43 protein-coding genes and 1 riboswitch are annotated in these 47,406 nt (G+C 53.0%); of the genes, 18 read left to right on the top strand and 25 right to left on the bottom strand.

The window, feature by feature from the left end; translation table 11 throughout:
* Positions 1–37 precede the first annotated feature (37 nt).
* Both BLS94_RS11855 and BLS94_RS11850 read left to right on the top strand, forming a co-directional pair.
* Complete coding sequence (locus BLS94_RS11855) at positions 38–778, top strand: YdcF family protein (RefSeq protein WP_090961287.1); 741 nt, start codon at positions 38–40, stop codon at positions 776–778.
* A gap of 166 nt (positions 779–944) precedes the next feature.
* Complete coding sequence (locus BLS94_RS11850; protein ID WP_072768042.1) at positions 945–1,361, top strand: OsmC family protein; 417 nt, start codon at positions 945–947, stop codon at positions 1,359–1,361.
* Between the two features lie 183 nt (positions 1,362–1,544).
* On the opposite strand, the gene coq7 is transcribed toward BLS94_RS11850, so the two are convergent.
* Positions 1,545–2,171, bottom strand: a complete 627-nt coding sequence (coq7, locus tag BLS94_RS11845) for a 2-polyprenyl-3-methyl-6-methoxy-1,4-benzoquinone monooxygenase (protein WP_090961284.1) — start codon at positions 2,169–2,171, stop codon at positions 1,545–1,547.
* Between the two features lie 52 nt (positions 2,172–2,223).
* A complete protein-coding gene (locus tag BLS94_RS11840) occupies positions 2,224–3,615 on the bottom strand; it encodes a (Fe-S)-binding protein (protein ID WP_090961281.1) in 1,392 nt (463 codons plus the stop codon).
* A 288-nt stretch (positions 3,616–3,903) separates the two neighbouring features.
* On the opposite strand from BLS94_RS11840, the gene BLS94_RS11835 reads away from it, so the two are divergent.
* Positions 3,904–4,473 carry a TMEM165/GDT1 family protein gene (locus tag BLS94_RS11835; RefSeq protein WP_218124798.1) on the top strand — a complete coding sequence of 190 codons (570 nt, stop codon included), beginning with the start codon at positions 3,904–3,906 and terminating at the stop codon, positions 4,471–4,473.
* 15 nt (positions 4,474–4,488) lie between these two features.
* Here BLS94_RS11835 and BLS94_RS11830 read toward each other — a convergent pair whose 3' ends face one another.
* Positions 4,489–4,932, bottom strand: coding sequence for a CBS domain-containing protein (locus BLS94_RS11830; RefSeq protein ID WP_072768040.1), 444 nt, complete (start codon positions 4,930–4,932; stop codon positions 4,489–4,491).
* 180 nt (positions 4,933–5,112) lie between these two features.
* Entirely contained in the window at positions 5,113–6,327 is a 1,215-nt protein-coding gene (locus BLS94_RS11825; protein WP_090961278.1) for a class I SAM-dependent methyltransferase, read from the bottom strand.
* 155 nt (positions 6,328–6,482) lie between these two features.
* Here BLS94_RS11825 and BLS94_RS11820 point away from each other — a divergent pair, with 155 nt between their 5' ends.
* Positions 6,483–7,223: a pteridine reductase gene (locus tag BLS94_RS11820; protein ID WP_090961276.1), complete on the top strand. Its 741-nt coding sequence runs from the start codon at positions 6,483–6,485 to the stop codon at positions 7,221–7,223.
* Positions 7,224–7,456: 233 nt separating this feature from the next.
* Here the strand turns inward: BLS94_RS11820 and gatB are convergent, their stop codons facing one another.
* From gatB to gatC, 3 genes are all read right to left on the bottom strand, one after another.
* A complete protein-coding gene (gene gatB / locus BLS94_RS11815; RefSeq protein ID WP_090961293.1) occupies positions 7,457–8,935 on the bottom strand; it encodes an Asp-tRNA(Asn)/Glu-tRNA(Gln) amidotransferase subunit GatB in 1,479 nt (492 codons plus the stop codon).
* Positions 8,936–9,138: 203 nt separating this feature from the next.
* A complete protein-coding gene (gatA, locus tag BLS94_RS11810; protein WP_072768033.1) occupies positions 9,139–10,599 on the bottom strand; it encodes an Asp-tRNA(Asn)/Glu-tRNA(Gln) amidotransferase subunit GatA in 1,461 nt (486 codons plus the stop codon).
* Positions 10,600–10,673: 74 nt separating this feature from the next.
* Entirely contained in the window at positions 10,674–10,961 is a 288-nt protein-coding gene (gene gatC / locus BLS94_RS11805) for an Asp-tRNA(Asn)/Glu-tRNA(Gln) amidotransferase subunit GatC (RefSeq protein ID WP_072768032.1), read from the bottom strand.
* A 111-nt stretch (positions 10,962–11,072) separates the two neighbouring features.
* On the opposite strand from gatC, the gene BLS94_RS11800 reads away from it, so the two are divergent.
* The 7 genes from BLS94_RS11800 to BLS94_RS11770 all read left to right on the top strand — a co-directional run bounded on the left by BLS94_RS11800 (position 11,073) and on the right by BLS94_RS11770 (position 19,134).
* Positions 11,073–12,131 (top strand): rod shape-determining protein, encoded by a 1,059-nt coding sequence (locus BLS94_RS11800; protein ID WP_025041307.1) that lies wholly within the window; start codon positions 11,073–11,075, stop codon positions 12,129–12,131.
* Between the two features lie 73 nt (positions 12,132–12,204).
* Positions 12,205–13,110, top strand: a complete 906-nt coding sequence (gene mreC, locus BLS94_RS11795; protein WP_090961273.1) for a rod shape-determining protein MreC — start codon at positions 12,205–12,207, stop codon at positions 13,108–13,110.
* Positions 13,097–13,618 (top strand): rod shape-determining protein MreD, encoded by a 522-nt coding sequence (gene mreD / locus BLS94_RS11790; RefSeq protein WP_090961270.1) that lies wholly within the window; start codon positions 13,097–13,099, stop codon positions 13,616–13,618. The genes mreC and mreD overlap by 14 nt, the downstream gene beginning before the upstream one ends.
* Entirely contained in the window at positions 13,615–15,525 is a 1,911-nt protein-coding gene (gene mrdA, locus BLS94_RS11785; RefSeq protein ID WP_090961267.1) for a penicillin-binding protein 2, read from the top strand. The genes mreD and mrdA overlap by 4 nt, the downstream gene beginning before the upstream one ends.
* Positions 15,518–16,618, top strand: coding sequence for a rod shape-determining protein RodA (gene rodA, locus BLS94_RS11780; RefSeq protein ID WP_090961263.1), 1,101 nt, complete (start codon positions 15,518–15,520; stop codon positions 16,616–16,618). Before mrdA ends, rodA begins: the two co-directional genes overlap by 8 nt.
* A 59-nt stretch (positions 16,619–16,677) precedes the next feature.
* Entirely contained in the window at positions 16,678–17,730 is a 1,053-nt protein-coding gene (locus tag BLS94_RS11775) for a septal ring lytic transglycosylase RlpA family protein (RefSeq protein WP_090961260.1), read from the top strand.
* Positions 17,731–17,895: 165 nt separating this feature from the next.
* On the top strand, positions 17,896–19,134 hold the full coding sequence (locus BLS94_RS11770; protein WP_090961257.1) for a pyridoxal-phosphate-dependent aminotransferase family protein: 1,239 nt from the start codon (positions 17,896–17,898) through the stop codon (positions 19,132–19,134).
* A 220-nt stretch (positions 19,135–19,354) separates the two neighbouring features.
* On the opposite strand, the gene metF is transcribed toward BLS94_RS11770, so the two are convergent.
* The 4 genes from metF to BLS94_RS11750 form a co-directional block, all read right to left on the bottom strand.
* Entirely contained in the window at positions 19,355–20,200 is an 846-nt protein-coding gene (gene metF, locus BLS94_RS11765) for a methylenetetrahydrofolate reductase [NAD(P)H] (protein ID WP_090961254.1), read from the bottom strand.
* Positions 20,201–20,498: 298 nt separating this feature from the next.
* Positions 20,499–21,965, bottom strand: a complete 1,467-nt coding sequence (gene ahcY, locus BLS94_RS11760) for an adenosylhomocysteinase (protein ID WP_090961251.1) — start codon at positions 21,963–21,965, stop codon at positions 20,499–20,501.
* A 17-nt stretch (positions 21,966–21,982) separates the two neighbouring features.
* Positions 21,983–22,061: riboswitch (S-adenosyl-L-homocysteine riboswitch) on the bottom strand.
* A gap of 23 nt (positions 22,062–22,084) precedes the next feature.
* Entirely contained in the window at positions 22,085–23,290 is a 1,206-nt protein-coding gene (gene metK / locus BLS94_RS11755) for a methionine adenosyltransferase (protein ID WP_090961248.1), read from the bottom strand.
* A 44-nt stretch (positions 23,291–23,334) separates the two neighbouring features.
* A complete protein-coding gene (locus BLS94_RS11750) occupies positions 23,335–23,631 on the bottom strand; it encodes a hypothetical protein (protein ID WP_090961244.1) in 297 nt (98 codons plus the stop codon).
* Between the two features lie 36 nt (positions 23,632–23,667).
* Between BLS94_RS11750 and dapF the strand changes: the two genes are divergently transcribed.
* From dapF to BLS94_RS11720, 6 genes are all read left to right on the top strand, one after another.
* Positions 23,668–24,495, top strand: coding sequence for a diaminopimelate epimerase (gene dapF / locus BLS94_RS11745; RefSeq protein WP_090961290.1), 828 nt, complete (start codon positions 23,668–23,670; stop codon positions 24,493–24,495).
* Positions 24,496–24,514: 19 nt separating this feature from the next.
* Entirely contained in the window at positions 24,515–25,180 is a 666-nt protein-coding gene (locus tag BLS94_RS11740) for a DUF484 family protein (protein ID WP_090961241.1), read from the top strand.
* Positions 25,181–25,201: 21 nt separating this feature from the next.
* Positions 25,202–26,110, top strand: coding sequence for a tyrosine recombinase XerC (xerC, locus tag BLS94_RS11735; protein WP_090961237.1), 909 nt, complete (start codon positions 25,202–25,204; stop codon positions 26,108–26,110).
* 80 nt (positions 26,111–26,190) lie between these two features.
* Complete coding sequence (gene hslV / locus BLS94_RS11730) at positions 26,191–26,727, top strand: ATP-dependent protease subunit HslV (RefSeq protein ID WP_090961234.1); 537 nt, start codon at positions 26,191–26,193, stop codon at positions 26,725–26,727.
* A 185-nt stretch (positions 26,728–26,912) separates the two neighbouring features.
* The gene (gene hslU / locus BLS94_RS11725) at positions 26,913–28,244 is read left to right on the top strand and encodes an ATP-dependent protease ATPase subunit HslU (RefSeq protein ID WP_090961231.1); all 1,332 of its coding nucleotides are present in this window, start codon (positions 26,913–26,915) and stop codon (positions 28,242–28,244) included.
* A 259-nt stretch (positions 28,245–28,503) separates the two neighbouring features.
* Entirely contained in the window at positions 28,504–29,838 is a 1,335-nt protein-coding gene (locus BLS94_RS11720) for a DEAD/DEAH box helicase (protein ID WP_090961229.1), read from the top strand.
* 170 nt (positions 29,839–30,008) lie between these two features.
* On the opposite strand, the gene BLS94_RS11710 is transcribed toward BLS94_RS11720, so the two are convergent.
* From BLS94_RS11710 to BLS94_RS11685, 6 genes are all read right to left on the bottom strand, one after another.
* Entirely contained in the window at positions 30,009–31,202 is a 1,194-nt protein-coding gene (locus tag BLS94_RS11710) for a BaiN/RdsA family NAD(P)/FAD-dependent oxidoreductase (protein WP_090961224.1), read from the bottom strand.
* A gap of 33 nt (positions 31,203–31,235) precedes the next feature.
* Entirely contained in the window at positions 31,236–31,868 is a 633-nt protein-coding gene (locus BLS94_RS11705; protein WP_090961221.1) for a class I SAM-dependent methyltransferase, read from the bottom strand.
* A 123-nt stretch (positions 31,869–31,991) separates the two neighbouring features.
* On the bottom strand, positions 31,992–32,741 hold the full coding sequence (locus BLS94_RS11700) for an HvfC family RiPP maturation protein (protein WP_090961219.1): 750 nt from the start codon (positions 32,739–32,741) through the stop codon (positions 31,992–31,994).
* The gene (locus BLS94_RS11695) at positions 32,728–33,579 is read right to left on the bottom strand and encodes an HvfB family MNIO-type RiPP peptide maturase (protein WP_090961217.1); all 852 of its coding nucleotides are present in this window, start codon (positions 33,577–33,579) and stop codon (positions 32,728–32,730) included. Before BLS94_RS11695 ends, BLS94_RS11700 begins: the two co-directional genes overlap by 14 nt.
* An 11-nt stretch (positions 33,580–33,590) precedes the next feature.
* The gene (locus tag BLS94_RS11690; protein WP_090961215.1) at positions 33,591–33,980 is read right to left on the bottom strand and encodes an EF-hand domain-containing protein; all 390 of its coding nucleotides are present in this window, start codon (positions 33,978–33,980) and stop codon (positions 33,591–33,593) included.
* A 256-nt stretch (positions 33,981–34,236) separates the two neighbouring features.
* Positions 34,237–34,620, bottom strand: coding sequence for a hypothetical protein (locus BLS94_RS11685; RefSeq protein WP_256325407.1), 384 nt, complete (start codon positions 34,618–34,620; stop codon positions 34,237–34,239).
* Positions 34,621–35,151: 531 nt separating this feature from the next.
* Between BLS94_RS11685 and dksA the strand changes: the two genes are divergently transcribed.
* On the top strand, positions 35,152–35,574 hold the full coding sequence (gene dksA / locus BLS94_RS11680) for an RNA polymerase-binding protein DksA (protein WP_072768009.1): 423 nt from the start codon (positions 35,152–35,154) through the stop codon (positions 35,572–35,574).
* Between the two features lie 211 nt (positions 35,575–35,785).
* On the opposite strand, the gene pnp is transcribed toward dksA, so the two are convergent.
* From pnp to hpnH, 8 genes are all read right to left on the bottom strand, one after another.
* Positions 35,786–37,891 carry a polyribonucleotide nucleotidyltransferase gene (gene pnp / locus BLS94_RS11675; protein WP_090961211.1) on the bottom strand — a complete coding sequence of 702 codons (2,106 nt, stop codon included), beginning with the start codon at positions 37,889–37,891 and terminating at the stop codon, positions 35,786–35,788.
* Between the two features lie 120 nt (positions 37,892–38,011).
* Complete coding sequence (gene rpsO, locus BLS94_RS11670; protein ID WP_072768007.1) at positions 38,012–38,281, bottom strand: 30S ribosomal protein S15; 270 nt, start codon at positions 38,279–38,281, stop codon at positions 38,012–38,014.
* 192 nt (positions 38,282–38,473) lie between these two features.
* A complete protein-coding gene (locus tag BLS94_RS11665) occupies positions 38,474–39,217 on the bottom strand; it encodes a phosphorylase family protein (protein WP_090961208.1) in 744 nt (247 codons plus the stop codon).
* The gene (gene shc, locus BLS94_RS11660; RefSeq protein WP_090961205.1) at positions 39,214–41,160 is read right to left on the bottom strand and encodes a squalene--hopene cyclase; all 1,947 of its coding nucleotides are present in this window, start codon (positions 41,158–41,160) and stop codon (positions 39,214–39,216) included. Before shc ends, BLS94_RS11665 begins: the two co-directional genes overlap by 4 nt.
* Before the next feature lie 224 nt (positions 41,161–41,384).
* Complete coding sequence (locus BLS94_RS11655) at positions 41,385–42,173, bottom strand: MlaA family lipoprotein (protein ID WP_090961201.1); 789 nt, start codon at positions 42,171–42,173, stop codon at positions 41,385–41,387.
* A 223-nt stretch (positions 42,174–42,396) separates the two neighbouring features.
* Entirely contained in the window at positions 42,397–45,054 is a 2,658-nt protein-coding gene (locus tag BLS94_RS11650) for an MMPL family transporter (protein WP_090961198.1), read from the bottom strand.
* A 49-nt stretch (positions 45,055–45,103) separates the two neighbouring features.
* On the bottom strand, positions 45,104–45,733 hold the full coding sequence (locus BLS94_RS11645; protein WP_090961195.1) for an HpnM family protein: 630 nt from the start codon (positions 45,731–45,733) through the stop codon (positions 45,104–45,106).
* 283 nt (positions 45,734–46,016) lie between these two features.
* Positions 46,017–47,123, bottom strand: a complete 1,107-nt coding sequence (gene hpnH, locus BLS94_RS11640) for an adenosyl-hopene transferase HpnH (RefSeq protein WP_072768002.1) — start codon at positions 47,121–47,123, stop codon at positions 46,017–46,019.
* Positions 47,124–47,406: the final 283 nt, after the last annotated feature.

Genomic DNA, 47,406 nt, shown 5'->3' with positions numbered 1-47,406 from the left:
TTACCATATCAAGGTCTCCTTTTCGGTAACCTTCAATATGGCGCAACGTTATTTCTCAGAATACCTTTCGGTTACATTTAATTCGGCGCAATTCGTGGGGTTTTTGCTTCTCAAACGCCGGCCCAGGTTAGGTAAGCTTATGGTATGGTCCGCGCTGGCCTTGCTCTATTTGCTGTCCATTCCGTTCGTCGCCGAGGCCCTTCTGCAAAGGCTGGAGACGCCGCCCGAACGCGGCCTTTTTGATAACGATGTGCAGGCAATCGTCGTGTTGGGTGGCGGCACTTACTATCAGGCGCCAGAATATGGCAACGACACGGTCGGGCGATATAGCCTGCAGCGCATACGTTACGCGGCGGAACTGCATCGCCGAACGGGCAAACCTATCCTGGCGACTGGCGGTACTCCTCTGGGAAGCAAGTCATCTGAAGCGGCGCAAATGAAAGCGGTGCTGGAAAAGGAGTTTCGGGTTCCGGTCAAGTGGACAGAAGGTGCTTCGCGAAACACTCGTGAAAACGCCTACAAGAGCTTTGCGATACTCAGCAGGGACAAGATCAGTCATATCGCGCTCGTCACTCACGCCTGGCACATGCCGAGAGCAGCTAGGGAATTCGAACAGGCCGGCTTCAAGATTGTCCCTGCTGCGACTGCGTACACTACCCGCTATAAAACGGATATATTCGCATTCATTCCCACGGCGGCCGCGCTGCAAAAAAGCAGTTTGTTCTTTCATGAAGTCATCGGCATAGCGTGGTATCGGCTGACGTCGGCTTCCGGGTAAACGTCACTCTTCGAGCGAACCATTCCATTTACTCGCGCATCATCTTTGCAGCACACTGCAACGCAATAAGCCAAGCAAATGCGCCAGTGATGAGCAATTTATGAAATTCGTTGTTGCCTTGAACCAGGATTAAAATAACATCCGCATATTTTTTGGAAAAACCAGCATGAAAACACGTATTAAATGGAACGATGGAATGAGTTTTCTGGCCGAATCGGGCAGCGGCCATGCCGTACTGATGGATGGGCCCCCGGAAGCCGGTGGGAGAAATCTCGGGCCGCGTCCAATGGAAATGTTGCTGATGGGAACCGGCGGGTGCGCAGCTTTCGATGTAGTGCTGATTCTGAAAAAGAGCCGTCAGGATATTAACGACTGCGTGGTGGAAATCGAGGCAGAACGGGCTCCGCAAGACCCCAAGGTATTCACCCGCATTCATTTCCATTTTATCCTGACCGGAAAAAAGCTGAATCCCCAGCAAGTAGAGCGGGCGATCGTCCTTTCCGCGGAAAAATACTGCTCAGCCTCTATAATGCTGGGAAAAACGGCGCAACTGACACATGACTTTGAAATCGTGGAGAGCTGAAGCTCTTCGCTAAACCTGAATACCGCAGGTTGGAAAAGCGATCGGAAGGGGTAGAGTGGGCTCACCAAAAAGGTGAGGTTCATGGAGCACAAAAATTCCTTGGGATGAGGGCGTTGATAAATGAGCTGACAAATGAGCTAAAAGATGAGCGTCAACTGCGGGATGCAGGTTCAAAACCTTTGGTCAAACCCAATATGCCGTTTTCGTCATCACTTTAGACCCCAGCTTCATCATCAGCTTCACCGGCATGGGCAATTCCACGCCACCCTGCGACATGGCGGCGGTAGCGTGACCCGCTTCGTCAATTTGCATTTGTGCGACGATGGCGCGGCTTTTCCCATCGTTATGCGGCAAGCGTTTTAAATGTCCAGCCAGGTGGGATGTCACCTGGCGTTCGGTTTCCGCAAGAAACCCAAGGTTCCATTTATCGCCGAGTGTGCCCGCCAACGCGCCCATGGCGAGTGATCCGCCGTACCATAACGGATTCAATAGGCTCTTGCGCCCGCTCAATTCCGCAATCCGCCGCTCTGTCCAGGCAAGATGTTCAGTTTCTTCGCGCGCCGCCTGCGCCAGGGTATGCTGCACTTCTACGTTACGCGCAGTCAGTGCCTGTCCCTGATATAGTGCTTGTGCGCAAATTTCCCCGGTGTGATTGATACGCATCAGTGCGGTGGATTCGCTTTTCTCTGAATCACTCAATTCAACTTCCGGCAATTCAGTTCCCGGGACGGGCCGCAGCGTTTGTGCCGGCGTCAACAGCGTACGCAGTGCGTGATCGAAACCGATAATAAATTTGTCCAGATTCGGCATGAAAGTCCTAAGCAAACGATACGAAAGACATAAACGATGAATAAATGATAAATCAAATTTGAGAGGTTATATTCATCTGCCGCGCTATGAGTGTAACCGGATGCAACACTTCAATTTCTGATCCGGCTTCGCGCAACGCGCTTGCAAGATGCATGGCACAACCTACGTTTGATGTAGCGAGATAACGTGCGCCGCTTGCGCTTATTGCGGTAATTTTATCATGCAGCAGCACTTTTGCCATCTCTGGCTGGTCGAGAAAATAAGTCCCGGCGGCACCACAGCATTGATCGTTTCCAGTTAGCGGCGCAATCTGCGCGCCAGGAATGCGCGCGAGCAGCGCATAGGAAGAGGCGGAGCCGCGCAAAACATTGCGCAAACTACAGGGCTCGTGTACCGATATTTTATAGGTCAATGGCGCCAGCTTTATCTCGTCCCATCCTTCAGCCACTGCCAGAAATGCACTGATGTCCATGACTTTGGCTGAAAATCGCTTGCTCGCTGGCGTGCCCCCGTCGCACCCGTTCCCAGCTTCCAATTCTGGCGCAGACTCTTTTGAGCGTGGCGACGGGGGCAAAGTGGAATACTCAGTCAACTGCACGCCGCAACCCGACGCCGTGCTGATAATCGCCTCCAGATTCAGGCCATCAAAAGCACTGATATTCCGGTGTGCAAGTTGCGCCGCCGTTTGCTTGTCACCGCCATGCTGATGCAAGGCGCCACAGCAGGTCTGCGCGGGCGGCACATGAACCGTATAACCCAATTGATTGAGGACGACTATTGTCGCGTTGAGCGTTGCAGTATCCGTCAGTCGTGCCACGCAACCGAGGAACAGACCGACTTCTCCGCGTGGCTGTCCAGTAGTGGGATAAACTGCTTGCCATGACCCTGCAAAATTTGGCCGGCCGGGCAAAGAGTAGGTTTTATCGATGCGCGGCAACTGGGTTTCCAGCAAAATCAGCTTCGTTTTTCCCAATAAACCGGACTTACGCAACAGCTTCTGCATACCGCTTCGCTGATAAAAACGTAAGAGAGGGCGCAACGCATCAATACGTGCGGGTTTACCGATTATTTCACACTCCACCCACCGGCGAAACCAGGATTTTGAGGCCTGCGTACTTCCTCCCAGCGGTTTGGATGAGGATGCCATCATCGCACGGGTCCCGTCTATCAGTTGTCCAAAGCGCACGTGGTTGGGGCATACCGACTCGCAGGCACGGCAGGTCAGGCACCGGTCAATGTGCAGCGCAAAGCGCTCGTTCATCGGAATACGCCCGCCGGCAACCCCGCTCATCAGAGCGATACGCCCCCGAGGCGAATCGGCTTCCGATTGTGTTACGCGATAGGTGGGACAATGCGGCAGACACAGACCGCACGCAACACAACGGTTGGCTTCGGCGACCAGCGAATCCAGAGAAAAATCGGGCGGAAGATCAGTTGGTTTCATGATCACATCGGCTCAAAAAAGGCTTTGGATATATTTTTCATGTTTTTGCTGGGCTGCTTGCATTGGAAGAGTTTTGTCTCTAACACATGTGAAGGATAGAGCGGCGCCGGATTTTCCACCGCTGGAAGCACCCGCCGGAAAAAGTATCATTACGGTAATTTGTTCGGTTTCGGGAAGGGCCGATGCTTATCAGGCATCAATTACTGGAACTGGAGAGAGCACGTGGTTTAGGACAACAAAACCACGCTACAATTTCCGGACCTCCATTTTTTGATACACCGACCCTCCATCTTGGAAGCATTTTTTACCTCCACCCTGCTGGTAGCGCTGGCTGAAATCGGCGACAAGACTCAGCTTCTTTCATTTGTACTTGCAGCCAAGCTACGGCAACCCTACCCGATAATGGCCGGCATCTTCGTGGCCACGCTACTCAATCATGCGCTTGCGGCATCGGTAGGCGCATGGCTGGCAAGCCTGATCTCTCCTCAATTTCTCAACTGGATCGTTGGGCTATCGTTCATCGGATGCGGCCTTTGGGCGCTCAAGCCAGATGCACTAGAGGGGAACCTGCGCTTTTTTAGTGCCGGAGCATTTGTCACCACGCTAATTGCTTTTTTTCTGGCGGAGATGGGAGACAAGACCCAACTTGCGACAGTGGCATTGGCCGCCCGCTATGATGCGCTGACAACAGTTGTTTTAGGAACCACGCTTGGCATGATGCTTGCTAACGCACCGGCCGTCTGGATGGGCAAGGTACTTGCGGATCGCATCAATATGACAATGATGCGATGGATCGCGGCTGCGTCGTTTTTGCTGCTGGGAATATGGTCATTGGCGGGCGAGGTACCATCTTATTGACGTACCGTTGACACATTAATCTGGTCCGGTAATCCCGTATATGTAACGTTCGAGCTGATGAATGACGAACTCGCGTCCCGAAATGGCGTCCTTGACCAGATCGCCGATGGAAATAATGCCGACCACTGCGTTATTTTCAAGCACGGGCAAGTGCCGTACCCGTATCGAAGTAACCAATGCCATGCAATCTTCAGCGGAATAATCGGGGGTTACATATGCCACTTGCGAAGTCATGATTTCGCTAACCGGGATATCTTTCGCAGGTCTATCCAGCAGATATGCCTTGCGCGCATAATCTCTTTCAGTGAAGATACCGGCCAGTTTTCCATCCTGTAGCACCAGCAATGCACCGATGTTTCGTGCAGCCATCAATTGCATCGCGTCGTATACGGATTTGTCCGGCTCGATGCTTGCACATTCGAATCCCTTGCCCTGCAGTAATTGCCTTACGGTCGCCACTACATATTCCCCTATTCGAGTTTCGAATGTTCGAAAACTTCTTTATCAGTTGAGTTAATCATAGCATGCAAGGAGAAGAACCTGGGGGCTGCTTCCGTACTTCAAATAGTGCACTTGGCTTGCGGACAAGGTAACCGCTGTTGTTCGCAATCGCAGGGTTCCAGCGCCATCGCGCATGCGCTACAACATACGGCTTTTATCCCCGCTGATGAATCCGATCAGTGACTGGTGGATATTCTTGCCAAATGCGATAACTTTAAACAGTTCACCCATTTCCGCCGGGCTCACCAGCTTTTGCAACTGGTTCGCCAGCGGCAGATAGTCCTTGGTGTTCTCCACTCGGGTTTGCGCCAGAATCTCGGTTACCCCGCAGTTGATGAGAAAATATGCCTGAGTCGTGTAACCCCGCAACCCCAGCCCCGAATCGATAGCGGCGCTGGCGACAGAACTGAAATCAACATGGCTGGTAATGTCCTGCAAACCCGGCAGATAAAAAGGATCGTTGTGGGCAAGATGGCGATAATGGCACATCAATGTACCGCTGGATCGCTGGGGATGATAATACTCATTACGTCCGAAACCGTAGTCGATTAACACGATTGCGCCCCGCTGCAAAACAGCGGCGAGACTACGCATGAAATGGCTCGCGGAAAGATTGATCTCGCTCACGTACTCACCAATATCGTGGCCAAGACCACGGCTGACATCGCCATCCGCACCCTCAACCTGAGGATTTAATTCACGAGCAATCTCAAAAAGCGCTCCCCCTGCAAGAGCACGGTCGCTCCATGCGAAATCGTCTCCTTTTATCATCACGCCACGCTCGAACAGATCAGTTCCGCGCCAGGCAACCAGATGTACCGGCATGGCGTCGAGTACCTCATTCGCAATTATCAGCCCATCGAATGCGGGAGGCAAATGTTCCAGCCAGACGACTCGCAGCGCGAGATGCGGCGCGAATCTATCAAATAATTCCCTTTGCCGCTGCTGTAGCTCTGCACTGACTTCAAGAATAAAATACCGGCGGGGCAAGCTGCCGAGTTTTTCCAGTTCAAGCAGTAAATCGAGCGCGAGTTTGCCCGTACCCGCCCCGAATTCGAGAATATCGGCCTGGTCATCCACGAGTTCGAGAACCTGCGCGGCCTGCCGCGCCAGGGTTTTACCGAATAATGAAGAAATTTCCGGGGCGGTGACAAAATCGCCCGATTCGCCGAATTTTGCTGCACCGCCGCTGTAATAACCCATGCCCGGCGCGTACAAGACCAACCTCATGTAATGTTCGAATGAAATCCAGCCGCCGGCAACAGCAAGTTCGGCATGGATGAGTTCTTTCAAGGCACGGCTGTGCCGAAGGGCTGCTTCGCTCGGTATAGGTAGTGCCGGTAGTGGCTGCATTGGCTCTATGCTACTCTGTAATATAAGGCTGTCTATCAAATAGGGGCATCGTCTTTCTCGTGTCGCGAGAATTCAGCGGTCTTCTGTAAACTCTATTTGAGAGCCACTATGAATTATAAAAATCGAATCGATTCGTAAGTGTAGAGGAGATAGCGATGCAAGGGAAAGTGATACTCGTCACGGGGGGCGCCAGACGCGTGGGTGCAGCCACCTGTCGCAGATTGCATGCACAGGGCGCAAATCTGCTGGTGCATTACCGCGCGTCGGAGACAGACGCACGGGCCTTGCAGACCGAACTTAATCTGGCACGGCCCGGTTCAGTGGCGCTGGCCCGGGCTGACCTGCTGGATATCAGGCGACTCCCCGACCTGATCGAGGAGACCATAAGGCATTTCGGAAAACTCGACGCGCTCGTCAATAATGCTTCCAGCTTTTTCCCTACTCCCCTCGGAGAACTCACCGAGAACATGTGGAATGATCTGATCGGCACCAATCTGAAGGTACCTCTGCTTCTGTCACAGGCGGCGGCGCCGCAACTCAGGGAAAATAATGGCTGTATCGTCAATATCGTCGATATTCACGAGAAGTGGCCGCTGAAAGGATACGTGGTGTACAACGCTGCAAAGGGCGGCCTTGCCTCGCTCACGCGATCGCTTGCCCAGGAGCTTGCACCCGAAGTTCGGGTAAATGGGGTTTCTCCCGGTCCCATTCTGTGGCCTGAAGAGGGTGAGTGGGCAGATGAAGCTTCTCGCCAGTACATCATAGGCAGGACACTGCTCAAACGAACCGGCGAGCCGGACGACATCGCCAGAACGGTGGCTTTCCTGATTGCGGACGCACCTTATATTACCGGCCAGATCATTGCCGTGGATGGGGGACGTAGCGTTAATTTGTAGGTAGAAGCGAAGGCTGAGAGGATGACATAAAGCGCTTAATGGCTAAATCCGCTTAATGGCTAAATCGGGAGATCTGGGGTCTGCTATTGGGTTGACGAAGGATGCTTTCACTTTCCCTTCAAACATAAGGGCATAAATTAGCGCATCGCACCTTATTTATCGTTCATGTCGTTTGGAAGTGCAAAGGAACTACTGGTTGGGTAAGCGTAGCGCAACACCCAATATCTGAATCATCAACTCAGCTTTTTTCGCAGTATCTCGTTCACTTGCGCGGGATTCGCCTTGCCTTTGGCGGCCTTCATTACTTGGCCGACGAGGGCATTAAAGGCTTTCTCCTTGCCAGCCTTGAATTCCTCAACGGATTTCGAGTTGGCATCAATAACGTCGGCGATCAGTTTTTCAAGTTCGCCCGAATCCGAGATCTGCTTCAATCCCTGCGATTTGATGATCTCGTCGACAAGGTTCTCAACCGGTTCCGAATCGTGGCGCTTCCAACCCCCAGCTTGCTCACCGGACTGGATCCACATTTGTCTCAATACTTCCTTCCCCATCTTTCCCGAGATTGTGCCATCTTTGATACGCGTTAGAAGTTGCACGAGTTGTGCCGGAGACAGCGGACAGTTATCAAAGAGCTTTCCTTCATTATTGAGATAACTGGATATTTCGCCCATTACCCAGTTTGCGCAGAGTTTTGGATCAGATGGAAGCTTATCTGCAACCGCGTCGAAGTACTCCGCAATTTCCCGATCGGCTGTCAGGGCCGCCGCATCATAAGCAGAAAGCCCATAGTCGCGCTCGAGGCGAATTCGCATTTGCTGTGGCAGTTCCGGTAGCCCGCTCTTCACTTCAGCGATCCAGCTTGCAGGGATTTCCAGCGGCAACAAGTCCGGATCGGGAAAATAGCGGTAGTCCTGCGCATCTTCCTTGCTTCGCATGGCACGGGTTTCATCCTTTGCAGGATCGTAGAGGCGGGTTTGCTGATGGATGGCGCCGCCGTCTTCCAGGAGCGCTATCTGGCGTCTGGCTTCGTAATCGATAGCCTTCTCGAGAAAACGGAACGAGTTGAGATTTTTTATTTCGCAGCGAGTGCCAAGCCTGTCCGATCCTTGTGGTCGCACGGATACGTTGGCGTCGCAACGGAAGGAACCCTCCTGCATATTGCCATCGCAGATGCCGATCCAGCGCACCAGCGAATGCAATGTTTTGGCATAGGCCACCGCTTCGGCGCTACTGCGCATATCCGGCTCAGAAACGATCTCGAGCAGAGGCGTGCCCGCACGATTCAGATCGATGCCGGTCATGCCGTGGAAATCCTCATGCAACGACTTGCCCGCATCTTCTTCCAGATGTGCCCGGACAAGACGTACAGTTTTCTCCGTTTCCCCCACATGAATTGTCACGTTACCGCCTTCAACGACGGGCAATTCATATTGACTGATCTGATAGCCTTTGGGGAGATCAGGATAAAAGTAATTTTTTCGGGCAAAAATTGATGGCGAATTGATTTTTCCCCCAACCGACAGACCAAGCTTGATTGCCCGGTCAACCGCGCCGTGATTCAATACGGGCAGCACGCCCGGCAGCGCCAGGTCGACCGCGCAAGCTTCTGCGTTGGGCGCCGCGCCGAAAGCGGTCGAGGCGCCTGAAAATATTTTCGATCGGGTCGAGAGCTGCGCATGGACTTCAAGACCGATAACGATTTCCCATTGCATTGCGAGAATCCCTTTTTTGGAATAGTACTTAAATTGATCCGGCAATTATCGGTACGATATACCAGCCGAACTCGCCGTCCAGGGTTGGAAAGCACGCCATAGCGGGTTTTGAACCGGATGCCGGATCAAGCCCCGGAATGGTGGAATCATCGTATTCTCATGACGATGAAGCCGAGTCCGATACGATTCAATACAGGCTCAATTCACTCTTGGGATCCGGCAGGCATCTGCATATGCCAGTCGGTTACCCGTTGGTATTGATGTGCCACATTCAGCATTTGTGCTTCCGTAAAATAATTGCCAACGATGTGCAATCCCACCGGCCGGTTTTTATCGCCAAAGCCAACCGGGATGGACATACCGGGCAAGCCGGCCAGGTTGACGGAAATGGTGTAGGCATCGGATAAGTACATTTGGACCGGGTCGCTGCTTTTTTCTCCGAGATCGAATGCAACGGTGGGCGAAGTCGGCCCCATGATGATGTCACACTGTTTGAATGCCTCGGCAAAATCCAGTGCTATCAGACGGCGCAGCTTCTGGGCCTGAATGTAGTATGCGTCGTAATATCCGTGCGACAGCACGTAAGTTCCGATTAGAATGCGGCGCTTCACTTCTGCGCCAAAAGCCTGCGCGCGGCTTTTCCGATACATATCATCGAGGTCGATATACTTGGGAGCACGATAGCCGTAACGCACCCCATCGAACCGGGATAGATTGCTCGACGCTTCCGCTGGGGCCAGCACATAGTAAACAGGTACCGACAGCTTCGTATTGGGTAGCGATACTTCCACTGTTTTTGCGCCAAGCTTGCGGTATTCCGCGATAGCGGCTTCCACCGCGCGCGCTACGTCATCGTTTATTTCCTTCACGAAATATTCTTTCGGCAGGCCGATACGCAGCCCTGCGAGCGGCTTTTCCAGCTCGCGCACGTAATCTTCCGCCTCACGCTGCAAACTGGTCGAATCGCGTGTATCGAATCCGGCCATGACATTCAGCATCAACGCCAGGTCTTCTGCTGATTTCGCCATCGGACCGCCCTGGTCGAGACTGGAAGCAAAGGCAACCATACCGTAGCGCGAAACCAGCCCATAAGTGGGCTTGATCCCGGAAATGCCGCATAGCGCAGCCGGTTGACGAATTGAACCGCCCGTATCCGTGCCAGTTGCGGCGGGCGCCATACGTGCGGCAACGGCACAAGCCGAACCGCCCGAACTTCCACCCGGCACGGCCGTGGTATCCCACGGATTCCTTACCGGTCCGTAATAGGAGGTCTCGTTGCTGGATCCCATGGCGAATTCATCCATGTTAGTTTTGCCGATATTCACCGCCCCTGCCGCATTGAAACGCTCAACCACAGCAGCATCGTAAGGGGAAATGAAATTGGACAACATTTTCGATCCGCAAGTGGTGAGCCACCCCTTGGTACAAAAAATATCCTTCTGGGCGATCGGAATACCGGTAAGCGGCCGGGCGCCGCCGGATGCGATAATCATGTCCGCGGCACGCGCCTGATTGAGGCTAGTCTCTTCATTGATGGTAATGAAAGCGTTGTAACCTGGGTTTAACGCCTGGGAACGCTTGAGGAATTCGCCGGTCAATTCAGCGCTGGAGATTTTTTTCGCGGCAAGGAGCGTGGAAAATTGCTTGAGACTGGAGTTCAACATGTTATTCGCGGGGTGAAGCAAATCTTGCAAAAGGTTGCAAACGTGGAAGGAGAGTTCAGCGGCGGCGCCAGGCTTTACTCGATAACCTTTGGCACGAGGTAAAGACCCGCCTCTACCTGGGGCGCTATGGATTGAAACAACTCGCGCTGATCGACCTCCGTCACGATATCCGGGCGCAGCCGTTGCATCAAATCCTGTGCATGGGATACGGGTTTTATGGCCGATGTATCCACCGCCTGCATCTGCTGGATCAGGTCGAAGATACCCGATAACTGAGCCAGCGCGGCACTCGCCTCCTCCTCGCCGACTTCAATGCGCGCCAGGTTGGCGATGCGCTTTACCTCATCCAAAGACAGTGACATTAACCGCCAAATCCCTTATATTCAAATAGGTAATAGAGTATCATAGCCCGCCTGAGTGACGCATCCTTTTCCGCGCTTTATCATCGCCATCTGCAACGGATTTCGTAAACCATGCTTAATTTTATAAACAATAATGTATTGAAGGGTTATTTTTCGACCGATATGGCGATAGACCTGGGAACCGCCAATACGCTGATTTATGTGCGCGGCCAGGGTATTGTATTAAATGAACCTTCCGTAGTAGCGATACGCCAGGATGGGGGGCCCAACGGCAAAAAAGTAATTCAGCAGGTAGGGTTGGCGGCCAAGCAGATGCTGGGGCGGACCCCCGGTAATATCACCGCGATCCGTCCTATGAAGGACGGCGTGATCGCCGATTTCACCGTTACCGAACAGATGCTGAAGCACTTCATCAAGAAGGTAAATCCACCGCGACTGTTTTCCGCCAACCCCCGCATTGTAATCTGTGTACCTTATGGATCCACCCAAGTGGAGCGTCGCGCCATTCGCGAAGCTGCCTATGGCGCCGGCGCACGCAAGGTCGAACTGATCGAGGAACCGATGGCGGCAGCGATCGGCGCCAACTTGCCGGTCGAGGAAGCGACTGGCTCGATGGTGGTCGATATCGGCGGCGGCACTACCGAAGTGGGTGTGATTTCGCTCGGCGGCATCGTTTATTCAAATTCGGTACGCGTTGGGGGTGATAAATTCGACGAGGCGATTATCAATTATATTCGCCGCAATTACGGCATGCTGATCGGTGAAGTCACCGCCGAGCTGATCAAGAAGGAAATAGGGTCCGCGTTCCCGGGTTCGGAAGTACGGGAAATGGAAGTCAAGGGACGAAATCTGGCGGAAGGAATTCCGCGCAGCTTCACTATTTCCAGTAACGAAATCCTCGAAGCACTGACGGACCCACTGAATAGTATCGTCAGCGCGGTCAAATCGGCGCTTGAGCATACGCTGCCTGAACTGGGTGCGGATATCGCTGAAAAAGGCATGGTGCTGACCGGTGGCGGGGCATTGCTAAGAGACATCGATCGCTTGTTGATGGAAGAAACAGGGTTGTCGGTTATCATCGCTGAAGATCCACTCACCTGTGTTGTGCGTGGATCAGGTGTCGCTCTGGAAAATATGGACCAGTTGGTGGGCGTTTTTGCCAGTGACTAGCAGGTTTTCGAGGACGTCCGGTTGGGTTCCGGCCGAGCGTACATTGACTCGTCCATCGTGAAACCCGAGAGACATGACGGAAACGAACCCGCGGTTTTTCAGGCATGGTCCCAGTCTGCTGGCGCGGCTTGTTTTTTTTGTAATGCTGTCATTAGTGCTGATGGCTGCCGACGCCCGGTTTAAATATCTTCTCGAAATTCGCCAAGCCTTCTCTACCGTGGTCTATCCCCTACAGAAACTAGCCAATGTACCGGGAACGATCTATGACGGAGTAAGCGAGTTTTTCTTTAGCGGGCATCTGGCCGACGAGAATATTCATCTCAAGCAGCAGCACCTTGTCGACCGGGGCCAACTTCAGCAGCTGGGCGCCCTGGAAGCTGAAAATGCACAGTTGCGCAAGCTCCTGGAAGCCACGCAGCGGGTTGAAAGCAAGGCGGTGATGGCTGAAATCCTGCACGTACCGCGCGATCCATTTAACCGTAAGGTCATGCTTGATAAAGGTAGCCAAAGCGGAGTTCAGCCGGGTCAGGTGGTGGTGGATGATATTGGCGTGGTGGGGCAGATTACCCGCGACTATCCATGGGCATCCGAAGTCACGCTTATTACTGACAAGGATCATTCGGTGCCGGTTCAGGTAGTGCGCAATGGCCTTCGTTCAGTGATATCGGGCACGGGAAAGGATGCGATGCTTGAATTGCGTTACCTGGCTGTCAACACCGATATACAGGAAGGAGACTCCCTGGTGACTTCCGGAATAGATGGGGTTTATCCACCTGGCCTCCCCGTCGCGGTGGTCTCAAAGATCGAACGCAATCCTACGTATGTCTTTGCCCGTGTTACCTGCACACCTGTTGCAGGAGTAGGTCATAACCGCCAGTTGCTGATATTGTCCACGCTGACGCCCGTCACGGAAATTCCGGCGGAGGCGTTCGAGTTGAAGCCCGAGAGCAGAAAGCGAGAAAAAGGTGGCGTTCGCTGATCATCCCAAGCATGAAATTCTGCGGCCTGTAAGGGGTTCGTTCATCATCATCAGCCTGATGGTGACCTTATTGCTGAATCTCATGCCGTTAAAAGGTATAGCGCTAGCGTTATGGCCGGATTTCGTCGCCCTGGCGATACTTTACTGGTGTATCAGCCAACCGCAGCGTGTCGGTATCAGCGTCGCGTTTGGAATGGGCCTGCTAATGGATTTCGGTGATGCCAGCACCTTTGGCCAGCATGCCCTGGCGTATAGCATCATGGCTTTTGTCGCGCTGCTGTTCCACCGGCGCTTGAGCAATTTTGAATTGCTCAAGCAAGCTCCACAGATAGGATTGATATTGCTTTTAGGACAATTCATCATACTTCTGACAGGGCTGCTGGATGGGTCCCATTTTCCCGGTTGGAATTTCTTTCTCGCGAGCGTTACCGGCACGTTGCTGTGGCCGTTTTTCTCTTCATTGCTGAGAATGCCGCAGAAGCCCAGGTTTGAATCCGATGCCCGATGAGCCGTACAGTAGAGCTTCGTAACCATCCGCGTGAGTTGCAAAATTTCCAGTTGCGGCTTGCCTTCAGCGCGGGATTCGTGCTGCTGCTATTTCTTTTGCTGTTTGCGCGTTTCTCTTACCTCCAGGTATCGCAGCGCGAGCATTATCATACCCTGGCGGAAGCCAACCGGATATCCATCTCCCCTATCGTGCCCAACCGAGGCTTGATTTTCGATCGTAACGGTGAGGTGCTTGCGCATAACTACTCTGCTTACACGCTCGAAATCGTGCCCAGCAAGATTGGAGACCTTGAGGCTCTCATTAACGAATTGGCTACCGTTGTCGAAATAGCCGCGAGAGACCGCAAGCGTTTTAAAAAATTGATGGAAGAGAGCAAGAGATTTGAGAGCCTGCCCATCCGTACCCGTTTATCGGATGTGGAAGTCGCTCGTTTTGCAGCCAACCGTTATCGCTTTCCCGGGGTGGAAATCAAGGCCCGTTTATTCCGTCAATACCCTAAGGGCGAAAGCGCGTCTCATGTCGTCGGCTATATCGGCCGAATCAATGACAAAGATCTTGAGCGACTGGAAGCCAACAACGGCTTGGCCAATTATCGAGGCTCCCACCACATGGGTAAAATCGGTATTGAGCAAAGTTACGAAAAGGAACTGCACGGCATCACGGGATTCGAGGAAATGGAGACTGATGCGGCCGGCCGGGTAATAAGAGTTATATCCCGTACTCCAGCGATCTCCGGCAACGATCTGACACTTTCGCTCGATGCCAGATTGCAGGAGGTCGCCGAGAAAGCTTTTGGAGATCGGCGCGGCGCGCTGGTCGCGATTGAGCCTGCTACCGGCGAGGTGCTCGCGTTCGTCAGCAAACCGGGATTCGACCCCAATCTGTTTGTCGATGGCATTGATTCGGAAAATTGGGATTTACTGAATAATTCCATCGACAGGCCTCTAAACAACCGCGCGTTGCGCGGGCTTTATCCGCCGGGCTCCACATTCAAACCCTTCATGGCTCTGGCCGGTCTGGAGTTGAAAAAACGCTGGCCGCGGCACGCTATCAATGATTCCGGATATTTCAGCCTGCCCGGCAGCACGCACCGCTTTCGCGATTGGAAAGCCGGGGGCCACGGAGTTGTCGACCTGCACAAATCTCTGGTTGTGTCGTGTGACACGTATTACTACGGGCTTGCCAATGACCTCGGCATTGACAACATTTTCAATTTCGTCAGCCAGTTTGGATTAGGGAAGAAAACCGGCATCGATATCGAAGGAGAGGTTAGCGGCTTGTTGCCCTCACAAGAATGGAAAATGGCGCGGCACAAACAGAAGTGGTATGCCGGTGATACGATTTCGGTAGGCATAGGCCAAGGCTACAATCTGACCACTCCGCTACAACTGGCCTTTGCTACCGCAATACTGGCGGGGAATGGTACAGCGTTTCGTCCACATCTTGTGAAGCAGGTCCTGAATAACAACAAGGAGGTGGTGCGGGAAATTGCCAAGGAACCCTTATACACGCTCAACCTCAATCCCGATAATTTACAGGCAGTGCGAAACGCACTCGTAGATGTAACCCGGCCCGGTGGCACCGCCGCACTCGCCGGCGCCGACGCCGCCTATGCTTTCGCGGGTAAAACCGGCACGTCGCAAGTAATTGGCATGAAGCAAGGGGAAAAATACGTAGAAAGCAAGGTCCGGGAACGTTTTCGTGACCACGCGCTGTTCATTACTTACGCCCCGGCCGAGAACCCCAAAATAGCGCTATCGGTATTGGTGGAAAACGGCGGGCATGGCGGGTCTACCGCTGCGCCGATCGCCAGGATGGTCATGGACTACTACCTGCTTGGCAAGCTGCCGAGCGAAGCGGCGGCAGAAGCTGTCGAGCAGAATGAAGAAGAGGACGAGCATGATTGAACCCATGCGCGTATGGCATTACCTTACACGTTATGTGGACAGCTTCCTGCTGAGCGGAATATTGCTGCTGATGCTGACCGGCTTGTTCACGCTGTATAGCGCAACCGACGCCAACCTCGGTCGCGTCACCAATCAGGCAGTCAATATGCTGGTCGCACTGGGCATAATGTGGCTGGTCGCCAACATTCCGTTACAACACATCATGCGCATTGCCTTGCCGATATATGTGGCTGGCATTCTCCTGCTGCTTGGCGTGGCGCTGTTCGGTGAGATAAACAATGGAGCCCGGCGCTGGTTGAACATCGGCTTTACCCGTATTCAGCCGTCCGAGTTGATGAAGATAGCCGTGCCGCTGATGATGGCATGGTATTTCGATAAACATGAAGCCACCTTGCGGCTGAGGGATTATGCGGTTGCAACGCTGCTGCTGATACTTCCCGTATTGATGATTGTGCGCCAACCCGACTTGGGCACCGCGCTGCTCATCGCATCGAGCGGTTTCTACGTACTGTTCCTCACAGGGTTGTCATGGCGCATAATGGGCGCATTGTTCGTCGTTGGGGCAGGAAGCCTGCCAATACTATGGTCGACGATGCATGATTATCAGCGAAGACGCGTCATGACCTTGCTTGATCCGACACAGGATGCGCTCGGTGCAGGGTATCACACCATTCAGTCCACCATTGCTATTGGCTCTGGAGGCATTCTTGGCAAGGGCTGGCAGCATGGTACCCAAACCCATCTCGATTTCCTTCCCGAGAGAAGCACCGATTTCATCTTTGCGGTATTTTCCGAAGAATTCGGGCTTATCGGCAACTCACTGCTGTTGCTGCTGTACCTGGTGGTTATCGGTCGCGGAATGGTTATCGCCGCCAATGCCTCAACCCAGTTTACGCGTCTTATCGCCGGCTCGATAACACTGACATTTTTCACCTATATTTTTGTCAACATAGGCATGGTCATCGGTATTCTGCCTGTGGTGGGGGTACCGCTGCCTCTGATCAGCTACGGCGGCACATCAATGGTGACAATGCTGTTGGGATTTGGTATTTTGATGAGCATACAGACGCATCCCAAGTTGGTGAAGACGTGAGGAATATTGATTCGAGATCGAAATCCTTGTCGAATCCATTGCCCCCTCCTCGGCAATGGATGAACTGGATTATCGCGGTCTTTATTCTTACTTTCGTTGGCGGCTGCGGCACTGTCCTGAAACAGGATAAGAGAAGCAAGACCGGCACATCGACGCTCTTCGGCATTGGCCTGAAAAAGGGGGGTGGCTATTATCTTGACGATGGCCCCGGCGATAATCCACCGGCTGACCTTGCGTCCATTCCCGATGCCGTTCCCCGGGACGAGCCTTTGCGGCAGGCCAACATGCGTCCTTACGTCGCGCTGGGGAAATCATACGCGCCCATGACTGTTCTGGAATCCTACAGGGAGCGTGGAATCGCTTCGTGGTACGGCCGGCGGTATCATGGGCAAAGAACTGCCTCCGGTGAAGTCTATGATATGTATGGCATGACGGCAGCGCACACAACATTGCCATTGCCCAGCTACGTTCGTGTCACCAACATCAGGAACGGGAAATCCATAGTAGTAAGGGTTAACGATCGCGGACCTTTCCTTTCCGACCGCCTCATCGATCTTTCCTACACGGCCGCCTATAAGCTCGATGTACTGGGCGGCGGCAGCGCCTGGGTCGAGGTGGAAACGATCCTGCCAGGTTCCGGTCCTGCCATACAGGTTGCGTCAGCGCCTGCCTTTGCCACGAATACAGCCCGGACCTTTGCTACCACAGGTTCCCTCGCATCTGTTCCGGCATCCGCTATTGCCGGCGAAAAGACAGATGCGCCTGCTGCTGCAGGGCAACAGGAGGGGGCGGCCGGGCCGGGCTTGTTCGAAGTCGCATACTCACCCATGGAATCAGGCACATCCATATCGGGGAGCACTGCTGCTCGCGCCACCGCGGATGCAAGAGGCATCTATCTGCAACTGGGCGCGTTCAGCGCCTATGATAATGCCGATAATTTTCTTGCACGAATGCGCAGTGAGCTTCCCTCAATCGATGCACTTGGTATTGTCCCGCAAGATGGCTTGTTCAAAGTCCATGCAGGCCCTTATCCCGATCAGGTGGTGGCCAGGCAGGCAGCCGACAAGATCGCCCGAAGCCTTTCCATTAAGCCGATGTTGCTGGTGCGGTAGCGTATCGATGGGAACGCCGGCGTATCATGCGCTTTAAGCCGGTATTCGCCAGTAAAGAAAACAAGCACACTACTTCAAGGCGTATCTCATAGCCAAATCTTTGTTCTCTTGATAAAATCGGCCTTCCTCCTCAATGATTCAGCTCACCCCAACTCAGGATCAGCTATGACACACTTCGGCCCAGCCAAAAAGATCGGTACATTTTATCCACCGCAACGCACTTTGATGGGGCCGGGGCCATCCGATACCCACCCCCGCGTATTGTCCGCCATGGCCCGCCCCACCTTGGGGCACCTTGATCCAGTATTCACGGAAATGATGGAAGAGCTGAAAAGCTTGCTGCGCTATGCCTTTCAAACCACAAATCTCTTGACTTTTCCGGTTTCGGGTCCGGGTTCGGTCGGGATGGAGATGTGCTTTGTGAACATGGTCAGCCCCGGCGATAAAGTGATTGTATGTCGCAACGGTGTGTTTGGCGGACGTATGATCGAGAATGTGCAGCGCTGCGGTGGTACGGCAGTGGTGGTTGAAGACAAATGGGGCGCGCCGGTTGATCCACAAAAACTGGAAGACGCATTGAAGCAGAACCCCGACGCAAAGATCGTCGCCTTTGTCCACGCAGAGACGTCTACGGGCGCGCTGTCAGATGCGAAAACCCTTTGCGAGATTGCTCATCGCCACAATTGCTTGACCATCGTTGATACCGTCACCTCCCTGGGTGGCTCACCGCTCAAGGTTGACGAATGGAAGATCGACGCAATTTATTCCGGTAGCCAGAAATGTCTTTCATGCCCACCCGGGTTGTCGCCTGTCAGTTTTTCCGAACGCGTGGTGGAACTGGTCAAGAATCGCAAGGGAAAAGTGCAAAGCTGGTTTATGGATTTAAATTTGCTTCTCGGATATTGGGGGAGCGCCCGCACTTACCACCATACCGCCCCCACAAACGCGCTTTATGCGCTGCACGAATCACTGGTAATGCTGCACGAGGAAGGGTTGGAACACTCCTGGGCGCGGCATCAACGTAATCACAAGGCACTTAAGGCAGGGTTTGAAACGCTGGGCATGGAATATCTCGTGGAGGAAAAATCGCGCCTGCCGCAGCTCAATTCTGTGCGCGTGCCGGACGGCATTGATGAGAAAGAGGTACGCCGGAGGCTGCTCACCGACTATAGTCTCGAAATTGGCGCCGGCCTTGGCGACTTCGCCGGAAAGATATGGCGCTTCGGGCTGATGGGTTATTCGAGCAGAATGGAAAACATCATGCTGAGCCTGGGCGCACTGGAAACGGTATTATCCGATATGGGCAAGAAAATTGAACATGGCGCGGCAGAATCCGCGGCACATTATGCTTATGCGGCTAATCCGTTACCTCTGGAAAGTAAAAACGCTGCCCAGGCGGCTTGATTCAACATTTGAATCTAAATCCCATCCTCCGCGATAGGATGGGTGGAGCGTAGCGCAACCCATGAATTTTCAATTATGGGTTGCGGCTTGGTCGCCTTCACCCATCCTGCAAGAGTTACTCTATCAGGTAGCGACATCCATAAAGGGAATTCTCTTGCAGCGCAATGCGCTTCACTCGTTGATCCAAGAGGGCTGATCTGAAACAAGGTAAAAAACTGAATTACAACCCTAGCCGCTGCCAGATGGTAGTCGTCGGTCCCGCCGAGTTCAACGTATAAAAGTGTAATCCCGGGGCGCCGGCGTTCAGCAACCGGTCGCATAAATCAGTCACGATATCGAGCCCTAATGCGCGTATCGATGCGCTGTCGTCGCCGTAGCCTTCCAGTTTTTTTCTGATCCAGCGAGGTATTTCCGCGCCGCAAGCATCCGAAAATCTTGCCAACTGTGAAAATTTATTGATTGGCATGATGCCGGGCACGATAGGTACACTGATACCCATTGCTTCGCAGGCATCAATGAAACTGAAGTAAGCATCCGCATTATAGAAATACTGGGTGATAACGGAATCCGCCCCAGCTTCAACTTTGCGTTTGAAATTCTGCAAATCCTCCTGAGCCGAGTTGCACTGTGGATGGTATTCCGGATAAGACGCAACATCAATGTGGAACGTGTCGTCAAATTCCTCACGTATAAACGCCACCAGTTCATTTGCATAACGAAACTCTCCCCCCTGTGCCATGCCCGACGGGAGGTCCCCTCGCAGGGCGACCACATGGCGAATACCGCCGGCGCGGTATTTTTGCAACATGTCGCGGATATTTTCGCTGGTCGCGCCAATGCAGGAAAGATGAGGCGCCGCTACATAACCCTCTGTCTGAATTTCCAGAACCGTCTCAAGAGTTCGGTCGCGGGTGGATCCCCCAGCACCGAAGGTCACGGAAAAGAATTTCGGGTTGAGTTGTGCCAGTTGCTTGCGCGTCGCGCGCAACTTCTCAACTCCCTCCGGCGTTTGCGGTGGGAAAAACTCGAAACTGAAGGTAGGGGCAAATTTCTTTTGCGATTCCATTTTTACTCGCCTGGATGATTCACAGGGTAGTGTGACGCAAGGTGGTTTGCAAGACTAGTCGGCGCATCCTCGGCAATCGAATAGTGCTTAAGGAAGCGGGCCACAAACGGATCCATGATAGGTCAGCGGCATGCAAGCCGCTGAGGATAGAAACAGGACTCCGGCACCCTTGGCCGATACCGATACTCATACCCGGCTTATGACATTTTTGTTTGGGGGTATTTTGCCAGACTGCGCCGACAAAGAAGATAAAGGCTCAGCTACTCCCTTTATCTGCTCCCTCGCTGAAAGCCCAAAATCAATATCGGTACATCGCAGGCTTGTATGGCCCATTCTTGTCCAGGTTCAGGTAGTTTGCCTGCTCCTCGGTCAATTCGGTGAGTTTGACGCCCAGCTTTTTGATGTGCAATCGCGCCACTTTTTCGTCCAGGTACTTCGGTAGCACATAGACATTTTTCTCATAACTGGCGCCATTTTGCCACAACTCCATTTGTGCCAGCACCTGATTGGTAAACGAACTGGACATGACAAACGAGGGATGACCGGTGGCACAGCCGAGGTTTACGAGCCGTCCCTGCGCCAGCACGATGATACGGCGACCTGTGGGAAAAATGACGTGATCCACCTGTGGCTTTATGTTTTCCCACTGGTATTTCTCGACCGACGCAATATCGATTTCCGAATCAAAATGGCCGATATTGCACACGATAGCTTGGTCTTTCATTCTCAGCATATGGTCGTGGGTAATAACGCGCAGATTGCCGGTGGCAGTGACAAAAATGTCGGGCTGATCGCAAACTTCATCCATGGACACGACCCGATAGCCCTCCATTGCCGCTTGCAGGGCGCATATCGGATCTATCTCGGTTATCCACACCGTGGCGCCCAGGCCCCGCAAGGATTGGGCGCAGCCCTTGCCAACGTCGCCATATCCACATACCAGCGCAATTTTGCCGGCAATCATGACGTCGGTAGCACGTTTGATACCGTCCACCAGTGATTCACGGCAACCGTAAAGGTTGTCGAACTTGGACTTGGTTACCGAATCGTTGACATTGAATGCGGGAAAAGGCAGCTCACCTTTTTTTTGCATTTCGTACAAGCGGTGGACACCGGTAGTGGTTTCCTCGGTCACGCCCCGAATAGTGTCGCGCTTGCTGGAGTACCAGCCCGGGCTGACGCTCAGCCGTTTCCGGATCGCTGCGAACAATGCGCGTTCTTCCTCGTTAGTGGGGCTGGCTATAACCGAAGGATCTTTTTCCGCACGGCTACCGAGGATAACGAGCAACGTCGCATCGCCCCCATCATCCAGGATCATATTGGGAGCGCTGCTCGCATCCAATGCCTGATCACCGGACCATTCGAAAATACGGTGAGTATATTCCCAGTAATCATCCAGCGATTCGCCTTTGTAGGCGAATACCGGTATGCCTTCCGCTGCGATGGCCGCGGCTGCATGGTCCTGCGTGGAAAAAATATTGCACGACGCCCAGCGCACTTGGGCGCCCAGCTTAATCAGCGTTTCGATCAATACTGCCGTTTGAATGGTCATGTGCAGAGACCCGGCAATACGCGCGCCTTCCAGAGGCTTGGCATCTGCGTATTCTTCGCGTAGCGCCATCAGACCGGGCATCTCGGTTTCGGCGATGGCAATTTCCTTACGCCCCCATTCCGCGAGGGACATATCGGCAACTTTATAGTCAGTAAATTCACTGCTCCTGTTTGTAGAGGCAGATGCGGATGCAGGGCTGAGCACAGCGTTCATGAAATTATCTCCTGAAAGATGAGCGAGCGCCGTTTGTTGCGATCCTTCCGTGCCGAGCCTCACGGGACTGTGCCCGTTGCAGCGCTCCTCGGCATGAAGGAATGAGCCAACCTGAAAATTTAAGCTTGAATACTTGCCATTGCCTGAGTCTCTACCGCAGTTCCGATTCCTGCTTCATCGCGCAGCAAGGCGGCTTTATCTATCGCTTCCCAGGTGAATTCCGGTTCGTCGCGCCCAAAATGACCATAGGCGGCGGTTTTCTCGTATATCGGACGCAGCAGGTCAAGCGTATGAATAATAGCACGGGGTCGCAAATCAAAATGACGCTCGATCAGCTTGATGATTTTCGCGTCGGAAATTTTTCCTGTTCCGAAAGTTTCCACCATCAGTGAGACAGGACGCGCTACGCCGATTGCATAGGCTATCTGAACTTCGCATCTGCTGGCGATACCGGCGGCCACGATGTTCTTGGCCACGTAACGCCCTGCGTAGGCTGCGGAACGGTCAACCTTGGAAGGATCCTTACCCGAAAACGCGCCTCCACCATGGTGCGCCGTACCGCCATAGGTGTCCACGATGATCTTGCGGCCTGTCAAACCGCAATCGCCCATCGGTCCACCCACCACGAACCGCCCGGTAGGATTGATGAGGTAACGGCTCTCGCCATTCAGCATTTTTTTCGGGAGTACCGGCTTGATGACTTCTTCGATTATCGCTTCGCTCAGTTGCGCGTGGGAGATGTCCGGATGATGCTGCGTAGATATCACCACGGTTTCGATCCGCTGCGGTTTTCCGTTCACATAACGCACCGATACTTGCGACTTAGCATCCGGACGCAACCACGGCAAACGCCCATCTTTTCTCAGTTCCGCCTGCCGCTCCATCAAGCGATGGGCATAGTAAATCGGCATCGGCATCAATTGCGGCGTCTCGTCGCAGGCATAGCCGAACATGAGCCCCTGGTCGCCCGCGCCCTGATCCATTTCCTCTTCTTTGGTGCGGTTGACTCCTTGCGCAATGTCGGGAGACTGTTTGTTAAACGCGGTAAGCACAGCACAGGTACGATAATCAAAACCGATATCGGAACTGTCGTAACCAATACGCTTGACCGCCGCACGCGCAACCTGCATATAGTCGACGTTGGCCGTGGTGGTAATTTCACCCGACATCACGATCAGGCCTGTACTGCACAGCGTCTCGCAGGCTACCCGTGCACTGGGATCCTGGGTGAGGATAGCATCCAGGATTGAATCGGAAATCTGATCAGCTACCTTGTCTGGATGACCTTCGGATACGGATTCGGAAGTAAAAAGATATTCGCTCATGTTGTCCAGCCGCTATAGTGGTAAAAGGTCTGTAGAATAACAAATTACTCGGGTATTAAGAAGATCAATGATAGTGAAACCATGTTTATTCCTGTGGAATCCTTGGATACCTCCTGCACTTGCATAACGATGGCGTTGCCCGGATTGGATACCGCAAAGGTACACCAGGCACGCCAGGCACGGATGCGAGTAGTTTGCCAGGGATGGTGGGGGGAATCGGACATGGCAATAGTACCGAAGGCTTTCTCACGCGGCGGTTTATCATGCGGCGCAACGCGCTTCTTATTGATGGCGTCCCCGACGCTGCTGCCCTTTACGCCTGACCGGGAGAAGCTTTCCATATACACAGGCTCTACATTCAACTCGGCGCGTTAATGGTGAGAATGAGGTTTACCAAAATGCATGGCCTCGGCAACGATTTCGTTGTGATTGATGGCGTCAGTCAGTCGGTTTCCCTCAGTGCGGAACAATTACAACGGCTTGCTGACCGCCATATAGGCGTCGGCTGCGATCAGGTTCTGCTCATAGAAACCGCAAAAGGCAATGCTGATTATCGCTATCGTATATTCAATGCCGATGGGGGTGAAGTGGAGCAGTGCGGCAACGGCGCGCGCTGTTTCGTTCGCTATCTGCATGATCGCGGAATGACAAGCAAGCGCGAAATCCGCGTGGAGACGCTGGGTGGCGTGATAGCTCCAAGGCTGGAGGCCGATGGAGAAGTCACTGTCAATATGGGCGCGCCGAAATTTGAACCTCGGGAAATACCCTTTGTCGCCGAAAAACGCGCAACGACCTATCCGCTCGATAGCGGCAGCAAACAACTGGAAATCAGCGTTGTGTCGATGGGCAATCCCCACGCCGTGCAATTGGTGCCGGATATAGATCATGCTCCGGTATTGACCGAAGGTGTAACGATCGAGGGTCATCCACGTTTTCCTCAGCGGGTGAACGCCGGTTATATGCAGGTTATCGACCGCCATCATATTCGGGTGCGCGTATATGAACGCGGCGCTGGCGAAACGCTTGCCTGTGGTACCGGCGCGTGTGCGGCAGTGGTAGCGGGAATTCAACGGGGCTTGCTTGAATCACCGGTCAAGGTCAGCTTTCGCGGCGGCGATTTATTTATTCGATGGGAGGGCGAAAATCAACCGGTCTGGATGACAGGTCCCGCAGTCACCGTGTTTGATGGAGAGATCGACTTATAGGATTCAGACAGGGAGAGATATGGAATCAAGTCCGGAAGAAGTCGCCGAATACCTGCGCATGCATCCTGAATTTTTTGAAGAATATGCCGATATGCTGGCGGAGATTCAGGTTCCGCATCCTCACGGCGGCAGAGCCATTCCCATCAGCGAACGCCAAATCGTCGCGCTTCGGGACAAGAATCGCATCTTGCAGGATAAATTGGGCGAGTTGATCAGGTTTGGCGAGGAAAACGGCGCTATTACCGAAAAAATGCACCGTCTGGCTGTTGCCCTACTCACCTTCACTCATCTGGCTGATTTTCTACATGGGTTGAACTTTCATTTGCGCGAGGATTTTTCTATACCTCATATGGCCCTGCGGTTGTGGAACATGACTGCCGATGGCCCCCCGCTACCGGAATTCACGCCAACCGGTGCTGATATCCGCGCCCTGGCTGAAAGCCTGCCGCGCCCTTACTGCGGTTCTCACGTATTGGACGAGATCAGGGACTGGTTCGGAGAAGATGCTGTTCGCCTGCGCTCATTTGCGATGGTGTCCCTGTCAGCAGAGCAAACCATCGGTCTGTTGGTAATGGGCAGCGAGGATCCGCAGCGATTTTACCCGGAAATGGGAACAATTTACCTCGCGCAACTGGGCGAACTGGTAAGCGCCGCATTAAAACGTTTCACACGTGCTGAAGGATAAGAAAAGCGCACTGCTATCAACATGACATCGGGTAATCACCAGGCCGAACTTGCCTCGGCCTATCTCATCCACCTTGCTAAAGAACGGCGTTTGTCACCGCTCACCTGTGAAAGTTACGCTCGCGATATTCGCGCTTTGCTGAACCTTACGCAAGAAACGCCTCTTGACCGATTGCAAATTCATCACGTCCGGCGGTTTGCCGCTCAACTACATGGAGAGGGATTTTCCGGCAGGAGTCTAGCCAGAATGTTATCGGCCTGGCGGGGCTTTTATAGATACCTGACGCGGGATCACGGCTATGCATCCAACCCCTGCGACGGGATACGCGCGCCAAAATCGCCAAAAACCTTGCCGCACACCCTTTCACCCGACGAGGCCGCGAAACTGCTGGAGTTTCCAGCCTCCGACGACTTAATGGCATTGCGCGACAAGGCCATGTTCGAGCTGTGTTATTCATCCGGGTTACGGCTGGGCGAGCTTGCTGGCTTGAAACCCGGAGATTTAAGTCTGGATGACGGCACAGTGCGAGTTACCGGCAAAGGCGGAAAAACGCGCATCGTGCCCGTTGGCAGCAAGGCGGCGCAAGCCTTGCGCGAATGGATGAAACAACGCCAGGCGCTGGCTAAACCTGGCGAAACTGCACTATTCATGTCACGGTATGGCAAGAATATCAGCCGCCGATCAATCGATCAGCGGCTAAAAATTCAGGCGATGCGTCAAGGAATCAGCGCCAATATTCACCCTCATGTGCTACGGCATTCGTTCGCCTCGCACCTGTTACAATCCAGCGGCGATTTACGGGCTGTGCAGGAGATGCTGGGGCACGCCAGCATCAGCACTACCCAGGTTTATACTCATCTGGATTTCCAGCATTTGTCGAAAGTCTACGATGCGGCCCATCCACGTGCCAGGAAGAAGGAAAAAAGTTAAATCTTCAGTAACCATACAGCTTGCGTTTTCTCTACGGATCAGCGTTATAATCTTCGCTCAATCATCACGCGCCAATTTCCATGCTAGAACATCGCGGCACAACCATACTTTCGGCCCGACGAGGCGCCCAAGTCGCGCTTGGGGGGGATGGTCAGGTAACTTTAGGCGCTGTTGTCGCCAAGGCGAGCGCGCGCAAGGTACGCAGGCTTTACCATGAAAAGATACTGGCAGGGTTTGCCGGGGGAACAGCCGATGCTTTTACCTTGTTTGAGCGGTTTGAAGGTAAGCTTGAAAGGCATCAGGGACATCTGATGCGTTCGGCGGTTGAGCTGGCGAAGGACTGGCGCACTGATCGAATTTTACGGCGGCTGGAGGCAATGCTGGTCGTTGCCGACCTGACCACTACGCTCATCATAACGGGATCGGGCGACGTGATCGAGCCCGAGTTCGGTATTGCTGCGATTGGCAGTGGCGGCTCTTACGCTCACTCCGCCGCACGCGCCCTATTGGATAATACCAATATGACACCGGTGGAAATCGTCAAGAAGGCGCTGGTCATCGCGGGCGACCTGTGCATTTATACCAATCAGAACCATGTAATCGAGGTACTCGAGTAAACTGTAAACTGAAGAACATGAACAGTAGTCGAGGAATATAACCTTGGAAAATGAACTGAATTACAGGGTAAAAATATATGTCTTTCGACGAATGATTGCGGGACAGCATAGCCGCGCATATCGCATACTTCCATCTTGGTTCACCTTGGCTTCGTACCCCTCGCATTTATCACCGACCTGAAATCATGTCACAACTGACCCCGCAGGAAATCGTCCACGAACTGGATAAACACATCATTGGCCAGGACAGCGCCAAGCGTTCCGTGGCCATTGCCCTGAGAAACCGCTGGCGCAGGCAGCAGGTAATGGATCCCCTACGGCAGGAGATTACGCCAAAAAATATCCTAATGATCGGCCCGACCGGCGTTGGCAAGACCGAAATTGCGCGGCGCCTGGCTAAACTGGCCGGTGCACCCTTCATTAAGGTGGAGGCGACGAAATTCACCGAGGTGGGATATGTCGGGCGGGATGTCGATTCGATTATCCGCGATCTGGTGGAAGCCGCCGTTAAACAATCCCGTGAACAGGAAACGCATAAAATGCGCGCCCGCGCGGAAGATCACGCAGAAGAGCGCATACTCGATGTCCTGCTGCCCGCTGCGAGAGAAATGGGTGTACAAACGGAGGTGGGAGAGGGGGAAAATACCACTCGGCAGAAATTCCGCAAAAGATTGCGTGAAGGTGAGCTCGACGATAAGGAAATCGAAATAGAAGTGGCGGCAGCGCACTCCCATATGGAGATCTTCGCTCCCCCCGGAATGGAGGAACTGACGACTCAAATTCAGGGGATGTTCCAGAACCTTGGCGGAGAGCGAAAGAAAACCCGCACGTTGAGAATTCGGGAAGCATTGAAAGTCATTATCGATGAGGAAGCGTCCAAGCTTGTCAATGATGAAGAATTGAAACTTCACGCAGTGCAGAATGTTGAGCAGAACGGCATCGTATTCCTTGACGAAATCGATAAAATCACGAGCCGGTCCGAAAATTCCGGCGCTGATGTCTCGCGTCAGGGCGTTCAGCGCGACCTGCTGCCATTGGTGGAGGGCACCACCGTTTCAACCAAGTACGGCATGATCAAAACAGATCATATCCTGTTCATTGCAAGTGGTGCATTTCATCTTGCCAAGCCTTCCGACCTGATCCCTGAATTGCAGGGGCGCTTTCCGATTCGTGTCGAACTCGCGAGCCTTAGCGCTGACGATTTTGTACAGATCCTCACCAATACGGACGCCTGCCTGACGCGTCAATATGAGGCGCTGCTGGAAACTGAAGGAATCAAGCTGGAATTTACCCCCGACGCAGTGAAACGCTTGGCAGAGATTGCCTTTGCGGTTAATGAGAAAACCGAGAACATCGGCGCGAGGCGTCTATACACCGCGATGGAAAAGCTTCTGGAAGAGGTATCCTTCGATGCCGAAGAGCATCGTGATACTAAAGTTGTCGTTGATGCCGCATACGTGGATGCGCGGCTCAACACTTTATCACAAAGTGAGGATTTGGCACGCTACGTGCTCTAGCTCACAGGTCCGCCGTCGAGCGCATGCTTGGCAAGCAAGCTGCGCAAATTCCAATATTCTTAGGCGGTTTTTATTCCGTCTTCATGTAGAAGAAAAGCATCTCGCCAGACTGCGTGATGGGACCTGATCTGTTACAATTCCGACCTGCGGCGTTCGCTCCACGTCTTCACGCCGTCCATTCTGTTTTTCGAACTTACCCGTCTGCCTAAGACTGGCGTCTCCTAATGGGGGCGACAGGCCGATGTTACCTTGGAGTTTTATGCCTTTCTCTATCTTCGGCCTGTCCGATGAAATTCTTCGTGCCGTGATTGAACGCGGCTATACCGATCCAACGCCCATTCAACTACAAGCCATCCCCGCGGTGCTGGCGGGCGGTGATTTAATGGCCGGGGCTCAAACCGGCACTGGCAAGACCGCTGCATTTACCTTGCCCATCCTGCACCGTTTGTCGGACAGGAGCGTTAAGGGACCCTCCAGCGGCAGGCCGCCAATACGCGCGCTGGTTCTCGTCCCTACGCGCGAGCTGGCAGCACAGGTGGAGGAAAGCATACGCATATATGGCAAATACCTGAAGCTGAGCTCGATGATAATGATTGGTGGAGTTAATATCAATCCGCAGATCACCCGCCTGAAGAGCCGCGTGGATATTCTGGTCGCCACCCCGGGCCGCCTGCTGGATCATGTGCAGCAAAAAACGCTCGACCTGTCGCACGTTGAAATCCTGGTGCTGGACGAAGCTGACCGCATGCTCGACATGGGTTTCATTCGCGACATAAAAAAGATACTCATGCTGCTGCCCGTACAGCGGCAGAATCTGCTGTTCTCCGCCACTTTTTCCGATGGAATCCGGGCGCTGGCAGCTGGCCTGCTCAACCAGCCTGCCATGATCGATGTCGCAGCGCGCAACGCAACCGCTGCCAATGTGACACATATTGTGCATCCGGTAGATCGTGAGCGGAAGCGTGATCTGCTTGCCCATCTTATCAAGCAGCACCGCTGGTCGCAGGTACTGGTATTCACCCGCACCAAGCACGGCGCCAACAAATTGGCTGAGCATCTGGTTGCGAGTGGCATTCCATCGCTTGCCATACACGGCAATAAAAGCCAGTCGGCGCGCACGCGAGCACTGGCGGAATTCAAGACTGGCAGCCTGCAGGTACTGGTAGCAACCGACATTGCCGCACGCGGAATCGATATCAACGAATTACCACATGTCGTCAACTTTGAATTGCCCAACGTGGCGGAAGATTACGTTCACCGCATCGGACGCACTGGGCGGGCAGGGGCAGAAGGAGATGCAGTGTCGCTGGTATGCGTGGACGAGCTCAAGCTGTTGACGGATATCGAAAGGCTGATCAAACGGGATTTATCCAGCAAAATTATCGCTGGCTTCGAGCCAGACCCGCGAATCAAGGCCGAGCCGATCGTGAATGGGAGCGGCGGAGGACAGCGCCGCATGCCGCCCGGACTTCCCGGACGTAGCCAACGAAGGGGAGGACAGCCAGGTACAAAGCCACCATCCGCCAGATTATCTGGGGGACCTGCTGCCGGTCGCATGCCTGCATTGCAGCGTTCGGGCGGGCGCGGCCGTTGACATTGCCTCATTCCATTCCAGGGCATGCCAAGCATTGCTCGATGATCTGGGGAAACTGGCGACGTAATACAATTTTCAACCGTTGAAAATGAATTTTGCTCAACGAGAAAATACCGGTATAGATACGGCGGAAAATGTGCTTTTTGGAGAACTGCCGGATGGAAGCAGAACTATACAAACTGGCCGGCGGCATAACCGGACGCCCAGGCCCACTGGAAATTGAACCCACCCAGATGTCCCGTCACGTCAACCACTTCACCTATAAAATAAAGCCCGGGCACTTTTTTCGCTTCCATGCTTTTGGACGATAATTCCCGGGTATCCACGCCGCCGAGCGTGACTTCCGCCTTCTTGTAGCCCGCAGTACCATCCGGAATAACCTGCCAGTCGTGCAATTGTGCGGCAATCTGCTTCAAGCTCTTGTCACTGTACTGGTTTACCGGCCCAGTTGACTGCCCACGCATGACCGTTTCGCTCCAGACCCGTGCGAAACGCCGGGGCAAGTGCTGCGCTAACAGATTGGGTAATAGCGTGGCGCTATACTTATGATCGAGCAGCCACGCAGCCGCGTCGAGATCCGGCAGCAGGTCGATGTGCAGCGGTAATCCCGGCCGCCAGTATGAAGAAATCTGCAATATCGCGGGCCCGCTCAAGCCGCGGTGTGTGATTAACAGGTTCTCCCGGAATCGTGCGCCATTGCAACTCACCACTGCCTCAAGCGCAACTCCAGGAATTTCTGAAAAACAGGCCAGTTGCTGGGGTGCAAAAATCAACGGAACCAATCCCGGTCGCAGAGGGGTAACCGCGATGTCGAATTGCTCCGCGATGCGATATCCGAAGGGGCTCGCGCCTATTTGTGGAATGGAGAGGCCACCGGTAGCAATTACCACTGCATCAGTTGCCAATGCGCCACGGTCGGTTTCCAGCAAGAACCGGGAGCCGTCGATGCCGAGAAGACTTACATTACTCACTTGGCATGGCACTTCCCACTCGACGCCGGCACTATCGCATTCACGTCGCAGCAGGCCGATGACTTGCTGCGAACTGTCGTCGCAGAATAATTGCCCCAGCTTTTTTTCGTGATAGCGAATTCGATGCTTTTCCACCAGATCGATAAAGTTTTGGGGGGTAAAGCGGGACAATGCTGATCGGCAGAAATGTGGATTTTGTGAGAGAAAAGCCTCCGGCCTCGTGTGTAGATTGGTGAAATTACAACGTCCGCCACCCGAGATCCGGATTTTCTCTGCCAGCTTGCTTGCATGTTCCAATAGCAGCACGGATCGCCCGCGCTTTCCCGCTTCGATCGCACACATCATTCCGGCCGCCCCGGCGCCTATCACCACTACATCTTTTTTTGATTTCATGTTGGCATGCTGCAGCCATTTTCACTGCTGACGTTATACAGCCGCTTTACGCCACACGCTGGCCAGCCATGATTGTTGTTCGAAAGGAAGGCCGGCAGGGCGATAGTAATGGATAATTTCGACGAACCCGGCATTGGCGAGATAGTGCCTCCAGCTTTCGATATCGTGGTATACGCCGTAGCGCCCCTGGTTCCAGCCCTCCTCGTTATTTCCCCGCGGGTTCGAGCTGAATAACACTCCGTTCGGTTTCAGCGTTGCCCAAAGTTCCTTCAATACACGCGATAACTCGGACGTGGGAACATGAAACAGTGAAGCATTGGCAAATATGCCGTCAAAATATCCATCCGGCAAATCGAGCCTGAGAAAATCCTGATGCCATACCTCGCAACCACTATGGCTGCGGGCCATTTCGACAAAATTCATCGCTCCCTCCAGTCCTGTTGCAAGATGGCCAAGTTCTGCAAAAACCTTCAGATCACGGCCTGGTCCACAGCCGAAATCCAATATGTTGAAGGGGGGAACGGCTCTGATATGTTGAAGCAACGCTGCGATATTTTGCCCGACGTCATGGTCTTTCGTTCCCATCCAGAAAGCCTCGGCACGTTCGTTGTAGTGGGCCAGTGTAAGGTCGGTGATTTCCCCGAGATCCGGTGAGTTTGGCTTCATATCGGGTGACTCTCATCGAATGTGATGGAAAATTTATCGCGATATATTCTGTCGGCTAGCGGCTAGCGGCGACCGGCTATGCCTTACCTAATTGTGTAGTGTACACAGAACAATGACGATATATTATTTGGAAACGCCCAGTATCGCGCCACGCGCCATTAAATCGCGCATGATTTCAAACCCGCCCTGAATTACGACCTCGGGCGAGGGATGCTGACTTTCCATGGCAATGATTTGAAGCGCCGCTTTGCCCGTATGCTCAGCAGAAGCCAGGAGATTTATCAGGCGTGACGTAAACGCGTTTATTTCGGTGAATTGAATCTGATCATCCGCATCGCGAAATACGAGCAGGTAGGTTTCTGTTTGCTCGACTCGTGTTTGGGGACCAATACGGTGCACTGGCCAGTTATAACAAAGGTTAGCTAACACGGGATTTAAAACCGGACGCCGTTCCAGCAAGCCACCTTCCCGGTCGATCGCTTCCCAAGTCGGCGCCAGGGTTGAAATGGAAAGAGCGAGTTCTACCCACTCGTAATGCGCGAGCTCCAGCACGAATTCCGGATAATTTGCCGGTATCGCTTCTTCGCTCTGCAGGAAGTGGATGAACTCATCTGGTATTTGGCGAAAAAAAGGCGAGCGGCTGCGATGCGTGGCAAGGAAACAGCGCATGAGTCGCGTCCACCGCCGTTTTCCCAGCACTTTATGGAGCACGGGAAAACAGGTCAGGAGAAAACTCTCGAGATTGTTGTAAACCAGCCTTCTGTATATTTCCATGCGCCGCGTGTCAATACCGCGCGGGCAAGGGTTTATCTTGGGGTTGCGTATATGCGCAGTGAAAGCGTACTGGAAGCGCTGAAATTCAGGAAGCGGCATACCCACGGCTCGGTCCGCGATACCGGGTCTGGATCAAGCCGATGCGCTCGACTTCACGCACCAGTTCGTGGAGGGGCGGGATATTGAAATCGCGCTCCAGCAGAGTAGGCGCCACGCCATGAATATGGTAGGTTTGCTCGAGCAATGACCATACTGGATCGATCACGTCCGCCCCATGCGTATCTATAATCAGATTCTCCGCTTCATTATAGTGACCGGCCATATGCATATAAACGATGCGCTCGGCAGGCATCGCACGGATAAATTCGATCGGGTCATAGGCGTGATTAATGCTATTGACGTATACATTATTGACGTCGAGATGCAGATCGCAATCCGCCTCGATCAATACAGCGCGAATAAAGTCCGCTTCGCTCATCTCGGCGATGGGCGCCTGAACGTAAAACGAAGCATTTTCCAACGCGATGCGTCGCTCCAGAATATTCTGGGTGCGGCGAACCCGCGCCGCAACATACTTTACTGCTTCTTCAGTAAACGGTATTGGAAGCAGATCGTATAGATGGCCATCGTCGGAGCAATAGGAAAGATGTTCGGTGTAAAGGCGGATTTGATATCGATCCAGAAACTGCCTGACCTTTTGCAACAATACCTCGTCCAGCGGTGCCGGGCTGCCAATCGAGAGCGAAAGGCCATGGCAGACGAAGGGATAGCGTTCAGTGAAAATGCGCAGATCGCGCGCTAAAATGCCGCCAAGATCGATCCAGTTTTCTGGAGCGATCTCGAAGAAATCAATGGAATCTGGAACACCGGTTTTTAACGCCGGAATCAATTCCCTCCGAAAACCGAGGCCTACGCTGGCACGAGGCAGGAATTCCACAATGGAAAAAATTACTTCTTTATCCCTGCATGCGGAGCTGTACTCGGCGCACTCGGCTTGGTTCCACCATAGCTATCGGCCTCAGGCTGATCCACAGCGCCGTCCTTGTTGGCATCGATCCTGTCGAATATGTTTTCATGATGCTTGAGAAATTCTTGCTTGGTGACCTTGCCGTCCTTATTGGCATCTACCATGGACATGCCGCATCGACCTTCACCGGATTTTGCTCCACCGCCATATTTGTTGGGGTCTACCTTATCGGCATACGCCAGCACATAGCCCTTATCCAGGGATTGAGCGGTAAAAAGGCTGTCTGCCGCGGAGGCAAACGGTACAGCGCCAAGTGTAGCGGCAAGGGCAGAACCAACGGTCAGCGAAATCATGGTTTTCTTGTTGCGCACAGTATTTTCTCCTAATTTTTGGATGGAATATTATGTCACAATTCAAATGAATTGGGGATTGCCTTAACTAGGCAGCTGTCGGACTTAGAGGAAATCGGCTGCAAAAGCTGCGATTCTTCTCTTCAAGTCCGACGGCTGGTAGAACCCCGCTTTCCTGCGTTGGATGAGGCACAGGAAAGCGGAGGCCAAACCGTACAAAACAAAGACGACCCGGGATTTGACAGTAGCTAGGAATAGTTCAGATGGATTTCTTAAGTTATTTACTGCTACCGCACTTGCCGTCTTTCATTTTGCCCTTCTTTTCATCTTTGGTGATAACGCCATCCTTGTCGGTATCCATATGTTCAAACATGGCGTCGTGATGCTTCGTCCATTCTTCCTTGGTGATCTTGCCGTCACGATTTGCATCTGCCATAGCCGCGCCGCACCTGCCTTCGCCGCATGCGCCTTCACCGCCGCACTTACCTTCTCCACCTTTCTTTTCGCCATAGTTATGGGAATCGGCCACCATGTAACCTTTGTCGAGGGACTGCATGGTAAATGGATTATCGGTCGCAGAAACACCCGGTACCGTACCGAGAGTAGCGACAAAAGCGGAGCCTATTGCGATAGAAATAAGGGATTTTTTGTTGGACATCATGTTCTCCTATATATGTTAGGGATGTTACGAAACTCAGCGAAAACCGGTTGTTGCGGCGACTTTTATCGACCAGTTTTTTTTGCGACTGACTTTGACGTGCGCAGATACCCGATATAAAACAACCTCCGCCATTCTTGAATAACGCGATATCGTCTGGGGACAAGAACGACTATAAGAAACATAGCACAAATATTAGGGCAGGTGCGGCAAATTGCCGCACCTGCCCTATCATGGCAATGCTTCATAAAGAAATAGCACAAGGACCTGCCGCGCTTAAATCAAACGTTCCTCGACCGTTAATTTAACGGGTTATTTATTTTCTTTTGGGGGTATTCAAGTAATGGGAATTCTGCAAGAATTCCCGCTGTCGATGTAGGGGAGTCTTCATGCAACTGATTGACCGGAGGTCATCTAAAGCGGGGTTAACTTCTCGGGGAACTACATCAGACAAACCGCCAACCTACTTGCTGTATAATGTTTTTTTCTGTAAGTGTTACCACAGATCACCAGAAATGGAAAAGGAATATTAATATGCCGCAAGAATTGCATAAACAGGCTAGCCCCTATAAACCGAAGAAGGGAGAAACCTATATGAGTTCCAAGCAGCTTATGCATTTCCGCAATATACTGGAAGGCATCAAGTTTGAGTTGGGACGAGATATTGATCGCACGGTTCACACCATGCAGGACGAAGCAACGATTTTCGCTGATCCTAACGATCGCGCCAGCCAGGAATCGGACATGGCGCTGGAGTTACGGAACCGAGACCGTGAGCGTAAATTGATCAAGAAAATTGACGAGACTATCGCAAAAATAGATACTGGCGATTACGGTTATTGTGAAAGCTGTGGCGTAGAAATCGGTCTTAAGCGACTTGAAGCCCGGCCCACCGCCACTCTCTGCATTGATTGCAAGACCCTGGACGAAATAAGGGAAAAGCAGGTCGCTAAATAGTATTTTTCGGCTGACTTCTACAGGTATACATCTGCAGACGTAGCTGAATCGAATATTATTGCTATAAGATAAAAAGCCCTATCTCGCGATTAGGGCTTTTTTTATTTCCGCGGAAACAGGTTGGATCTGTCTTTCAGCGATTGGGAGCAGCATGTAATAGGTACTCCTTTTTGAGGAGCTACAATTCTCGCAATGGATTGTTCAGCTATACCTAGATTGCCGTGTTGTCAGTGACCTCGGCAGAAACAGCTTTCATGCTCAGGCGTAAACGGCCTTTATCATCGGCTTCCAGAACTTTAACACGCACCACCTGACCTTCCTTGAGATGGTCAGTTACATTATTGACGCGCTCGTTGGCAATCTGCGAGATATGCAACAACCCATCCTTGCCGGGGAGCACGCTAACTATTGCGCCGAAGTCCAGAAGTTTTAAAACGGTTCCGTCGTAAATTCTTCCAACCTCAACCTCGGCCGTTATATCCTCGATACGCTTCCTTGCCAACTCGCCACCTTCAGCACTGATACACGCTATCATCACTGTGCCGTCGTCAGCGATATCGATTGTGGTTCCGGTTTCTTCCGTCAACGCACGAATCACCGCGCCGCCCTTACCAATTACGTCACGGATTTTCTCGGGATTGATTTTTATTTTGATAATACGCGGCGCATGTTCCGAAATATCCTCGCGCGTGGTGGGCACAGCCTGTTTCATAATTCCAAGAATATGCAGGCGGCCTTCCTTTGCCTGTATCAGTGCCGCATGCAGGATTTCTTTGGTGATGCCCTGAATCTTGATATCCATTTGTAGCGCAGTGATTCCTGCTTCGGTACCGGCCACTTTGAAATCCATATCGCCCAGATGATCTTCATCCCCCAGGATATCGGTCAACACTGCAAATCTGTTGCCGTCCTTAATTAATCCCATGGCAATACCTGCCACATGCGCTTTCAGTGGTACACCGGCGTCCATTAACGCAAGACAACCACCGCAAACCGACGCCATGGAACTGGATCCGTTCGATTCGGTAATCTCCGATACCACTCTGAGAGAATAACCAAACTCTTCGGGAGTGGGCAACACAGCAATCAAAGCCCGCTTGGCAAGACGTCCATGGCCGATTTCACGGCGTTTGGGCGTCCCTACACGGCCGGTCTCGCCGGTAGCATAAGGCGGCATATTGTAGTGGAGCATAAAGCGTTCGGAGTAATCGCCTTGCAGTGCATCGATTTTCTGCTCATCCCGTCCGGTGCCCAACGTTGCCACTACCAGCGCCTGAGTTTCCCCTCGGGTAAACAACGCAGAGCCGTGAGCACGCGGTAACAAGCCGTTACAGATCGTAATCGGCCGAACGGTTCGCGTATCACGCCCATCTATACGCGGCTCGCCATCCAATATCTGTGTTCGCACAATTTTCGATTCCAGGGCAAAGCAGGCCTCCTTTACGGATTGTGCGTCCGGCCCTTCCTCAGAATTGACACCCACTTCGGTAAATACTCTTTTCCAGATATCGTCTATGGTTTCCGATCGCGCCTGCTTCTGCTTTAGCCGGAATGCGGCTCGCAAGTCATTTTCCGCCAAATGGGCGATTTTCTCAGCAAGCGCGGCATCCTTCGACACCGGAGCCCAGTCCCATGCGGTAACCCCCGCTTCGTCCGCCAATTCGCTGATTGCGTCGATCACCACTTGCATTTGCTGGTGGCCGTAGACGACAGCGCCCAACATGATTTCTTCGGATAGCTCCAGTGCTTCGGACTCAACCATCAGCACGGCTCGCTGAGTACCCGCCACCACCAGATTCAGTTGAGTCTGCTTCAGCTCGGCAGTACTCGGGTTTAATATATATTCGCCATTGATGTAGCCTACACGAGCCGCGCCGATCGGGCCATCGAACGGTATGCCGGAAAGAACCAGCGCAGCGGAGGCGCCCAGAAGGGCAGGTATATCCGCATCCACCTCGTTATCGGAGGACAGAACCGTCGCCACAATCTGAACTTCATTATAAAAACTTTCCGGGAATAACGGGCGGATAGGGCGGTCGATAAGGCGGGAGGTGAGAATTTCCTTCTCCGATGGACGGCCTTCGCGCTTAAAAAAACTACCCGGTATTCTACCGGCGGCGTAGGTCCTTTCCTGATAATCCACGGTCAAGGGGAAAAAGTCCTGTCCCTGTTTAGCATTTTTTGCACCCACCACGGTAACGAGGACCACGGTGTCGTCCATAGTGACCATCACTGCGCCGTGCGCCTGCCTTGCTATTTCCCCTGTTTCGAGTGTTAGTTGATGAGACCCGTAAGTAATGCTTTTCTTGATTTTCAATTAACTGCCCTTTTCGATAAAATCATGCCGGTCACGTCAGATCAATAGCTATAGCTCCGGCCAGGCTTATTGGAAATAGCGATTTCAATCATGCCGCTGCTATCTCACGCTGCTCGATATCTATTTACGCAAGCCAAGGCGCTCGATCAGCGCACGATAACTATCATCGCTGCTGCGCTTCAGGTAATCCAGCAGCTTGCGGCGACGGCTTACCATACGCAGCAAGCCGCGGCGTGAGTGATGGTCCTTGACGTGCGCCTTGAAATGACCGGCCAAATCGTTGATGCGAGCAGTCAATAAAGCCACTTGCACTTCGGGGGAACCAGTATCTCCGTCTGCTCGTTGATAGTCGCGCACCACCTGCGCTTTTTGTTCGGTTTTAACTGCCATACTGCTCTCCATTACGCCCAATAGGAAAGGGCGACATTTTACTCTTTAACAGGGTCAACTCTCAAGTAATGTAATGACTTTATTTCATTTTCGAATACCGGGCTGGTAAGCGCCGTCGAGTCTACCGGGAAATAAGACGGGGAATACAACCGCCTTTGCGTACCAATCTCGAAATCATACTTAGCCAGTTCGTTAGTCTGACACATATCCGCGGGGTGATGCGGCATTACGTCTCCTCATGCCAATTTCCGCGCCGGCATAGCGCACCACAGCAGACAGAGCGGCACATGCGGCACGCGAACCCATCGCGAGACGAAGTAGCGTACTGACTGCTAAAGATCCCCGTACCAGCAGAGGCAGGAGGCGAGCGAGGTCCGCGCTTCCGTCCGGGCGCACCACATCGAGCAGAACTGGAGGCGGCGAAAAGTCAACCGGGTCCGAGATCGCCCGTATGGCCAGAAACGGCAAGCCCGCGCGGACGGCAGCTTCTGCCACCGCACCGCTTTCCATGTCCACTGCGCAAGCTCCGGTTGCCTGCGCCAGCTCACGCTTGGCGATAGCCGAAGTCAGCATCTTGCTGCTCGCAGCCAATACGCCTCCGGTAACGTTCAAGTGGCCAGGCAGACATTGCCGCAAACTGTCACGCCAGCTCAGGTCGACTTGCAATGAACGATCGGCATGGACCGACTCAGGCAATATCAAATGCCCCGGACGCAAATTTGAATCCAATGCGCCTGCAAACCCAAAACTCATCAAGGCACTCGCGCCACCCATTCTCAACCCTTCTGCGGCGCCGCGAGCAGCCTCTTCACCCATTCCGCAGAGCCAGATTGCAGCGTTTTCCCCCAAGCTGATTTTTTGATTGAAGGGCAGACGGAGCGAGGTAATACATCGAGCTTCTATCCGCATTGCCGTGATGATGCCAATCTCCCTCACGCAGAAATCTTCCGCGTCAAAGCATGAAACCTGGCCAGCGCCCACAGTGGGAAATACTTGGTATAGCCATAATATCTCAGGTAAAAAACCCGCGGAAAACCGGGTGCCGTAAACCACGGGTCATTCCATAATCCATCGGCGCCCTGTTCACGCAACAGGTATTCGATGCCCCGGCGCACTTCATGGCTGTGCCCGTCACCTGCCGCCATCAGGGCTAACAGCGCCCAGGCCGTCTGAAAAGACGTGCTTCTCTCGAACTGTCCGGCGTTCTCAGGTTCGAAGTAGGTATCGTTACTTTCGCCCCAGCCGCCGTCATCGCGCTGCACCGACTTCAGCCATTGCACCGCACGGCGAATTGCGAGATGGCCGGTATCAACGTGGGCCAGGCGGAAGGCCTCCATTACTGACCAGGTGCCGTAGATATAATTGCTTCCCCAGCGTCCAAACCAGGCTCCACTGGGTTCCTGCTCGCGAAATAGATAGGCGAGGCCTCGTTCCACAACAATCTTATGTCTGGGTTCACCATACAATGAGAGAAAACCGGTGCAACGGGCGGTGACATCGCTGGTCGGCGGATCAAGCAAGGCGCCATGGTCAGCAAATGGTATTTCGTTAAGATAATAATAAGTATTGTCGGCGTCGAAGGCCGCAAAGCCGCCGTCGCGCGACTGCATTCCGGCAAGCCAATCTGCCGCTCGTACTATGCTCCCATGATAGGCTTGAGGATCCGCCTGATATAGTGCCCAAGCCACGGCTGCGGTGTCGTCCAGATCCGGATAATGAGGGTTGGCGTACTGGAAGGCCCAGCCGCCACCTGGCAAGCCGGGGTGGTCTTCCTGCCAATCCGCGGGCGCATCGAGTATCTGGTGGGGAATGAGCCAGTCGAGCGCTCCACGGACGGGCTTTTGATCCGTATCAGCGCTTTCCTGCATGGCGAGGCAGGTAAGGACGGTATCCCACACGGGCGACGTACACGGTTGGCACCAGGCGCGTTGGCCTTCCTCCACCAGCAAACCTTGTAGCGCTTGGCGGCATTGATGTCGATAAGGGTGATCGTAGGCATAGCCCAGCAATGCCAGTGCCTCGCCCGCGTTCACTATGGCAGGAAAAATTCCTCCTAAACCACACTCGCCGTTTAGCCGCTCCACAATCCAATGTTCAGCCCGCCGTATTGCAATACGGCGCAGAGCCTGTGGAATGAATGGCTCGAATAGCGAAGCGGTACGCTCAATTATTAAAAACAGGCGGTTGAGGCGAGTGCGAACCGGAAAGTAGTCACGCTCTTCCTCTGGAGGCACCGTAAACAATTCACGGATATGAATTTCACGCGGATTCGCCGCACGCGCCTTCAAACTGCATAAAATGGACAGCGGTATTGTTACGGTACGAGACCAATAAGCAATTTTGCTCAAGTGGAAAGGGAACCAGCGAGGCAGCAAAATGATCTCCACCGGCACGAATGGAACGCCGCGCCAAGGAAGCTGACCGTACATGGCAAGCAGTATGCGGGTGAACACATTAGCTCGTGCGGCTCCTCCATGTTTTAAAATAGCGGCGCGGGCGCGCGTCATGTGCGGCGCGTCGGGCGAATCACCTACGATCTTTAAAGCATAATATGCTTTAATTGTACAGCTAAGGTCGAAATGGCCCCCATAGTACAACGGCCAGCCACCATGCTCGATATCCTGTTTTTCACGGATAAATCGGGCGAGTCTGACTTCCAGGCTTACATCGATATCATCCATGAAGTGCATCATTAATACATACTCTGCCGGAATTGTGCAGTCTGCCTCCAACGGAAAACACCAGTGACCATCTTGGTTCTGTAGCGACAGCAGAGCATCACGCGCTGCGGTTAATCCATCTTCCAGCGTCGTTTTACTGGTGGGGCTAACCTGTTGATCTAACGAAGACAATGTGGCGGTACCTCCGAATCTGTTCATTAATTTTTACCCAAGTTGCGTTTTTGCGGAATTCAGGATGAAATCCATCCATGTGATAAGAAAAATAACTGAAGAATTCACAAAATTGTGTTTTTGCATGGAATTGCTATGCGCTATGCTACTGTGCGCGTTTTGGCGCTTCGAGAAAGGAATGCCTTACGATGAGATCGATATTGGCCGATCCTCAAGCCAACCAAGCATATTGCGAGTATCTGCCTCAGGTTTCAGTGTTTTAGCGATGACGCCGCATCGGAGTCGTTCTGCCCGATGTCTTCGTCCACCGGGTCTTCATAGCTCTCGGGTGGCGGGTCTCCGTCATAAATTAAATGCTTGCGCTGTTGCAAAAACCCCTCTCGTACAAACAAATAGGGGTCCAGCGCCGCCTGGTCACGGACACGCATAGGGCCAGAAAGCCTCGCTCTTCTGTCGATAATGCTTAAAACCGTGACGGGGCCTACAATAGCGCTACTCGCGAAGGTGCCGGCATAAAATAAAAGGTTGCTGAAAACGCTTACAGGTATTCCCGGCGCATCTCGATAGGTGCTGGGGCCGAGCAGAGGAACAAAAAGATATGATCCTGTATTGAAACCCCATACGCCCAGTGTTTGCCCAAAGTCTTCATCATGCTGCGGCAAGCCCATGGGCGCCGCCATGTCGAAGAAGCCGCCCAGGCCGACCGTTGAATTGACGACAAAACGAAGACTATCCTGGAAGCCCTGACGGACTTTGCCCTGCAAAAAATCGTTCAGGATAACGTTCGGATACGCGAGATTGTCATAGAAGTTTCCAATCGAACGCACCATGGGGTCAGGTACGTATTTTATATAAACATCAGCAACCGGAGCCAGCAGGTTTCGGTCGATCGTATCCGTGAAGTTATAAAATTTTCGATTGGTCTCTTCATTAGGATCAATCGGATCTATGCCGGAGTCGCTCGTTCGTACGGTAGCGCATCCCGCGAACAATACGGCACATATTGCCAGCAAAACGGTTGTCCGGTGGTTATGTATCATGATCAGTTAAGATAGGCATGACTGCTAATCTCCAGGCATTTCTACTTTAATAACGCGGCGGCGCTCCAAGTGGGGAGTATAAACAATAAATGACAATTTAGCGTATAAGTTCGCTTACGTAAACAAAGGGAGAATAAGCCTGCCGGGACAGCGGCGGTGACCTGGTTTCTCGACCCCTCATCCCCGTTCCCGGACTTATATTCACCAGCGGCCTGAGGTTTGATCATACCTTAATGCTTTGGGCAGGCGCCTTCAATAAGATCGGCAGTATTACCAGCGTGCAGAGGAGCGTAAAAGTCAGTCCGACGGTAAGCATTATTCCCATACTGGCGGTACCTTCGTGCGACGAAAACATGAGACTTGCGAAATCGACCAGTGCAGTCAGAGCACTATAGAAAATGGCCCTCGCGGTGCTGGTGTGGATCAAAACCTCGCTCACCATCTCGTTATTCAGGCTTCGGTGCACCATGTGCAGGCTGCTATCGATACCGAGACCCAGCAATAGCGGCAAAGCAATGATATTGGCAAAGTTGAACGGTACATTCAACACGACGGTGAACGCGGCAGTAAACAAACTGGACAGCAAAAGTGGGGTCAGGACCAACAGGGTATACTTCACGCTGCGCAATATTATCAGCAGTGCGGCGACAATCCCCGCCAGCGCCAGCAGGAATGCCTGGATAAATGCCTGCACCACCGCCTCACCTGCCTCGAGGCTCACCATAGGCGCCCCGGTGGCGTTCGGCGCGACCTGTTGCACAGCGCGCACGAAACGCCGCAATGCATCGTTGTCGTTAAGATCTTCAGCCGGATAGATCGCGACCCGGTACTCCCCCGAGCGGCTTTTCCACCGGCTGCTTAGCGATTCCGGCAGATCCTGCATGCCAAATGGAACGGCTTCAGTAGCAATCCGCATGCTCTGCAAAGCGGCGGGCAGCGTAGTGAGAAGATCGGCCTCCACTGACTGCAGCAAGTGGCTCCTCTCGTCGGCGCTCGCCGCATCGAGTCGGGCAAGCAGCGCGGCAAGGGACGCTTTGAGAGCGCGAACACTCGCCGACGCGGGATGATCTGGACGCTCGGCGATAAATCGATCCAAGGCGGCGGCCAGTGCATCCAAAGATGTACGCTGACTTATCTGGGCTTCACCGCCCATCGGCAGGGCCGGCGTTGAATTCGTCATCGGCCCCATCGTTAGCGCCATTTCCTCGATAAGCGAAAGTTTCTCTTCCTGCTTGGCCGGCAACAGATCGAAGATGGTGACCACCTTGGTCACTTCGGGAAGCTTGGCCAGCTGCTGCGCCAGACGTTCTGCTTCTTTTCGGCTGCCGGCCAACGCAGTCGCATGCCAGGGGGAATTGTCCGCGTCCACAAGAAGTTCCTTGAATGTCCGTATCGCTTCCCCGTTCTGAGCTTGCATATTCAGCAGATTATAATCAAACGTTACCCGCGGCAGTATTGCAAGAGCAGCGACCAAAGCGACAAAAGTGATGGCATAGGTCAACTTGTGCCACTTCAAGGATAGCTCAAGCACTTTCCCCACTGAACTCTTTGTGGCGGCCTTCGTTGACACTTTCCTGGGAAAATAACGTAGCAGGGCGGGGCCTATGGTAAGGGTAACAAGCAGACTGATCACCATGCCAGTACCGGAAATGATCCCCAATTCCGCGACTCCGCTATAATCGGTAGGCATGAATGCGTAAAAACCGATGGCGTTGGTGATCGTACACGCAGTCAGCGCCGCCCCGGCGTCGCCGCCAGACAGATGCATGGCTTCGGCTGGCGGAGTACCACTTTCCAGGATCTCACGATATCGGAGCAGAAAATGGATAGCAAAATCTGCCCCCAGACCGATATACAGCACTGCAAACGCGATAGAGATCAGATTCAGGTGACCAACCGCCGCAGTGGCGAACGCCGCGGTAAGAAGCAAACCCATCGTCAGGCAGACGAGCACATTAATTATCAGACCCGCGTTATGCATCGCAAAGTAAAGCACTATGGCGACCATTACAAACGTTATGATCCCGGCATACTCCATTCCACGCAGCGAGCTGTTGAGTTCCTCCTCAGCTAGCGCTACCTCACCGGTAATTCGCAGCCGAACCGGGCCGTTTGCCGACACCCCGATATCTTTTGCTGCTGCATAAAGGGCGGCGATGGGCTGCTCTGCCGGGGATAGCTGCGTGTAATCAAGCTTTGGCTTAACTACGATCAGCTGCTGGTACTTATTCTTCTGCGGCTCACCGTTAAACAGCGTTTGCCACGATAAGGCCCGAGGCGATCCATCGACCCGCGCGTCAAAAGTTGCACTTATCCCGCGCAGCACGGGCTGAAGCTCCATGCTGCGTCCCTCGCGCAATTCGTCCACCGCCCTGGTAAGCACGGAAGTGAAAGATGACAGAGTGGGGTTTTCGGAGATATGTGCTATGAGCGGCTGTGCAGCGGCCAAACGATCGGTTATTTGTTCCAGCTCGGGAAGACTTTCGTAGAGCAAGCCGTTACGCTCAAAAAAAACGTCCACGTTAGGAGTGTAGACATCATAAAAGCTCGCCGTATCTTTTTTTAGCCGCGCCGCAAGACGTTCGGCCGCCGTGTAAACCTGCTCGGGTGTGGGAGCGTCCAGCACCAACAACAGGGTTTCCATATCCTGCGGGAACGTCTCGTTGTAGTGCTTCATATTGACGCGAAACGGCAAATGCTCCGAGAGCATGTCCGTGGTATCGGTATTTATACCGAGGTTACGCGAAACATATAATCCGCATACGACAGTGACCAATAAAGCCGAAAGAAGAACCCAAGCGGCGTATCGGTAAGAGAGTGTGGACCAGCGCGCGAAGATGTCGTATATGCGGCTGTGAGAAGCTTTGATTGGTATGGCCATCCTTAAGGAAGCAATTTAGGACGATCAATCCTCGGTGCTGCCCAGGTTTTTAACCTTGCTCGTTCAGGATGATCTTTTTCTTGAGCATGTCGATGAGTGTCGCGAAACCATCACGCTGGAGGATTGCACGGTACTCGACCCGTTTTAGCGCGAGATCGCTGACGCCGTCAGCCAGGACGTTGACGATGCGCCATCCATCCTTCCCGTTCCGGAGGATATAGTCGAAACGTACGGGCTCACCGGTAGGTAAAAATAGCTTGCTGCGTACCATTATCTGATCCCGCGGCATGGATTGTTGCTCTATAAATTCGAACCGCTCACCTTCGTAACTTTTGAACCAACCCGCGTAGGTGCCGATGCTGAGCTTTCTGAAAATGTCCTTGAACGTACGCTGTTGCTCGGCATCCAGCTGAGTCCAGTTGGCCCCTAGCGTAGTGCGGGCAATAAAATCAAGATCGTGGGTACGATCAATAACAGGGGCCAGCAATTCATAGCGACCTTCATATCCGAGTTTCGACCCTTCTCGCATCGATTTGAGAAGTGACTCGTGCAGGTCATTCACGACCTGTTCCGGGCCGGGAGAATCCTGAGGCTCGGCCCAGGATGCAGGCGCAGTCAGAAACATGACTGCTATCATCTGAAATTTCAAAGCGGACGTAATGGCGCGCAGGACTTTCATATTGACAACCTTTATAGCAACGCTAACCGCGCTATAACGCCGTAGCGCCGAAGTGAGGCCTGATCAGTCCGGCCAAGCATTATACCCGATGGGGTAGGCGCTACCATGACTGGATTGAACCCGCCATGGCTATCCTATCCGTTTAAGACCGGAAATCACAAGCGTCGATACAGCCATGCTCCATGAACTCATTGTGAACAGCGAGTAATCAGAGGAAGCCGGGTTTCCGTTGCCCTTAAAGCCGGCGCGCGGGCTTTAAGGGCACAACAATAGCGATGGTTTATCACTCTACTTTAACAGGAATTCCAGCGAGCGTTGCCGGAGATTTCAGTTTTTCCGACGCCCATTTAGGTGTAGACTCAGCCACCATCGGGCCGGTGGTTCTCGGACCCCTGAGGGAGGTGAGTAATGCCTTCACCGGATGCTGTAACATATCTTCAACGGCGGTCGCCTCATAGCCACAATGGGCCATGCACTGGGCACACTTGGGATTGCTACTGTTACCGTATTTTTCCCACGGGGTATCCTCCAGCAGTTCCTGAAAACTGGACGCATATCCTTCATCCGATAATAAGTAGCAAGGTTTTTGCCACCCGAACACATTGCGCGTTGGATTGCCCCAAGGAGTACATTGATAATTCTGGTTACCTGCAAGAAAATCAAGATAAAGCGTGGAATGATTCAACTTCCAGTTCCGTGTCTTGCCCAACTTGAAGATACCTCGAAATAAATTTTTGGTATCCTTCCCCTTAATAAAGATATCTTGCCTCGGAGCGCGTTCATAGCTGAATCCCGGCGCAATGGTTGCGCCTTCGATACCTAACTCCATGGCATAATCAAGAAACTCGGCAACATCCTCGGGCGTCTCGCCCTGAAACAGGGTACAGTTTACGGTGACCCTGAACCCTCTTGCCACTGCCAATTTTATGGCTTCAACTGCCCGGTCAAAAACACCATCCTGGCAAACTGAGGCATCATGCCTCTCTTTCAGGCCATCCAGATGGATGGAAAAAGTCAAATAAGGTGACGGCGTATAGTCGTCCATCTTTTTTTTCAACAGAAGCGCATTCGTGCACAGGTAAATATACTTCTTCCGCGCAATGATACCCGCGACAATTTGCGGCATTTCCTTATGTATCAGCGGCTCCCCCCCAGGAATGGATACCATAGGCGCGCCGCACTCATCAACAGCCTCCATGCATTGCTCAACAGAAAGCCGCTGGTCCAGGATGTGGTCCGGATAATCTATTTTACCGCAGCCTGCACAAGCCAAATTACAACGAAACAGAGGCTCCAGCATCAGAACCATAGGATATTTTTTTACCCCCTTCAACTTTTGCTTGAGCAGATAAGTGCCTACAGCTATTTGTTGACGTAAAGGAACTCCCATGAGTAAACCCTCCAAAAACTTGAATAAAACCGATTAATAGCCACAGGCAATACATGCCCAATTTTTTCTATTATTTTCCAATACCGAGCTTAATAGCCCCGATACGTTTTGATCCCCGGAAGATCGAGTATCTCACCCCTGCAGCTTGCAAGCTGCCGCTCTGGTACTCCGGTCTCCCACTCCTGACCCGAATTGCGCCGAATTAAATGTAACCGAAAGGTATTCTGAGAAATAACGTTGCGCCATATTGAAGGTTACCGAAAAGGAGACCTTGATATGGTAA

This window comes from Nitrosospira sp. Nsp18 (assembly GCF_900103145.1).
In the GTDB taxonomy this organism is placed as follows: Bacteria; Pseudomonadota; Gammaproteobacteria; order Burkholderiales; family Nitrosomonadaceae; genus Nitrosospira.
Note: the sequence above shows the minus strand (reverse complement) of the source record. Positions and strands in the feature narration are given on the sequence as shown.

Coding starts and splice junctions, on each gene's coding strand:
- BLS94_RS11700 (WP_090961219.1), bottom strand. CDS start 32,741: ATGCCGCTTCCTGAATTTCAGCGCTTCCAGTACGCTTTCACTGCGCAT.
- BLS94_RS11820 (WP_090961276.1), top strand. CDS start 6,483: ATGCAAGGGAAAGTGATACTCGTCACGGGGGGCGCCAGACGCGTGGGT.
- ahcY (WP_090961251.1), bottom strand. CDS start 21,965: ATGAACGCTGTGCTCAGCCCTGCATCCGCATCTGCCTCTACAAACAGG.
- BLS94_RS11750 (WP_090961244.1), bottom strand. CDS start 23,631: ATGGAAAGCTTCTCCCGGTCAGGCGTAAAGGGCAGCAGCGTCGGGGAC.
- BLS94_RS11825 (WP_090961278.1), bottom strand. CDS start 6,327: ATGCAGCCACTACCGGCACTACCTATACCGAGCGAAGCAGCCCTTCGG.
- coq7 (WP_090961284.1), bottom strand. CDS start 2,171: ATGCCGAATCTGGACAAATTTATTATCGGTTTCGATCACGCACTGCGT.
- dksA (WP_072768009.1), top strand. CDS start 35,152: ATGCCGCAAGAATTGCATAAACAGGCTAGCCCCTATAAACCGAAGAAG.
- rodA (WP_090961263.1), top strand. CDS start 15,518: ATGATTGAACCCATGCGCGTATGGCATTACCTTACACGTTATGTGGAC.
- BLS94_RS11710 (WP_090961224.1), bottom strand. CDS start 31,202: ATGAAATCAAAAAAAGATGTAGTGGTGATAGGCGCCGGGGCGGCCGGA.
- BLS94_RS11775 (WP_090961260.1), top strand. CDS start 16,678: ATGAACTGGATTATCGCGGTCTTTATTCTTACTTTCGTTGGCGGCTGC.
- hslU (WP_090961231.1), top strand. CDS start 26,913: ATGTCACAACTGACCCCGCAGGAAATCGTCCACGAACTGGATAAACAC.
- metK (WP_090961248.1), bottom strand. CDS start 23,290: ATGAGCGAATATCTTTTTACTTCCGAATCCGTATCCGAAGGTCATCCA.
- mrdA (WP_090961267.1), top strand. CDS start 13,615: ATGAGCCGTACAGTAGAGCTTCGTAACCATCCGCGTGAGTTGCAAAAT.
- hslV (WP_090961234.1), top strand. CDS start 26,191: ATGCTAGAACATCGCGGCACAACCATACTTTCGGCCCGACGAGGCGCC.
- BLS94_RS11655 (WP_090961201.1), bottom strand. CDS start 42,173: ATGATACATAACCACCGGACAACCGTTTTGCTGGCAATATGTGCCGTA.
- metF (WP_090961254.1), bottom strand. CDS start 20,200: ATGGAATCGCAAAAGAAATTTGCCCCTACCTTCAGTTTCGAGTTTTTC.
- BLS94_RS11850 (WP_072768042.1), top strand. CDS start 945: ATGAAAACACGTATTAAATGGAACGATGGAATGAGTTTTCTGGCCGAA.
- gatC (WP_072768032.1), bottom strand. CDS start 10,961: ATGTCACTGTCTTTGGATGAGGTAAAGCGCATCGCCAACCTGGCGCGC.
- BLS94_RS11705 (WP_090961221.1), bottom strand. CDS start 31,868: ATGAAGCCAAACTCACCGGATCTCGGGGAAATCACCGACCTTACACTG.
- shc (WP_090961205.1), bottom strand. CDS start 41,160: ATGAACAGATTCGGAGGTACCGCCACATTGTCTTCGTTAGATCAACAG.
- hpnH (WP_072768002.1), bottom strand. CDS start 47,123: ATGGGAGTTCCTTTACGTCAACAAATAGCTGTAGGCACTTATCTGCTC.
- gatB (WP_090961293.1), bottom strand. CDS start 8,935: ATGCAATGGGAAATCGTTATCGGTCTTGAAGTCCATGCGCAGCTCTCG.
- BLS94_RS11840 (WP_090961281.1), bottom strand. CDS start 3,615: ATGAAACCAACTGATCTTCCGCCCGATTTTTCTCTGGATTCGCTGGTC.
- BLS94_RS11645 (WP_090961195.1), bottom strand. CDS start 45,733: ATGAAAGTCCTGCGCGCCATTACGTCCGCTTTGAAATTTCAGATGATA.
- BLS94_RS11855 (WP_090961287.1), top strand. CDS start 38: ATGGCGCAACGTTATTTCTCAGAATACCTTTCGGTTACATTTAATTCG.
- BLS94_RS11650 (WP_090961198.1), bottom strand. CDS start 45,054: ATGGCCATACCAATCAAAGCTTCTCACAGCCGCATATACGACATCTTC.
- BLS94_RS11800 (WP_025041307.1), top strand. CDS start 11,073: ATGCTTAATTTTATAAACAATAATGTATTGAAGGGTTATTTTTCGACC.
- BLS94_RS11740 (WP_090961241.1), top strand. CDS start 24,515: ATGGAATCAAGTCCGGAAGAAGTCGCCGAATACCTGCGCATGCATCCT.
- gatA (WP_072768033.1), bottom strand. CDS start 10,599: ATGTTGAACTCCAGTCTCAAGCAATTTTCCACGCTCCTTGCCGCGAAA.
- rpsO (WP_072768007.1), bottom strand. CDS start 38,281: ATGGCAGTTAAAACCGAACAAAAAGCGCAGGTGGTGCGCGACTATCAA.
- BLS94_RS11720 (WP_090961229.1), top strand. CDS start 28,504: ATGCCTTTCTCTATCTTCGGCCTGTCCGATGAAATTCTTCGTGCCGTG.
- BLS94_RS11770 (WP_090961257.1), top strand. CDS start 17,896: ATGACACACTTCGGCCCAGCCAAAAAGATCGGTACATTTTATCCACCG.
- BLS94_RS11685 (WP_256325407.1), bottom strand. CDS start 34,620: ATGATGTCCAACAAAAAATCCCTTATTTCTATCGCAATAGGCTCCGCT.
- xerC (WP_090961237.1), top strand. CDS start 25,202: ATGACATCGGGTAATCACCAGGCCGAACTTGCCTCGGCCTATCTCATC.
- mreC (WP_090961273.1), top strand. CDS start 12,205: ATGACGGAAACGAACCCGCGGTTTTTCAGGCATGGTCCCAGTCTGCTG.